The 42,146-nt window shown below is 44.5% G+C and carries 27 protein-coding genes and 3 pseudogenes; 2 read left to right on the plus strand and 28 right to left on the minus strand.

Annotation, left to right across the window (positions count from 1 at the left end):
* The 6 genes from AC1DVJ_RS23110 to AC1DVJ_RS23135 all read right to left on the minus strand — a co-directional run.
* A partial coding sequence (locus tag AC1DVJ_RS23110) for an ATP-binding cassette domain-containing protein (RefSeq protein ID WP_477593718.1) occupies positions 1-776 on the minus strand: 776 nt, incomplete at its 3' end.
* Entirely contained in the window at positions 769-1,824 is a 1,056-nt protein-coding gene (locus AC1DVJ_RS23115) for an ABC transporter ATP-binding protein (RefSeq protein WP_477593720.1), read from the minus strand. The genes AC1DVJ_RS23110 and AC1DVJ_RS23115, both read right to left, overlap by 8 nt.
* 23 nt (positions 1,825-1,847) lie before the next feature.
* Positions 1,848-2,993 (minus strand): ABC transporter permease, encoded by a 1,146-nt coding sequence (locus AC1DVJ_RS23120; protein WP_477593722.1) that lies wholly within the window; start codon positions 2,991-2,993, stop codon positions 1,848-1,850.
* 3 nt (positions 2,994-2,996) lie between these two features.
* Positions 2,997-4,043, minus strand: coding sequence for an ABC transporter permease (locus tag AC1DVJ_RS23125; RefSeq protein WP_477593724.1), 1,047 nt, complete (start codon positions 4,041-4,043; stop codon positions 2,997-2,999).
* A gap of 48 nt (positions 4,044-4,091) precedes the next feature.
* Complete coding sequence (locus tag AC1DVJ_RS23130) at positions 4,092-6,056, minus strand: ABC transporter substrate-binding protein (protein WP_477593726.1); 1,965 nt, start codon at positions 6,054-6,056, stop codon at positions 4,092-4,094.
* Between the two features lie 653 nt (positions 6,057-6,709).
* On the minus strand, positions 6,710-13,297 hold the full coding sequence (locus AC1DVJ_RS23135) for an S-layer homology domain-containing protein (protein ID WP_477593728.1): 6,588 nt from the start codon (positions 13,295-13,297) through the stop codon (positions 6,710-6,712).
* Between the two features lie 301 nt (positions 13,298-13,598).
* On the opposite strand from AC1DVJ_RS23135, the gene AC1DVJ_RS23140 reads away from it, so the two are divergent.
* On the plus strand, positions 13,599-14,768 hold the full coding sequence (locus AC1DVJ_RS23140) for a HupE/UreJ family protein (RefSeq protein ID WP_477593730.1): 1,170 nt from the start codon (positions 13,599-13,601) through the stop codon (positions 14,766-14,768).
* A 99-nt stretch (positions 14,769-14,867) separates the two neighbouring features.
* On the opposite strand, the gene AC1DVJ_RS23145 is transcribed toward AC1DVJ_RS23140, so the two are convergent.
* From AC1DVJ_RS23145 to fba, 7 genes and pseudogenes are all read right to left on the minus strand, one after another.
* Positions 14,868-15,080 (minus strand): dihydrodipicolinate synthase family protein, encoded by a 213-nt coding sequence (locus tag AC1DVJ_RS23145; RefSeq protein WP_477593732.1) that lies wholly within the window; start codon positions 15,078-15,080, stop codon positions 14,868-14,870.
* Positions 15,058-15,231, minus strand: a complete 174-nt coding sequence (locus tag AC1DVJ_RS23150; RefSeq protein ID WP_477593766.1) for a dihydrodipicolinate synthase family protein — start codon at positions 15,229-15,231, stop codon at positions 15,058-15,060. Before AC1DVJ_RS23150 ends, AC1DVJ_RS23145 begins: the two co-directional genes overlap by 23 nt.
* Positions 15,232-15,270: 39 nt before the next feature.
* Positions 15,271-15,327, minus strand: a pseudogene (locus tag AC1DVJ_RS23155) (helix-turn-helix domain-containing protein); the annotation flags it as partial.
* Complete coding sequence (locus AC1DVJ_RS23160; protein ID WP_477593734.1) at positions 15,328-15,693, minus strand: AAA-type ATPase lid domain-containing protein; 366 nt, start codon at positions 15,691-15,693, stop codon at positions 15,328-15,330.
* Between the two features lie 143 nt (positions 15,694-15,836).
* Positions 15,837-16,619, minus strand: coding sequence for a DeoR/GlpR family DNA-binding transcription regulator (locus tag AC1DVJ_RS23165; protein WP_477593736.1), 783 nt, complete (start codon positions 16,617-16,619; stop codon positions 15,837-15,839).
* Positions 16,620-16,724: 105 nt separating this feature from the next.
* Positions 16,725-17,681, minus strand: a complete 957-nt coding sequence (locus AC1DVJ_RS23170; protein ID WP_477593738.1) for a 1-phosphofructokinase family hexose kinase — start codon at positions 17,679-17,681, stop codon at positions 16,725-16,727.
* Positions 17,651-18,517 (minus strand): class II fructose-1,6-bisphosphate aldolase, encoded by an 867-nt coding sequence (fba, locus tag AC1DVJ_RS23175; protein WP_477593740.1) that lies wholly within the window; start codon positions 18,515-18,517, stop codon positions 17,651-17,653. Before fba ends, AC1DVJ_RS23170 begins: the two co-directional genes overlap by 31 nt.
* A gap of 237 nt (positions 18,518-18,754) precedes the next feature.
* On the opposite strand from fba, the gene AC1DVJ_RS23180 reads away from it, so the two are divergent.
* Positions 18,755-19,798 (plus strand): SIS domain-containing protein, encoded by a 1,044-nt coding sequence (locus tag AC1DVJ_RS23180; RefSeq protein WP_477593742.1) that lies wholly within the window; start codon positions 18,755-18,757, stop codon positions 19,796-19,798.
* Positions 19,799-20,106: 308 nt separating this feature from the next.
* Here the strand turns inward: AC1DVJ_RS23180 and AC1DVJ_RS23185 are convergent, their stop codons facing one another.
* The 15 genes and pseudogenes from AC1DVJ_RS23185 to AC1DVJ_RS23255 all read right to left on the minus strand — a co-directional run.
* Positions 20,107-21,651, minus strand: a complete 1,545-nt coding sequence (locus tag AC1DVJ_RS23185; protein WP_477593744.1) for an acyl-CoA carboxylase subunit beta — start codon at positions 21,649-21,651, stop codon at positions 20,107-20,109.
* A gap of 5 nt (positions 21,652-21,656) precedes the next feature.
* Positions 21,657-22,439 carry an enoyl-CoA hydratase gene (locus AC1DVJ_RS23190; RefSeq protein ID WP_477593768.1) on the minus strand — a complete coding sequence of 261 codons (783 nt, stop codon included), beginning with the start codon at positions 22,437-22,439 and terminating at the stop codon, positions 21,657-21,659.
* Between the two features lie 5 nt (positions 22,440-22,444).
* Entirely contained in the window at positions 22,445-23,584 is a 1,140-nt protein-coding gene (locus AC1DVJ_RS23195) for an acyl-CoA dehydrogenase (protein ID WP_477593770.1), read from the minus strand.
* A 16-nt stretch (positions 23,585-23,600) separates the two neighbouring features.
* Complete coding sequence (locus AC1DVJ_RS23200; protein WP_477593746.1) at positions 23,601-23,945, minus strand: AtuA-related protein; 345 nt, start codon at positions 23,943-23,945, stop codon at positions 23,601-23,603.
* A gap of 3 nt (positions 23,946-23,948) precedes the next feature.
* Complete coding sequence (locus AC1DVJ_RS23205; RefSeq protein ID WP_477593748.1) at positions 23,949-25,313, minus strand: acyclic terpene utilization AtuA family protein; 1,365 nt, start codon at positions 25,311-25,313, stop codon at positions 23,949-23,951.
* Positions 25,314-25,584: 271 nt separating this feature from the next.
* Positions 25,585-26,106, minus strand: a pseudogene (gene sigK / locus AC1DVJ_RS23210) (RNA polymerase sporulation sigma factor SigK); the annotation flags it as partial.
* 275 nt (positions 26,107-26,381) lie between these two features.
* The gene (mglC, locus tag AC1DVJ_RS23215; protein WP_477593750.1) at positions 26,382-27,407 is read right to left on the minus strand and encodes a galactose/methyl galactoside ABC transporter permease MglC; all 1,026 of its coding nucleotides are present in this window, start codon (positions 27,405-27,407) and stop codon (positions 26,382-26,384) included.
* A 17-nt stretch (positions 27,408-27,424) separates the two neighbouring features.
* A complete protein-coding gene (locus AC1DVJ_RS23220) occupies positions 27,425-28,942 on the minus strand; it encodes a sugar ABC transporter ATP-binding protein (protein WP_477593752.1) in 1,518 nt (505 codons plus the stop codon).
* A 137-nt stretch (positions 28,943-29,079) separates the two neighbouring features.
* Positions 29,080-29,313 (minus strand): annotated as a pseudogene (locus AC1DVJ_RS23225) (methyl-galactoside ABC transporter substrate-binding protein); the annotation flags it as partial.
* 125 nt (positions 29,314-29,438) lie between these two features.
* Positions 29,439-29,594 (minus strand): hypothetical protein, encoded by a 156-nt coding sequence (locus AC1DVJ_RS23230; RefSeq protein ID WP_477593754.1) that lies wholly within the window; start codon positions 29,592-29,594, stop codon positions 29,439-29,441.
* Between the two features lie 444 nt (positions 29,595-30,038).
* Complete coding sequence (locus AC1DVJ_RS23235; RefSeq protein WP_477593756.1) at positions 30,039-30,353, minus strand: hypothetical protein; 315 nt, start codon at positions 30,351-30,353, stop codon at positions 30,039-30,041.
* 14 nt (positions 30,354-30,367) lie between these two features.
* The gene (locus AC1DVJ_RS23240) at positions 30,368-32,815 is read right to left on the minus strand and encodes a glycoside hydrolase family 2 protein (RefSeq protein ID WP_477593758.1); all 2,448 of its coding nucleotides are present in this window, start codon (positions 32,813-32,815) and stop codon (positions 30,368-30,370) included.
* A gap of 278 nt (positions 32,816-33,093) precedes the next feature.
* On the minus strand, positions 33,094-34,866 hold the full coding sequence (locus tag AC1DVJ_RS23245) for a glycoside hydrolase family 35 protein (RefSeq protein WP_477593760.1): 1,773 nt from the start codon (positions 34,864-34,866) through the stop codon (positions 33,094-33,096).
* Between the two features lie 396 nt (positions 34,867-35,262).
* Positions 35,263-40,935 (minus strand): discoidin domain-containing protein, encoded by a 5,673-nt coding sequence (locus AC1DVJ_RS23250; protein ID WP_477593762.1) that lies wholly within the window; start codon positions 40,933-40,935, stop codon positions 35,263-35,265.
* A gap of 208 nt (positions 40,936-41,143) precedes the next feature.
* Positions 41,144-42,146 (minus strand): ABC transporter substrate-binding protein (locus AC1DVJ_RS23255; RefSeq protein WP_477593764.1); only part of this gene is annotated, 1,003 nt, incomplete at its 5' end.

The following is a 42,146-nucleotide window of genomic DNA, read 5'->3' on the forward strand; positions in this document are numbered from 1 at the left end:
TCTGTGTAAGGATGCTTAGGTGTCTGAAATAGGGAATCCACAGGTGCTAACTCTACGATTTTCCCCAAGTGCATAACCGCTACACGGTCAGAAATATTTTGAACGATCGATAAATCATGCGAGATGAAAATATACGTAATCTGAAGCTGCTTCTGCAGGTCTTTCAACAAATTAATAATTTGCGCTTTAATCGAAACATCCAAGGCTGACACCGCTTCATCGCAGACGATGAGTCGAGGCCGGGAAATAAGAGCCCGCGCAATCGCGATACGCTGTCTTTGCCCTCCGGAGAAAGCATGCGGATACCGTTTGAGATAACTGACGTTCAATCCAGTTTTTTCTGCAATATTAGTAACCTTCTCATCCAGTTCCGCTTTCGTCAGCTTGAAGTTAGCAAGCAACGGCTCGGAAATAATGTCATAGACACTCATTCTCGGACTCAGTGAGGAATAAGGATCCTGAAAGATCATCTGAATATCTTTTCTGAATTTCTTGAATTCCTTCCCTCGAAGTCCTAGAAAATCAACTTGATCTTCGCCTTCCGTATTGTACATCACTTGCCCTGATGTAGCGTCCATTCCTCTCACGATACAGCGGCCTAGCGTCGTTTTCCCACAACCCGATTCACCGACAATACTTAATGTTTCTCCTTCCATTAGCTCGAATGAAACGTCGTTCAAAACACGAATGGAGTTAGGCTTACTAAACAACTTATTCTTGGTTTTTACTTCAAAATTCTTGATGAGATTGTTAACTTTCAAAATAGGTTTAGACATCCTTATTCACCTCACCGTCTTCGTTGTATAGGAAGCATCTAACCATATGATGATCGGAAATCCGTGTTTTCGGAACGGCTTGTGTATTGCATACCCCTTCAATTCGATCCGGACACCGATCATAGAAACCACACATTGGGGGCAAATTGACCGCCATCGGAACCGTACCTTCAATTGATTCCAAACGCTGATGGCGATCTCCACCTAATTTAGGCATCGATCTGAGCAAGCCTTTTGTATAGGGATGTTTCGGATTATTGAAAATTTCCCCTACCGTCGATTGCTCAACGATTTTCCCTAAATACATAACTGCTACTTCGTCACACATCTCGGCAATGATGCCAAGATCGTGCGTGACTAACAAAATGGCCATACCAAACTCTTTCTGGAGTCCCTTCATCAGTTCCATCACTTGGGCTTGAATCGTTACATCCAGCGCTGTGGTGGGCTCATCGGCGATTAGCAATTCCGGATTGCAGGATAAAGCCATGGAGATCATCGCCCGCTGACGCATCCCGCCGGAAAACTCGTGCGGATATTGGTCAAACCGTTTCTCTTGATCTGAAATGCCCACTTTACTTAGCATTTCAAGGGCAATTTTCTTCGCTTCTTTTTTATCTTTGGTCCGGTGGATGAGAATAGATTCCATGATCTGATTCCCAATGGTGTACATCGGTGAAAATGCCGTCATCGGCTCTTGAAAAATCATAGCAATTTTTCTGCCGCGAATGGAGCGAATCTGTTTACTGCGAGTATTGAGCGATAGCAAATCTAGCTGGTTTAACTCCTTCTCCGAGGTGGAGTGATAAACAATCTTGCCTGAAGTTTCGCATTCTTTCGGATTAATGCTGATAATCGCTCTGCTGGTTAAGCTTTTTCCACAGCCAGACTCGCCAACAAGGCCAAGTGTCTTACCTTTTTTTATCTCAAAATCAACACCATCTACCGCCTTCATTTCCCCATTATCCATTTGAATACGGATCTTCAGATCTTGAACGGACAACAGAGGTGGTTCGGATAGTGAATCGATAACAGCTTTCGATGTCATGACATTCCCCGCCTTACTTTAGTTTATTTCTTGTATGGATCGGCTGCATCACGCAAACCGTCGCCTAGAAAGTTAAAAGTTAATACGGTAACAATGACAAACCCTAATGGGATTAATTTCCATGGATATAAAGCAATATTCTCAATCTGCTGTGCTTCCTGAAGGAGTACACCCCAACTTGTCGCAGGCGACCTTATGCCAAGTCCTAGAAAGCTCATGGCTGTCTCCCCCAAGATCATCCCCGGGATGGCTAAAGTCGTCGCCACAACCAAATAACTGATAAATCCAGGCAAAAGATGCTTTATGATAATTTTAGCGTCGCTAACCCCTGCTATTTTAGCTGCTAATACATATTCTTCATTTTTTAGCGAAATGAACTTTCCTCTCGCAACCCTGGCTAAATCCGTCCAGCCAATGAAGGCAAAGATGATGACGATATACAGATACATGGTGACTACGGGAACGCGAGCCGGTATAGCCGCTGATAAGGCCATCCATAGAGGAAGCGTAGGAAATGAGCGAATAATTTCAATGAACCGCTGAATAACCGAATCGATCCATCCACCGAAATACCCGGATACTCCCCCGATAAACAAACCCAAGACAAAGCTTATGGACACGCCAATGAGCGGGATGCTTAATGAAATTTGACTCCCCAGAACAATACGCGATAATAAATCTCTACCCATGCCGTCTGTACCAAAAAGAAAGATACGACCTGGTTCATCTACACCAAAAAGGTGGGTTTTCGTTGGAATCAAGCCCAGAAACTTGTAGCTTTCACCTTTTACAAAAAAACGTAACGGATGACGAACATTCTCGTCCTGCACAAACATTTTCCGCAGTGTAACTGGATCTCTACCCGATTTCAGGTCATTAACAAACGGTCGCAGATGAAAATGGCCCTCCGCGTCCTTGAAGCTCACTTTCGTAGGCGGCGCATTGACATATTTACTGTCATAGCTTTGCAAGCCATACGGCGCAATAAACTGAGCAAAGAGAGCCGTAATGTAGAATACAGCTAGAATGATTAAACTAACACGAGCTAATTTATGTTTTTTCAATCTGCGATACATAAGACGCCACTGTGAGCTGTAATATACATCGTTGTTTTTGGGACGCTTGAATGGGGTCGATAGTTGTTTTCCAATTGATATCATTGATTTCATAGGTCACACACCTCTGAATGCAGTGCGAATTTTTGGATCTAGCCAAGCTAACAAAATGTCCGAAATCAATGTCCCCACAACCGTTAATACGGCCATAAACAACAACCACGTTCCTGCCAAATACATATCTTGGGCTAATAAGGCGTTATACATGACTGGACCTTGAATTGGTAAGTTTAGAACAATTGCCGTAATCGTCGAACCCGTGAAAATAGAAGTTAGCGACCAACCAATCGTACTTACAACTGGATTTAGCGCAGCGCGCGTTGGATATTTGAGTAGGATTTTTGTTTCGGATAAGCCTTTGGATCTTGCTGTCACCACGTTCGGCTTATTCAATTCGTCCAGCATTTGCCCCCTCATGACTCGAATGAGCTCTGCTGTGTTTGCCAAACCAATGACAATGACAGGAATAATCATATGTTTCAGCAAGTCAAGCACCTTGCCCATCGACCATGCAGCAGAGGCGTAATCGCTAGAGAATAGACCTAACATAGGATCACCTAGATACACATAGGACAAATACATTAATATGATCGCCATTAAAAAGTGCGGTGTAGCCATGCCCAGAAAACCGAATGCTGAGAAAATATAATCTCCAATGGAATACTGCCTTACCGCACAGTAAATCCCAATAGGAATTGCCACCCCGTATGTAAACACCATCGTCGCCAGAGAGACGATCAGCGTTAATGTCATATATTGGGAAATAACACCCATAACAGGCTTGTTATAGCTAAATGAATACCCGAAGTCAAAATGGAGAAATATGTTTTTCATCCATTCCAGATATTGAATAAACCATGGTTGATCCAGCTTTAAGGTTGCTCTCATTTCAGCAATATCTGCTTGTGTCATGACCTCGCCTGCCGCAGACATCTTCGCCGAGTAAGATGAAACATAGTCCCCTGGCGGCAGCTGAATGATATAGAAGACAATAACGGATATAAAAAATACGACAGGTATGACCAAAATGATTCTTCGTAAAATATATTGGAGCATCTCAATCCTATCCTTTCCGGTCAATTCGATGATCCGATTGAACTTCATAATGGGGAAATACCTTTTGGATTTCCCCATTATTTAGTTACATACTACCTATGGTTTGATAAAGAATTGAGAAGGGTGTCCATGACCTAAGCTACGGAATTCGTCAGCATACACTAAATTCTTAGGCACGTTGCCAATCTTGTTTGATGCCACAACCAGCTTTGGTGTTGGGCCAGCATAACCAATCAACCATTGATTCTTTTGATTGAGTTTAATGATTTCATTACTCCACTTCGTGATTTCTTCTTTACTTGCAGATGATTTCACTTTATTCCAGTAATCCATAACTAACGCCATATCACCTTCAGGTTTAACCCCGTCTTTGCCATTCGATGATGTATACAGGCCATAATTTCCAAGCCATGGTGTCAATACTCGAAGTGGCACAAGGGTATCAGGTCTAAAAGCAACATTGACGAGTGAAATATTTTCTGTCGTTACTTGAATCTTGTTCGCGTATTTAAGATCATTATGCGTTCCGATATCCACAACCTTCACATCTACCTTAAGGCCAACTTTCTCAAAATATTTTTTAACTAATTCCAAGAAAGTTGCCGAACCTGTACTCGGCTCAGTAATCGTGATGGTTAAATCAGAACCGTCAGCGTTCAAACGGAAGTTGTTCTTATCACGTTTCGTCAGACCGATTTCATCCAGAAGTTGATTGGCACGGTTTTGATCAAATTTACTCCACTGATCTGCCCATCCTTTTTGGTATCCTACCAAGCCTTCAGGGACTGATGCTTGTTGTGGAGCGCCTAAACCGTTCGTAACAATCTCAGAAATTTCTTTGCGGTCGACCGCAACGGAAACTGCTTCTCTGAATCGAATGTCTTGGAAAAGCTTACGAAGATTGGGATCAACAATGGTTTGATTAAATTGGAGACCCGCACTTGACCAAATTGGTGTCGTCCAATTCGATACTGTGTACCCTGCTTTTTTCTCATTTTCTTTCAATACAGTGAAATCTTTAAAATCAAAATCAAGAAGATTATAGTCACCTGCTAATGTGCCCAGCACCCTCTGTGCTGGATCTTGAACTTTTGTAGCAACGATACGATCCATATAAGGCAGCTGATTTCCTTCGCTATCCACTTTCCAATAGTAAGGATTGCGTTCCATAATAAATTGATTACTATTCGGATCGTTCTTAGCTACCCAAGCTCTTAGAGTTGGGATCTGTGGGTTAATCCAGTAGTAATAGCCCGTTGCTACCAAGAAAGATTTCACATCGGCATAGCCCCATTGTTTTGCAATTTCAAGCGTTTTAGCTTCACCTACAAACTCAGGTAAGATCGTTTTTTGGAAATGTGCTGGTGCAAAGAACCATTTGTTATCGATGGCAACACGCTCCAAAAAAAGTACGTTAGGATACTTATGGGTAACTTTAAAGGTATAATCATCAACTTTGGTCACTTGTGCTAGAGCCTTTTCTCCGGATACAGGGTCGATGGAGTAATAAGCATCATAAATCTTTTTACCGAAAGTCTCTTTCGTGAGCATATGCTCCCAATAGAAAAGGACATCATCGGCTGTAAAAGGCTGACCATCTGACCACTTCATACCTTGTCTCAAATGGATAGTGAATTCAGTAGAGTCTTTGTTAACTTCATAGCTTTTGGCAACGTTAGGCTCAACCGTACTTCCATCCTTGTTAAAACGGAAAAGTGCTTCCTCCGTTGGTTGACCAACAGCCCAGCGATCATTAGGTCCACCCCAAGGCATTTTCCAGTCGCCACCGTATTTCCCTATCTCATCCGTTACCTTTTCAATCATAACCTCTTCCTTGGCAGGGATCCGTTCATTCACTGGCTTAAGCGATCCTGAACTTACAAGCTTAGTTAACATAGGGGCTTCTTTGAATCCATTTATCTTTGTAGCTGCTGATGCATTGGGACTCGTTGTTTCCTTAACTGATGAACTTGCTTGTGGATTACTATCCTTCTCACAAGCCGTAAAAACAACCGCTAATATCAACATCATCATCGCAAAAAATAATCTGTTTTTTTTCAAGCCAATCCCCTCCATAGTTGTGAAGTTGTATACGGGTACTCCCATGTTCAATAGTGCTTAACTGGAATTTGGTTCCCTTCACCTCCAAGGTATAATTCACTTTAAAGCGGTTTAATTTAAAAAATTAGCCAAAGTGCTTGATTCTTATTAAACCGCTTTAATAAGAATTTGTACGAATACGTGAATCTTGTTAAACCGCTTTAATAAGAACGTAAGCGCATCATGATTTAAATGAGATCACCCCGTTTTACTTATAATCCTGATAGGTAATCTTGATTTATCATGTTTATTAAATCGGTTTAACGATGCATTTTGAAAGCGCTTGCTTTTTTTATTATTTGTATCTTACCTCGGTTTTGAAATTATTGCAACCGTTTTTTTTGGGAGAAAATGGAGATCCACCCCCTCAATTTTCCGATCAATTTCGACACACCGTATTATTTCAGATTTAAATTGAATACGGAGCCCGTCTCCCCTGATCTCGTTGAACACGAATAGGGAAACATGTACAAGACATCCTCTCAAATCGACATATATGATCAGCTTATGCCCACTGCGTTTGAGTGGTCCCCACGCTCAATCCGCCGAAAAAAACCCCACCTCTGTCAACTGAGGTGGGGTTTCCTTGTAAAATATTCTGCAATTATTCTGGCTTAATCCGTAAATTTGAGTTCTCGAAGGGAACGAAGCAAAATCACTGCAGCTTCAGCACGTGTCGCTGAAGTAGAAGGAGCAAACGAATCATCACTGACTCCATTCATGATTTTCTTCTCAACCAGGCTGGCAACTTGAGCAGAAGCCCATGCTGGAATGGCTGACAGATCCTTAAAGTTCGCTAAAGCTTTGTCACTGGTAGGTGCGTTGGACTTCTCCTGTTGAACAATATCAAGCGCGCGAGAAATCATAACCGCCATTTCCGCTCGGGAAATATTTTGATTGGGCGCGAACCGGTTGTTTTCCACACCGTTTACAAGACCAAACTTCGCTGCTGTGCCAACATAGCCAGCATACCAAGCTATGGCATCGACGTCTTGGAAAGATGTGCCTTTGACATCCACATTAAGCCCAAGACTGCGCACAAGTAATGCCGCGAATTCAGCTCTTGTAATTTGGCGGTTAGGTTCAAAACTTGTATCCGTCATGCCTTTCACAATGAGCTTAGAAGCCATGTGCTCGATGTCCAGTTTTGCCCAATGTCCTGCAAGATCTGCGAACTCTTTATGATAATCAAGCACAGTATACATGCTGTTACCAGGACGCTTAATCTCTAAGGCAGGCTTCCCGTTAACTGTCGTTACAACAGCCGGAACAGGGATAAACTCGCCTAGATTTGGATCGTAAATAACCGCTGTACTTTTTGCAGGATCAAATGCGTTGGGCATGTAAAGCACCCGAGTTACATAAGTCGTTCCGAAATCGTTAACCTCGGTTTCGGTGCCATTCATAACAACGGCAACACGAAATTCTGTTACTACATCTGAAGCTAGGGTAGCACCTAACTCGCGTGCTTTTTGATTAATAGAATTCTTCAGCGCTTCGTCGACTGGTTCGATTGTAACTTGAACCGAATAATCGCTGACTTGAGCCAAACCAGATTGGTTTAGAGGAAGAAGGTGAAGAGGCAATTCATAGCTTGCTAGCGGCGTTTCAATAATAATAAGTGCGTCATGTCCAGCTGCGAGTAGCGCCTCAGCCGGAAGATTGACCTTTACGGTTCCCTCGAATTGAGTTGTCACCACGACAGCATGCTCCGTATTAGATGTCGCAGATGTCGCGAATGCCGCTTTTAATTTATCCACATTAACACTTACTGAGTTGATTACCTTACCTGAGCCCGTTGTTTCTTGCTTCTCTGTTATGGCGTCTTTCCCTAATATAATCCCACGGTCAGTAATAATATCAGGTGCAGTTGTTGGACCAGATGGCATTATTGGAGCAGTTGAAATTCCTGGGCCAGGCTCTACTTTTGAAAGCTCTTTCGTATCTCGAACACGGATTCGAACGCCTTCTGAGTTCTTACCTGTAAGGCCGACTGCCTTTAAGGTATCACCCACTTTAAGCGCAGGAACTGCTCCGCTTTGATTCACAATATAACCATCTGTAAACACGAGAATATTCCCGGAACCATCATTGATGATGTAAGAATTGTCATCGTACTTAGATACAACCTGTCCTGTTACCTGTACCAATTTACCTTGATTTTGATCTAACAAAGCATTGCCTGTTGTCAGCTGGATTGGCGCCAATGACGTGCCGCTGCTTACTTTGTTGACATCTTTCTTAAAGTTATCAAATTCTAGCTCCAGATTATTCTCAAACTCTTTGATATGGCCATGTACACGAACCTTATCTCCAAGTTGGAGCGATCCGTCTTCTACTTCCTTGAAGGCCATGATACCGCCAGTTGCATCCTGTACATAGAAAGCATCAAAGAACACGCCAGCCGCAGTAGTCACTGTTCCTTCAACAACTACGTTCGTTAATTCTGGTAGCTCCCTTGCTAATGCGATATCCGTTATAACAGGTTCACGATGCGTTAACCACTCGATGGCATTTTCAGCAAATTCATTGTTGCCTTTATCGTTATAGGTTTCATCCATCTGCTTATCGTTGAAGATGTTCATCCCCGAAACAATAAGGCGTCCGTTGCCAATCTGTTCGGAAGCAATCGCCGGAATCGCAGAACCGCCAGAGGTATCGCTTACAGTATCATAAGCATGTGCGCCATTCTTCAAATTGTATTGATAAGAAGTTTCATTCGCCCAAACTAATACGCGTACAGTGTTGGAATCCGCTAACGCCTGATGATTCAAGCCTTCTAAGCTGGATCCGCTGTAATATTCAATCGAATTCACACGATCGTTCATGACATTTTGTCCGCTTAAAGGCTGAGGATGAAGACGAACCGACCATTTTGAAGTCAATGGCGTAGCCCAGAAATTTCCTGCCGCACTATCATCGTAAATACCATCGTCATTGACTTGAATCGCAGACCCTAACTGCTGGAGCAAAGTATTGCTGGCTGCAGGGTTACCGCTGTTATTACTTTTGGACAGCAGGAATAACGAACCGCCGTTTGCCATAAACGATTTAATAGCCTCAATCTCGGCAGTTGTATAGGCTGTCTTTGGATAACTAATAATAAGTGCTTTAACACCACTTAAGGCCTCGGTCGTCACACCTGTTGTATTCTCACGAATGGTGTAACCTTCAAACAAAAGCTGTTTCGCGAAAGATTTATAGTTATCTTTGTATGTGCCTGAATCTGTTGACGTATTCTCATTTTGATGCGATGCCTCAATAAGAATAGTGATCCCGAGTGGAGCTTTGACGGTAAACCTTTTTTCATATTGATTGTCGGCAGCATTATCTCCTGCAGGAGCATTGACCACAGCCAATAATTTATGATCACCAGCTACAGGACTTGCCCAGTTCATACTTACCGTCGATACTGACTTAGATGTTAAGGATGTAAGGGGTGCCGCTCCAATTAAGTGACCTGCGTCTACAGAGTCATAATAGAAGCTGACGCTCAAATTGCTCAGGTCCTGCGTCCCCATATTGCTTACTGCTGCATTTAATGTTGCTGCCGTACCTGCTACAAGGACACCGCCAGTAACATTCAGGTCCGTAATCTTTACATCTGTTTCTACTTCTTTGGACCAAATAGGAGAGGAATACATTTGTTCTCCATCTGCTTGCGTTACGCGAACAACAAACCACTGCTGACCGCMTGTAACCGTTACTTCCGGATTCCACGTAAAATTCTTTGTATTCGGTGCCATGCTTGCAATAACTTTATTCCCGTTTGAGATCAGCTCTACTTTAGCTACACGGTCATCAGAAACATAGGAAGCAGGCAAGAAATTGTAATCTGCCGCACTCGGTGATTCTGCAACAGCGTCATTTCCTTTGATGTCAAAAGTTAGTGTATTGCTGTTGGTTACTGTGGAGCCCATGTAATAGCCATTCGCCAAGACATCAAGCGTAAAGTTAGGGTCTTCTGCCATGTAAACCCGTCTATTGTGCATCGCATGCAGCAAGGACTCCTGGCTAAGATCAGGTGCCACGATAACGGTACGCTTCATGGTTTGACCCCATGTTGCGTCGTGGTTATCTTCACCGAATGTCGGCGCAACATGCCATCCAAGATCAAGTGCTCTAAAGTAAGTTTTCTCCGCATTCGCGTAAGAATAATGACCTGAGCCATTCCCTACTTCAAACATGGTAAACAGTTGATCTACGTCTTTCTTATATGGCATGAAGTTATTAAACGAGTTCGCATCCATTTCGGGATGGTTAAACTGCGCAACAATATCATCATAGGTTAGCACCCAAGCGTAATATTGATCCAGGTTTTGATATTTGCCGCCATCCTGCTTACGGTCAATAAAGTTTTCTGCGCCAAAAACATTGGAATGTCCCCAAGTTGTTGAAGTCATTTCGAATGCCGGAAATGTGACAAACTCTCCATTTTGAGTATATTGGTTTGCCAAATCCTTCGTCATCTGCCATTCGGAGCCGCCTGTACGTTCAGGCATACCGGCATGATTGACAGTATCCGTCCCTATTTTTTCAGGATCGATATCATGCGTATGGTCGGAGAACGCAAACCAATCATAATTATATTTCTTAGCTTCTTTCAAAGCTTGTTCAGGAGCCCCAGCGCCATCATGGGAGATGTTCGTATGGTTGTGCGTTGTTCCTCGATAGTGGTTACCGCCTGTAAAAGCTTCTAAGACTTCAAAATCCCACTCATAGATTGATTCATTAGTTTTGCTGTCTTGAGCAACAACTTTAACTGTGTGTTTGCCCATTGCCAGATCTTCTGAAAGAGGCAAAACGATCTTTGTTTGTGTAATAGAAGCTTGATTGGTTACAGTTGCAGAATCAAAAGTAACTTGTACAGAGCTTAAATTAACTCCGCTTAGATCATACATACTTAAAGAGATATCCGGACGCTTGTTCTCTGTCTTGGAACCTTCCGCTGGCATCGCGTTGGAGAAAGCAGGACCTGCTGTATCCGTTGATACTGTCACGCTGTGCGGAGCAGCAGCCGTTCCAGAATTAGCAAACTGGTTGCTCGTATTGGAAGCTTCAATGTAATATTCAAGACCACTTACTGGTATATTTGCACCAGCGATTACGACGGAGTAATTATTCCCCTCTATCACGGTCATCGGCAGCTCCGTGTAAGTGGTACCACCGGTTGCGCGGTAGAACAGTTTAACGGAAGTAGCTCCCGCTGCCTTAGTTGTAAACGGTAAATCTGTATTTAGATAAGCGAATGTAAGTGCTTCGTGAGAGATAGTTACCGGTACAAACTCAGTAATATCAGTGATAGATCTAGGGAATACTTGGTAGCCTTCTGTATAAGGTGATGTTGTGTCGTACTGGCCAACAATTCCCGTAATGAAATAGGATTTATCGTTCTGAAGCTTTTCAGAAACATTGATACCTGTGTTACCGATTACGCGCACTGTAATGCTCTTGTTGTTTTCATCCATTAACGTAACATTCGAATGAGGATTTGAAGGATTTTGTGTCGTGGATGCAGTAACTTTCCCTTTCAAAGTCACTAATTTGCCATCCAACGGTTCAGCAGTCGCTGAGCTCGTCAGTGCAGCAATTGTCGTTTCTACAGGTAAAGGAATGACACCAACTTCGATTTTACTGATCGACGTCACTTCAAACTCAGCTAGACCGCGATACTCTATTAATTTCCCTGAAATTCGAAGCTTATCGCCGGCTTGGAAGCTTGGGTTTAAGTCTACCGTTTTGTTAAAGACGTTAATACCCGCTGTTGCATCCTGAACGTAGAAATTCACAAATTCCGTACCCACAATTTTGTTGGCAACAGTTGCTGTACCCTCAATGGTAAAGGTTTGGTTCAAATGTGTTACAGAACCATTGATATCTACTTCACGCAGCGTGCTGATCGGAGAAATGACAATTTCAGTCGTCTTATCCTCTTTAACAGGAAGACTTTCATACATGCGCCCGTTTGAAGTATGTTTGAGTTGCGTCATGTACACAGCATCAGGAGCGTTATTTATGATAAAGCTGAATGAACCGGTTGAGTCTGACGTCGCGTAGGTTGCGTTACTTACGTTGCTCAAACGATTTACATCCGATATGGTCTCACTGTTGTAGAAATAGACAGGGGCGCTCGCCAGTGCCGCACCGGTTGAACCGGTCACCGTTCCCTTACCATTTTCATCTACGTAGAAAGTGACCTTGGAGGTATCCACGCTTGCCGTTGGGACTGCAACGTCAACGCGAGTGGTCGAACTTTCTCCTTTACCTGAGGTTTGAGAAGTCAGATAAACGGGGTTTGTGTTCGAACTGTTATCGAAACTCAAAACGAAAGAGCCGTCCGCACCTGCCGTTGCTGTTGCAACTGCTGAAACTCCTCCATCCGGGGAATCCGTGGTATAAGCATAAACCACCGATTGCACCGTAGCAGCCCCGGCCATACCAGTGATCGTTCCGTTATTGGCAAATAAGATAGAACCGCCTATCGGTGCCGCTGCTTTCGCTGGACCTGCTGTTGGTTCCACCGGTGATGCAGAGTTTCTCGGGGATACCGTTCCTTTAATAAAGTCGCTGATGTTGTTGTTTGTATCCCATCCGTTCCCGTTACCTGGCGTTGTGGTAGTGCCATCAATCCCTAATCGTGTAGCGCTGGTCGTGTTTGTAAGCGCTGGTGTTGCGCCCGATCCCTCAAAGGTGTTAGGTGCACCATAGCCGACGAAATCAACGATATTTGCATCTGTTGCCGTTACTGCCGCTACATTGGTATTGACGAGTGCGACTTTACCTTCTGTCCCAGACATAGCAATCGTATCATTTGATGCATCTGGAGCAGGTAAATCAACGGTTCCTCCAGTCCCATTAGCCGCTTTAATCAAGTAATAACCATGGGATTTAATACTACCTGATAATGAGACATAATATTTAGTATCCGTAACTGTAAAACTTCCTGTTTTACCTGCATATTGAACCGTCCACCCCGTCAAATCCACAGCTGCATTGGTAGGATTGTAAAGCTCAACAAAGTCACTTTTGTACGTGGCTCCGCTATTACCTCCACCACCATACACTTGACTGATAACAACATGGTCCGCGACTGATGCCTCTGCACGCTGAACAAACACTGAGGGCATAATGACTGATGCAAGCATCGTCGTCGCTATGAGTGTGCTGAGCACTCTCTTTAGTTGCCTTTTTCTTTTAAACACGCTGATCGCTCCACTCCCTAAAAATAAAATAGTAACCATGTCTTTAGCCAATGTAAAAGAGAACATATAGACACAGATCAATATAAAATATACTATAATCTATGTAAATAAACAGTTAAATTTTTTTACCATCTTGTTTTTTAAAATTTCCCAATAAAAATTTATTGAAATTACAAAGTTAACTTCGTTATAATTCAATCTAGCTATCATCTTTCGTCCAACGAGGAGGCTCTTTTTCTTGCAAAATCTTTTATTTACTAGACTAGTCCGAAATAATTTTCTAACTTTAATCGTTATTAGCATGTTACTTTTAACAAATAGCTACTTTAGCCAAACTGCGTATGCGCATGCTTATAGCGTTGGTCATACAGATCTAAAGATCGCTAAGGACAAGACAATATTAACCTATTCCATAGATGCCCTGACGATTATTGAAAAAATCCCATCTGCTGATGCCAACAAGGATCAACTGCTCAGTGAGGATGAGCTTAAATCGAATGAACCTAAAATTGAAGAGCTTGTAGAAGATGCAATTTCCCTGGAAGTCAACCAGCAGGAGCAGCCTGGTGAAGTCAGCCGCATCATTCTAGACAAGAAAAAGGACACCACCTTTGTCACGTTAAGCTTCGAATATCCTGGCTTTCATGCCGGCCAAACGATTACTTTTAGTGACGGAATTTATCAGTCAGGCGCCCCAACTGGTACGAATTACGTAGATTTCTTGATCGCCGAATTTGACGGTCAAATCAGCCAAAAAGCCCTTGAGGGCAGCAATCGCACGTGGACCATGCTGTTAACTGAAAATCAGGAGACGCAGCAGCAAGATACAACGATCTCTGACGAAAGCAGTGGAAATTCTCCAAACACTCAAGTTAATGCCGGCTCTACTGGCAATACCAATGGCGGAAGCAGCACTCACGATGCGGCTTCGGGTTGGTATTCCTTTTTCAAGCTTGGGATGACGCATATATTATTTGGTACCGACCATCTACTTTTCTTGTTCGCGCTTCTTCTTCGGAAGCAAAAGTTCAAGGAATATGCACTCATCATCACGGCGTTCACCCTTGCGCATAGTATCACCTTGTCCTTGGCTGCCCTAGATGTCGTTCAACTTCCTTCTAGGCTGGTTGAATCCGTGATTGCATTCAGCATTTGCTATGTGGCTATTGAAAATATTTTCCGTAAACAAATCAAGTATCGCTGGTCGCTTACTTTTTTCTTTGGCTTAATTCATGGACTCGGGTTTGCCAGCGTGCTTCAGGAAATTGAACTGCCTAAACAAAATTTGGCCATATCTCTCATTAGTTTTAATCTGGGCATTGAAGCTTTGCAATTGTTGATTCTTGCAGCCGTGGTTCCTCTACTTACCATGCTTCAAAAGCTAAAGCCTTATCGTACAGCCATCAATATTGCATCGGGACTTATCTTTGCCATGGGCACGATCTGGCTTTGCGAGAGACTCTTTTTATAAAATAAATGTGTCTAGGGGATTTCTTCGGTTGGATCAAGAAAAAAAAGAAAAGCCAGTTTAGTTTACTGGCTTTTCTCCCTTCAATTCACGCGAGTATTTCTATATATTAATTCCTTTATATTCACTCGGTGTAGCAACAAGCTCTCTTTGCTGCTGATCCCCTAGTGAAAGAACCGGCATTCTAGGCCTGCCAGCTTCAAGTCCGATTAGATTCATTGCCTCCTTCAGAACAGAAGGAAGTGTACCTAGCGCAAATGCTGATCTTAGCTCGCTTAATTCGTTCTGCGCCTCACTTGCCACCCGTTCCAGCATAGACTGGAATTCGTCCGTTCACCTCATCGGTGACGATCTCTGCCACCCGCAGCTTCTCCTCCGTACTTAGCGCGATAAACTCTCCGTTCGTCCCAAGGAAAAACAGGCCGTGTACACCCTCTTCAACAAACCGGTGAACCTGCGCGTGCAGAGCGTGTTCATCCTCTTTTCTAAGATAGTCGAATTACGCTTATTCCTTCAGTTTGCTCCACAAGGTCGAGCGGTTGATACCCAAGCGTTCTGCTACTCAGGATTGATTCATATTCTCTTCCTCTAGCACGATTTGAATAATATCTCTCACTATCATCTTTAACGGCTGCTTTAAATTCAGAGATTTATTTCGTGAGACTTCTTCGTCCAACTGCCTACTTTGCTCTTGGAATAAAGAAAGTACAGTTTCATCCACGAATTCCCCTTCTGTTCGTTTCACGAATTCCCGGATCGTATTCTTAAGCTCGAGCAAATCCCCTTCCCAAGGGTGTTGATGAAGAAGTTCAAACACCTGAGGTCGAATTCCAACGATTTGCTTGCCATATTTCTCGTTATATTTGACGATCAAGCCTCGTACTATCGCATCGAAATCGTTCATTTCCTTTAACGATGGAATCCCCACCGAGGATGAGCGACCGCGGTTTAAATGTTGTTTTTATCGCCAATAAGAATTTGTTCTTCCGAGTACCGGAAACTTATAAATTCTTATGTGGTAACAAAATAGGCACTACCTAAGGTAGCACCGATTCTTAAAAACAGCCCATTTTATAATGAAACATGGATAGCGACTTGATTCTGCTTACACGCCTGCTCGAACCAGCTTTCCGGCTGTATGTTTGTTATAACTCCATTCGCTTTATGTAACGGAATGATCGTAAACAAAGCAGTCTTCTTCAGCTTGCTATTATCGAATACCGCATATACTTGGCTAGAGCGTTCCAATAGCATAAATGCAATGCGGGCTTCCAACTCAGAATGCATTGTGAAGCCATGCTCTAAAGAGACGCCATCAATCCCAAGAAACATTTTCGTAATGTTAATCTTCTCAAGAACGCTTTCCGCTAGAGGTCCAATAAGCTCGTAACTCTTGGCCCTCATCACGCCACCGATGACAACAACCTGAATCCCTTCCGCATCTGCAAGTTCATAAGCTATGTTCACAGCATTCGTGACGATTGTAATGTTACGATGCTTCTTCAGTGCTCTAGCAATAAAGAATGTTGTCGTACCACCTGTCAGGCATACAACGTCCCCCTCTTCAACCAGTGTCGCAGCTAACGCAGCAATTCGCTCTTTCTCTTGCCGCTGGAAGAAGCGTTTATCTGCAAAAGGCTGCTCCGATGTCGTTTGCATGAGAGTACCTTCGTAAATCGCTCCGCCAATCGTACGAATAATTTGCCCTGATTTCTCCAATGAATCCAGATCACGCCTTGCAGTCGCTTCTGAACAACCGATCGACTCAATAATTCCTTGAACTGATATTTTACCATGTAACTTTATGAGTTCTAGCGTCTTCGATCTACGAAGCTCACTTTTCGAATATTCCATACATTTCTCCTTTGACAAGCGATACCCTTATTCTTTCTGAAACTAATCTTGTCTGAAAATCAACTGGATTGCAAGTTAATTTCAGAAAAACAGGTATTCACAGCCTTAAAGGGCTGTGACTTGGATCTGCTTTAGGTACGATTGAAATAACCCGTAATCAATATGTCCCGCTTTATCTGACATCGCGTTTGCGGCAGCTGAGCCCGCAGCAATTCGCAGCTTTTCTACAACAGATAAGCCGCGTTCCTCCGCAAATGCCATGCCTGCCATGAATGAATCACCGCAGCCAACTGTATTCACAGCCTTAATAAATGGCGGGATGACCCGATAACCTCTACCTTCGATAAAGGCAATCGCACCACGACTCCCCAACGTGACACAAACTTGGGCCATGCCATGCCCTGAAAGCATTGAAGCAGCTTCCGCCCAGTCGCTTTTCGCAAAAGCTTCAGCTCCCACCAAATGCTCGAATTCCTGTTCGTTAGGCTTCACGAAGTCAGGGCACACTTGCATGCCGCTGCTCAAGGCAGCACCGCTCGTATCGAGAAAGGCACGAGCATTCGCCCCTTGAATGATACCAATAAGCTCGGCATATAGATTGACAGACGCGCCTGGTGGTAAACTCCCAGAAAGTACGACAATGCTGGATTGCTGGGCAAGACTATGAATCATTTGTTTAATCGTTGCGATATGCACTTCGGTGACCACCGGGCCATGCTCCAGCAATTCCGTCGATATCCCACTCGACTCGTCGATGATGTTTAGACATATACGAGATTCGCCTGGCACGCGAACAAACGATGTAAATATGCCGCGCTCTACAAGCTGCTCTTCAATGAAAGTGCCGCTGCTCCCAGCAATAAATCCAGTTGCCGTCACTTCGCCGCCGAGAAGTCGGATGACCTTGGCGACATTGTTGCCTTTACCGCCAGGCTCGGCGATTTGTCGGTTTACTCGTTGTACCTCGCCTGTGCTAAATTGTTTCACATAATACGTTTTATCAACAGCTGCATTCAGCGTGACGGTTGTAATCATCGCATTTCGTTGGCTCTGCCAATGCATCCACAGAGCTGCATTTTCTCAATGGCAAGACGCTTCACAGCTTCTTTGGCCGGTATCATATATTTGCGGGGATCGTTCTCGCCCGGATTTGTTGTAAATACGTCCTTGATCGCATCTGAGAAGGCGATACGCAGCTCCGTCGCTATGTTCATTTTGGCCATGCCAAGCGAAACCGCTCGCATAACCAGCTCTGCAGGAATGCCAGATCCACCATGCAGTACGAGAGGAACATCGACAAGATCCGCAATTTGCGCGATCCGAGTGAAATCAATCTTCGGCTCTCCTTTGTAAATGCCATGGGCCGTTCCAATAGCAGGAGCTAATGTCGTTACGCCCGTGCGTTCAATAAACAGTCTGCATTCGTTTGGATCAGCTAGAAGCGCATCGCGGTCTTCAACTACAATATCATCTTCAACACCGCCTACTTTACCAAGCTCAGCCTCAACATTAACGCCAGCCGCTGATGCCACTTCCATTACTTTGCGCGTACGCGCTACATTATCTTCAAATGGGTGCATGGAAGCATCGATCATAACAGACGTATAGCCTGCACGAATACATTGGATAATCAATGAAAAATCAGTGCAATGATCAAGATGAAGCGCAATCGGAACCCCGGCTCTGTTCGCTGCAACTGTTGCTGCTGCTGCAATGTAATCCGGGCCGAGATGTTTGACTGTCCCGACAGTGGTCTGGATGATCAACGGGGACTGCGTTTCGATCGCCGCTTCAACGACCGCTTGCAGCATTTCGAGTGTATGTATGTTGAAAGCTCCAACAGCATATTTATTGTTTCTAGCGAGACGCAGCATTTCTGTGGATGATATAAGCGGCATACTATCACTCCCATGATTTGATTTTTAATTTCATTTCATGATTATAATATTATTAATATGTGATTTTTTCAATCTATTTTAGATTATTTTCAGAAAAATTTTAATTTTAACGTCTACTTTTGATAATAAAAATCATAATTTGATTACTGAAATCATTTTTCTTGTTTTCTCCATTTTTATGTATTAAACTATCTCTACACTCATTTTTCACATTTCTCTATTCGGAGGTAATCGTTCATGAGCTTAACTTATCGTGAAGTTATTCAACAATATTCGGCCTTGCAGCTAACTTACGACTACATGCTTTCCAGGAGAGAGGAAATTGTCACTTTCGCCCGTGAACAATCCGTTTCATCAATAACATTTGTTGGATGCGGCTCAAGCTACTGCTTGAGTGAATCTGCCGCATTCTCTGTCCGATTGCGCGCAGGATTACCAGCTAGTAGCCTTGCCGGAGGCGATCTTATGCTCCACACTCAGCGATACCGTGCATTATTAGCGGATACGTTGCTAGTAGCGCCATCTCGCTCCGGTTCTACAAGCGAGGTGGTGGAAGCCATCCGTCTAATTCAAGCTGATACACAAGTCCCTGTTCTAGCCTTATCTTGTGTGTCTGATTCGCCCCTTTCCAAGACAGCCAATTTGTCGCTTGAGTTGCCTTGGGCTTTTGACCATAGTGTCTGCCAAACGAGGACCGTGACAAATTTATATACAGCTAACCTACTCTTAGCAGCTTTCCTTGGAAATGACGAGATGCTGATCGAAGATATCTTCAAAGCAATTCAGAATGGTGCAGCCTACATGACACGCGTTGAAGGAATGATTCGCCAAGCGGTCGACTTCACGTGGACAAATGCTGTCGTACTTGCTGATGGAGAATTACAAGGGCTCGCCTCCGAAGGAGCTATTGCTTTAACGGAAATAGCCAAGGTGCAGGCACATTCTTTCAACCTCTTGGACGTCAGGCACGGACCGATGGTTACCATCGGATCAGATACGCTCGTTATTGCCGCTTTATCTAGTGTAGAAACAACACATCAACACAACCTATTGCGTGATCTAAAAAAGAGAGGCGCAACGATCATCGCTTTCGCTGATCGCATCGAAGTCATTCCGCAAGAATATGTAGATCTTGCAGTAACAAGCGAGATTGAAGTGGATTCCGCTGCTCAAGGAATTCCTTTCATTTTCATTCCGCAAATTGTTGCATTGTGCAGCGCTGAGCGTCAAGGTATCAACCCTGACCATCCAGATGGCTTGGAGGCATGGGTTAAGTTGTAGTTGACCTTTGACTCTTAACATGAATACAAGACTACTTTGTTCATTACCTCTGCGGAGAGAATGATGAAGCAGTCTTGTATTTGTTTAACAATCATGAATTCTCACAGCAATGCCGGAAATAAATTGTTCATTCTTCATTTTCAAAAAAATCAAAAGCCCTACGATTTTTTTATCGTAAGGCCAATTTTTTGCTAATATTTTCATCATCTAAATTAGACGCCCATCCCGAAAATTCACAACCCGCTTTGCTTGCTGGGCAATCTTCAGGTCATGCGTAATCAAAAGAATCGTCCTACTGCTACCCTGGATTAAACCGGACTAACCGGATGCTTTCGGTCTGAAAGTACGACGCTTTTTGAGGAATATGCCTCAAAACGTTTGATTAATTCGCTTCGCAAGCTATTGGCAGGAATAATCCCATCTATGACCATATCGGAGGCTAGGTGGTACAAGTCTATATCTTTTCGGTATTCTTCCCGCTTGCTTGAGATGAAATTCGCCCGTTCCGATTCCGGCAATTCGGCGATTTTATTCGCATACACCGCGTTGACCGCCGCTTCGGGTCCCATCACAGCAATTTGCGCCGTAGGCAAGGCGAGGCAGCAATCGGGCTCGAACGCAGGTCCGCACATGGCATATAATCCTGCTCCGTAGGCTTTGCGGATAATAATCGAAATTTTAGGGACTGTTGCTTCGGCAACGGCGGAAATCATTTTTGCGCCATGCCGAATAATACCCGCCTGTTCTACTCTGGTGCCAACCATAAAGCCGGGAACATCCGCTAGAAACAGTAGGGGAATGTGAAAGGCGTCGCATAAAGAAATAAATTTAGCGGCTTTGTCAGCAGAATCGTGGAATAAAATACCACCCTTCACACGCGGTTGATTGGCAATGATCCCTACCGGCTTCCCGTTAAGTCGCGCTAATCCGGTAATGAGTTCTTTGGCGAACAGCTTCTTAATTTCAAAAAAGGAGTCTTCATCGATAATCCGATCAATGAGGTCGAACATATCAAATGCCGTATACTGATTCTCAGGGATAATCTCTTCCAGTGTTTTTTCCAGATCTTTCGGAGGTTGCGGTTCGCAAACAGGCGGTTTTTCGATAAAATTGGCTGGAAAGAAAGTGAGATAGTCCCTGGCAAGCGTAATTGCTTCTTCTTCACTATGAGCGAGTACATCGCCACAGCCTGATACGGAGCAGTGCATTTTGGCGCCACCCAGCTGCTCCAAGGTTGCCTTTTCCCCTGTAACAATTTCCACGATCCGCGGTGAGCCGAGGTACATCGAAGCATTGCCCTCGACCATAATCACAATATCGCAAAACGCCGGAATATAGGCGCCTCCTGCCGCAGATGGTCCGAATAAAATACAGATCTGCGGAATTTTCCCCGATAGCTTTACCTGATTGTAAAAAATCCTTCCGGCCCCCCGCCGTCCTGGATACATCTCAACCTGATCCGTTATCCGTGCGCCCGCCGAATCGACGAGGTAAAGGAGCGGTACCCGCATTTTGTCCGCGGATTCCTGCATGCGAATCATCTTTTCTACCGTCCTGGCCCCCCACGAACCCGCTTTGACCGTCGAGTCATTCGCAATTACGCAAACCGTCTGTCCGTGTATTTTCCCTATGACCGTGACTACCCCGTCCGCAGGCAAGTCATGCTCTACACAGTTGGCAAATAAGGAATCCTCGAGTTCGAATTCTGAATCAAACAGCAGCTGAAGCCGGTCGCGGACGAACAGCTTCCCCTGCTCCGTATTTTTCTCATGATATTTGGAGGCGCCCCCCTTCTTGATCTGTTCGATCCGCTCTTGCAGTAGGTCTTTCTGCGATTCGAATTCTTTGCACATTTGGATTACTCCCCTTTAAAAATCGGGTGGCGTTTTTCTCGAAATGCTTGGAGCCCTTCCAGGCGATCCTTAGTCGGGATGGTTGCCTCATACGCCTGCTGCTCAATGGCCAACCCTGTTCGGAGATCGGTATCCACTCCCTTATCGATCGCGAGCTTGGCTTGCTTGACAGCGATCGGAGCGTTTCGGGCAATCACTCTGGCTAATTCGATCGCTTTGTCCAGTACTTTACCGGCTGGTGCGATATATGCAACAAGTCCGATCTGCAGCGCTTCGTCAGCTGCGATTCGTCTGGCCGTAATAATCAACTCTTTTGCCCGTCCAATGCCCACTAGCCTTGGCAACCGCTGTGTTCCGCCTGCACCCGGAATAATGCCTAGGGACGTTTCGGTAAGACCAAGCTTTGCTGTCTGGGCTGCGATACGGATATCACATGCGAGAGCCAGCTCCAGTCCTCCTCCAAAGGCCGCACCGTTGATTGCTGCAATGACCGGCATAGGGAGCGCTTCCACCTCATTAATCGTTTCACGAATGAACGCAACAGCATGACGAACTTCCAGCTCATTCATTCCAGCGCGTTCTTTCAAGTCGGCACCTGCACAGAATACTGAATCGCCTGCTCCGATAATTATCACACAACGTACGGATGTATCCGATCTGCAATCGGCAAGCGCGGTTTGAAGTTCAGTCAGCACCTGCATGGTTAACGCATTTGCCGCTTGAGGCCGATTCAAAGTAACGACCGCAATCCCTTGACCGTTTTTGGAGACCAACACCGAATTATCCATGTTCTTCACCTCAGAATTTGATTTGCAATCACCATCCGCTGGATCTCCGAGGTTCCTTCACCAATCTCCAACAGCTTCGCATCACGCAAGCTGCGCTCGACTCCATACTCTCTCATGTAGCCGTAGCCGCCATGAATTTGAACCGCTTGGTCGCACACTTTCATACACATCTCCGAAGCAAATAATTTGGCCATCGCTGCTTCCTTTTTAAATCTCCTTCCTTGATCCTTGAGCCAAGCTGCCTTATATACCATATTACGGGCTATTTCAATATACATAGCCATATCCGCCAGTTTGAATTGTATTGCTTGAAATGCAGATAAGCTGCTCCCGAATTGTTTGCGTTGTTTGGCATATTGGAGAGATTTCTCATATGCGCCTTGTGCTATGCCAACAGCCATCGCACCGATACCTATTCTCCCTCCGTCGAGAATAGCCAAAAACTGTTTGTAGCCATTGCCTTCAATTCCCAACAGGTTGTCTCTGGGTACGCGCACTTGATCAAGCACTAGTTCCGTTGTATTGGAAGCGTGAAGTCCCATTTTTTCATAGTTATCAAGTACGGTAAAACCATGCGTATCCGTAGGTACGATAAAAGCACTTATTCCGTTGGTTCCTTTGGAATTGTCAGTGACAGCGGTCAGAACGAGGTTCTGCGCGTAGCTGGCATTCGTAATAAAACATTTGGAGCCGTTTATCACCCATTCATCTCCGTCAAGATCAGCAGTCGTCCGAGTTCCTCCCGCATCCGACCCAGCCTCCGGCTCGGTTAGCCCGAAAGCGCCCAAATACTCCCCCTTACATAGAGGAGTTAAATAATTGGCCTTTTGCTCCTCCGTTCCATATAGATGAAAGGGCGCTCCCCCCAACGAAATATGAGCGGAGTAGGTGATTCCGGTAGATGCGCAAGCTCGGCTTAGCTCTTCAACAACGATAGTAAAGCTTATTGTATCAGCACCTCCACCCCCATATTGTTCAGGGAAAGGAAGCCCCATAAGCTCGAGCTTTGCTAATTTCTCGAATATTTCCTTTGGAAATATTCCCGTACGGTCTCTATCAATGGCCCCTGGTGCAACCTCGGATTCTGCAAAATGCTGAATCATATTTCGGATCATTGTTTGCTCATCTGTCAAATCGAAATGCACCATCTCCACAACCTTTCTACGTAAGACTTGGAGAGATTACTTCGTCCTCAATTTCGATTTCGAGTCGCATTAAGTTGGACGCATAACATTTTCCGAGATTATCCATTCTCATCGATGCAGAACCGCCCCCGCCCAATGCCTCCTTGCACACAAAATTCATCGCTTGCAGGTTAGGCAATAAATAACGGGTAACTTCTCCATCAACTAATCCGGCAAAATGCTCCTTTACCCGCTCTGCGGTTACTTCTCTCATCAGTACCCCGTATAAAGCCGCATTTGGGGCAAATAAGGCAATATTTATCGTGTTTCCTTTATCGCCTGAACGCGCTTGCGCGACATACCGAAGCTGTATTCGGGCCATTACTTACACCTCCAAAACGGTCACTTGAACCCCGCTCTCAATGATTTCACGCGGTACGAGACATGACCACATGCCAAGCAGTTCGCGCGGTTTCATCATCCCTAGGAATCCGCTCATGGCCGGAGGACCGCTTAGCATCAACGGCGGAAAAAGTCTGCCAAGCTTGGCTGCATCATCCTTGTTCCTCGTACGTACGGCGATACGCAAATACACTTCATTCAGCTCTTCCTCCGGGACTTTCGCAAGCGGCCCGTGCAATGAATTATAGCCGAGATAATCCGTTTGGATGTCGTCAATATGCAAACCTATTCGCTCGATTTGCTTACGTATTATGCGATCTGCGGACTGTGCTTTGGCCAATGCATCGGGCCATGAATAGCCACATAGCGCTTGCCCGAGCCAACCGTCCGCATACCCCATGACAACCTTCAGTTGATCGGGATGCTTCGTTCCACGAGCGCCTGTCACACGCACCCGGTTCACACCTATTTCCTCCAATTGAACTTCCGTCAGGTTCAATACAACATCCGGCGTCATGTAAGCGGACGGGTCATGAATCTCGTACAACAGCTGTTCCTTTACTGTATCTACGGAGACAAGCCCACCCGTTCCCTCTGTCTTCGTAATGACAAATTCTCCATCTTCCCGGACCTCCGCCACAGGAAAGCCGATGTTGTCTAAATCTTTAATGGACTGCCAATCCCCACTAAAATTCCCTCCCATTGCCTGCCCGGAGCACTCCATGAGGTGCCCCATCAGTATGCCTTGCGCCAGACGGTTCCAATCCTCCTGCCCCCAGCCAAATTCATACACTAACGGAGCAAGAAATAACGCGGAATCGGTCGTCCGTCCGGTTACGATTACGTCGGCCCCTTGCCGAAGCGCTTCCACAACGGAACCGATCCCTAGATAGGCGTTGGCAAATACCAAACGATCCCTAATGGATTCCATATTTCTTCCATCTTCCATATGATGTAGGGAAATGCCCTGTTGTTCCCAATCATCTAATCGATCCCGAACATCATCGCCTGTGACCACTGCCACTTTCAGTCCTTCAATTCCCAATTCCCGGGCAATACGCAGTACCTCCTGCCCGGCTCCATGTGGATTCATTCCCCCGGCATTCGTCAGTATTTTTAATCCATTTTCTTTTACAAAAGGAAGCAGCTCATTCATCGTTCGTGTAATATCTCCTGTATATCCCTTTGCCCGGTCTCTTTGCCGATCTTTTTGCAAAATAGCCAGCGTTAATTCTGCGAGACAATCGAAGCATAGATACTGGACATTCCCGTTCTTCGCCGTTTCAATTGCAGGTTTAATGGAGTCCCCATAGAATCCTTGTCCTGCCCCAATTCGGATCGTTTTCATGTCAGCCCCCTACAACTCGAAGTCATCCAGTACAGCCTTATATTCATTTTATGGGGGGGACAAACGTTTTTATTCGGCTTCTCCAAGAAAAAAAACGCCGAAAGCCCAGCGTTTCGTCCTTACGACAGTTATTACAAATCCTATGCTATGCTTTTCGACTCACTGATTCTTCAAAACTCATGGCACATCCTCGTGCAATCGCCCATCACGAAACCGCACAATGATGCCAAATGAATGAAGTCTGCGATTCAAACAACTGAATTCAACTCTTTTACCGCTTCGCCTTATAAAACTCATGATTGAGCTTCATGAGCGCCCGTTTCTCTATCCGCGACACATACGAACGCGAAATCCCCAGCTCCTTCGCAATCTCCCGCTGCGTCCTCTCTTCGCCTCCAAGCTCCAAACCAAATCGACCAACCACAACTTCCTTCTCGCGGTCGTCCAATATCTCTAAATTCCGATAGATTTTGCTCTTTTCAATCTTCAACTGCACCGCATCCACCACATCGTCAGCCTCGCTGCCGAGAATGTCGATCAAAGTAATCTCGTTCCCCTCTTTATCCGTTCCGATAGGATCATGCAGAGATACATCTTTCCGCGTTTTCTTCAGCGAGCGCAGATGCATCAGGATCTCGTTCTCAATACAACGCGCCGCAAAAGTCGCCAGCTTCGTGCCCTTATTCGGCGAGAAAGATTCGATAGCTTTGATCAGTCCGATCGTCCCAATGGAGATCAAATCTTCCAAATCTTCTCCTGTGTTGTCGAATTTTTTGAGGATGTGAACACGAAGCAACGTAAAAATAATAAACAACCTGATAGCTCAGAAAGATCCATCGGGTTGTTTGATTTATCAATTGAGTTGTTAAATACTTTTTTGACATCAATATGAAAGAGGTTCTGTCTGCGTTATAATAATTCGCCATTAATATGGAGTAATCTTACTCTTCTTTACAAGGACTGACCCCAATTGTTAGACATAACTAACAATTGGGAGTGCAGTTCATTACACAAAAAATTATAGGAACGTTTTCTTCAAGTTCACAGAAGTTTGCGCTTTACATGTTTTTATTTAGAATTCATATATTTACGCATATCAAATGCTACTGCCGCGACGATAATAACACCTTTGATTATCAACTGCCAGTAAGGGCTAATCCCAATAAAAGTCAATCCATAGTTGATAACGCTGAAAATCAATACCCCTGCAAGAACACCCGGAACCGTTCCGATACCGCCTGATGTGGACACGCCACCGACTACGCATGCCGCGATCGCATCAAGCTCATACATGTTTCCATAGTTATTCGTCGCACCGCCAGTTCTTGAAGCTTCCAGCACCCCAGCTAATCCGTACAAGGCACCAGCGATGGAATAAATGTAGATCAAGTAACGGTTTACGTTAATCCCTGAAACGACTGCAGCGTGAATGTTACCGCCGATCGCGTACATGTACTTACCTAGTTTCGTTTTGTTAAAAACAATCCAGACGATAATGGCAACTATAATTGCAATAATAACGATATATGGTATAGAATACGTGGCATCAGATCCAATTGAACCCGTTCCTAATTTACTAAAGTCAGATCTCAAACCGCCGATAGGCTGAGACTGATTCGGTTTCATATCGAAGTATAGGGAGTTAGCGCCGTATACAGCTACCATCGTTCCGAGCGTTGCAATGAATGGTGGAACCTTCAATTTAGCGACGATTATCCCGTTAATGAGACCTATCAAAAGACCAGCTAAAATTGCAATGATAATTGGAACAAGCAGCGGCAAATTCGGTAGATCCGGGAAAAATCTACGGCCATAATCCTGCGTTTGCAGCATGGATGCCGAGATAACGGCTGTCAAACCGACGATCCGTCCTGTTGAAAGGTCCGTGCCTCCCGTAATTAAGATGAACGCAGCTCCCAATGCAATAATGACACGTGTAGATGACTGAAGTAAAATATCACGAAGGATACTAACGGATAAAAAACGCGGATCATAAATTGCGATCCCAATAACAAGCACGACCAATACGATGTAGATTGCGTATTTGGTCACGAACTCATTAATGTCTCTAGATTTTAATGTTCTTGTACTCATGGTTTCTTGACCCTCCATTATGTAATAAGCTGTGCAGCAAGACGCATGATCTCTTCTTCTGTTGCTTTATTTCCTTCAATGATCCCCGTAAGGCGTCCTTCACACATGACCATGATTCGGTCTGACATCCCAAGAAGCTCGGGCATTTCAGAAGAGATCATGATAATACTTTTCCCCTGTTTCGCAAGGTCAGCAATGATGGAATAAATCTCAAACTTCGCCCCTACGTCAATTCCCCGAGTAGGCTCATCCAGCAAGAGCACGTCCGGCTCTGTAAGCAGCCATCTGGCCAGCAACACCTTCTGTTGGTTACCGCCCGAAAGGTTTTTGATAAGAGCGTGCATATTCGGTGTCTTCACGCGAAGCATCTCAATGCTTTTCTCAACTTCGACTTTTCGTTTCGCCTCATTAATGAATCCAAGCGGGTTCATATATCGGCTCAAGTTCGCGATGACCGTGTTCTCCAATACCGATAACACAGGGAAAATCCCGGTCACTCGGCGCTCTTCCGTGAGCATCGCGATTTTATGTTTAATGGCATCAATCGGCGATTTGAGCTTTACCTGCTTGCCATGGATCGAAATATTACCGGATGCTACACTGCGTAGTCCGAACAAAGCTTCAATCAATTCCGTCCGCTGTGCTCCGACCAGTCCGCCAACACCAAGAATTTCTCCCTTACGGAGGTCAAAGGAGACATTCTTAAAGGACCTTGGAATGACTGAAGTCAGTCCCTCGACACTCATCAATACACCGTTTGGCACATTGCTTCTTTCGGGGAAACGCTCTTTCAGATCGCGTCCAACCATTTTCGAGATAATCATATCGGTTGTCAGCTCTGAAGACGCCCACGTCCCAATCTTTGTTCCGTCGCGCATAATCGTTACTTCATCCGAGATTTCTAGAATCTCTTCCATTTTATGTGAAATATAGATAATCGAGACGCCACGACTCTTCAAATCGCGAATAATGCGAAACAGCTGCTCAACTTCATTGCCTGTCAGCGACGAAGTCGGCTCATCCATAACAATGACTTTCGAATTGAAGGAAACGGCTTTGGCAATTTCAATGGATTGCACCTTGGAAACCGACAAAGTTCCTACAAGTGTATCCGGATTAATACCCATCTGCAGCTGTTCAAACAAACTCACTGTATCTTTACGCATTTTCTTGTGATCCACTAGTTTCAAAGGTCCGATGCCTCTTTGCGGGAAGCGGCCCAACCAAATGTTTTCCATCACGTTACGGTGTGGAACCGGGTGCAGCTCCTGATGAATCATGGAAATACCATTTGCCAAGGCATCCTTGGAATTAAGAATGGACACGGTTTCACCATTCAGATTAATTTCTCCTCCATCGGATTTATAAATGCCGAACAAGCATTTCATCAACGTCGATTTACCAGCCCCGTTTTCACCCATCAACGCATGTACGCTTCCTGGGCGAACCTTCAGGGTAACGTTATCTAGCGCCTTGACACCGGGGAACTCTTTGGAGATTTGATTCATTTCCAATAAATACTCATGTAATATCATGGTAATTCCCCCTACCAGCTCACGATAATCTCTACAAAGTGAAGCCATTTTTTAAGTCTGTTTCTCTTTAGCTTTGCACGGGTTTCCAAATAAGGTAGGCAAGAGCGGATAGCTGCTCTTGCCCGTTTCTATTAGGATTACTTCGCTTTGTTCATGTTAGCTTTTGTAATCTTTTTGTAGGAAATCCAAAAATATTTACCGTCAGTAATATCATAGCCTGTCGTTTCTTTGCTTGGTGTTTGACCGTTAGCAAGAACAGTCGCTACGTTCGTTGTTGCAGCACCTTGGTTTTTCGCATCGTTCAGAACAGTTCCAAGCAAAGTGCCATCGCTAAGTGCTTGAAGCGCAGGAGCCGTAGCATCAACGCCTACAGGTCAACTTTATCATTTTGTGTTGGTTGTGAGTTTTGGCTGTCTACGATATCCACAGTTGATTTGTCTTTAGCAGCGTCAGCAATTGCGGCGCGAACACCGGACATGAAGGTATCATCGAAATTTTAAATAGCCACACCGATCGTTGGTTTTTTACCGTCTGTTGCAGCTGCGCCAGTGCTTGCTGCCGGAGAAGTTGAAGGTGTTGCAGCTTTGTTACCACTGCCTGCTACTATTACAACCAAAGCGCTCGCTACTGCAAGTTCAATCAATTTTCTCAATATATGCCCCTCCCTAGATGATCGTTTTGTTTATTTGCATTTCTAAATATACGCCATGTGAAATCGGAAACAAATGCAATATCCTCATATCTTTCATCAAAATTCCCATCACTTTATTAACGTAAACAACAACTTTTGATTATCCGACCAATACATATTAGCCAGGTCAATCGATTGATCCCTTTTTCTTACTAATCATATAAATTTTTGTGACAGCCAGCACCCCGATTTCTTATAGAGGCGACTTAACATGTGAAACCACAAATACAGGATTCGTTTAAGCATATATCCCCCTTATTTTATCCGAAGTATAGTTCCACTAGGGTTGAACTTTTGCCAAAAATACACCCATCCATAATGTTACACTTTGTATCAATAAGATGTCATGAATTTAAATGTTTAAATTGATCTTAAAATACCTTTAACCCCGACATCAGGGTCGCTTCATGTCGGGATTAAGTCCAATAGTGTTTTTATTTGAGGGTTAAGGTTCAATGCATTCAGAATGACTGCAAGCGCCTCCGAACGTGTGGAATTGCCATGCGGATCAAAAATACCAACGTTCTTGCTGCTGACGAGGCCAGCTTCAGCCGCATCTTTGATTTGATTTACTGCATAGGAGCTTGCGCTTTCCAAATCTGTCAAGTTGCCCTTGGAAGAATCTTTATGCAGTTTACTCAAGTTGACAACACGGGATAAAATGACAACTGAAGCCAAGCGCTGCGTCCGTTCTTCACCACCAAGCTCCAAACTAAACAACAATATTTATCTCATTACACACTTGCCAGTTTGATCGAGGCCGGCTTTACTCCTTTAGCTAATGCTATCACGGTTATTTCGCCCGGCGTCTCTCGGGCTTGCAGCAGCACGGTAGCAATACCGGCCTCCGCCAGCACCGGATTTTCACCGACGATAACCGCCGGACCATCGATCTCGAACAAAACCTCGTTGCAGGCGGAGGGTACCACAGTCCCGTTCGCGTCCTTGATTTCAGCATAGACAAACACGAAGTCGGCCCCATCGGCTGAAAGCTCTTTCCCGCTCATGTCGATGCGGAGGGAAAGTGTCTCAGGCTCAAGCGGTGTACGTACGACATGTTCAGCCGCTTCTTTGCCGCCAATTCGCCCAATTGCCTTCAATTCACCAGGTACGTACGCCAAACCAGTAAATGTGAACGGGGCTTGCGCCAAATTGCGGCAATTTCCTCCGTCATACGCAAAAACCTTCATGTCGCCTGCATCCGTCTTCCCCTGCATGCATGCGTCCTTCCCTCTATGCTGCTCTTCATTCGTAAGCCAATAATCCACCTCGTAGCCTGTCACACGTTCACCGTATTCCGTGTCCGGACCTTGATCAGACTTTCTCACGCCGACCGATTTCCCGTTTACAAACAGCTCGACCTCATCGCAATTGGAAAACACCACAACCTTCTTCGGCGAGGTGCGTTCCGACCAATAATTCGCAATAAACACCATCGGCCCACTCTCTGCATGCTCATGAACAATATCCTGTCTTCGTTGACTCTGATAAAAATAGTAAACGAATTTGGGCAACCGGAAAGTATCGAGGGCCCCGCACTCCGACAACCGGGGGAAACAACCACGGTTATGGTCGATGCCGACCCACGAGGCATCTCCGAGCGACCACCTGTTGCCACGGTTCCGATTTAGTGACCATTGATAGTTCCAAGCTTGCAGCAGCAGCTTCTGTTCTCCCGCGTCACGTGGTACCCGACTTGTACTCTCATGACCGCCGAACTCGTAATCCCCGTACTCTCTGTCGAATCCTCCTTTATCAGATAAGACCTCCTCCAGCGGACGGGACAATGTTTCGTCGTTCCATAGCGTATAGGGCACATCGTAGCCGACATAAGCGGGATTATTCCGTCCCATCGTGTCTCCCGAAGTAAACATTTGATCCCCCGGATATTCTTCATGGGCGATCAGATGGCATTCGTGAAAAAATTCATCCGTCGCCCCTATCCTGCCAGTGTACGTTTCGTTTAGGCTGACCTCCCACATGATCACGCAAGGGTGGTTTCGGTCACGGCGGATCATATCCCGTATATTTTGCTTGACAATATCCTGGAACTCACCTTCCTCGCAGTACTGCCAGCCTGGTACCGGTTCGACGACCATTAGCCCGAGTTCATCGCAGGCGTTAAGAAAAGCGGGTGCCTGGGGGTAATGGCCAAGCCGCACGAAATTGAAGCCCGCCTCCTTCAGCTTCTTCGCATCGCGATAATGCGCGTTGTTCGAAGCGGCGTTTCCGATGTAGGGAAACTGTTGATGTCGGTTCGTTCCGCGGATGACCAGCTTTACACCGTTTATGACAAAACCGCCTTCTTTACTAAACGAAATTGTTCGGATGCCGATCCGGGTGTGAATCTCGTCGGCCGTATGGTCGTCTTCTACGATTTTCGTTTGCAGTGTGTACAAATAAGGGGTGTCCGGATGCCAAAGCTGCGGCTTCCTAATCGTCATCGTCTGAACGAACGTATGCGCTCCGCCAGCCATAATCGTTTCAATCAAGCTTTCGGCCGCCCCTACTTGTCGTCCTTGATTATCTAGCAGCGTTGTCACGATTTTCGCTTTCTTGGCCGTTTCATGCTCGTTGAGTACGTGGGTCTGAACATCGAGCGTCGCTGATTCTTGCGAGACGTCGGCGTAATTGACAAAAATCCCGCCTCCTGCTGGTTTTCGGGCGTAAACGGCATTCGTAATATGCAACTTCTCCGTTACATGAAGATGAATATTGCGGTAAATTCCGCCGAAATAGGAGAAATCGAGGCTCTCCAGCGGCTTTCCTGGCGGTATGGAGCCATTGTTCCGGTTGTCGAGCCGAACGGCAATGACATTGGCCCCATCGAAATCGACATCGTTGGTTATGTCGATCGTAAACGGCAAATAACCGCCTTTATGATTCAGCTTGACTTTGCCGTTAATCCATACGTCAGCCTCCTGCATAGCCGCTTCGAATTCCACAAAGATCTTCTTACCTTTGTCCGCTTCGTCCAAGGCAAAATGCTTGCGATACCAGCATATCCCTTGAAAATGCATGTCTACATGCAGCGATTCAATTCTTGGCGTATGAGGCAGACAGACCGTTTCCCAGCCTGCGTCCGAAAAACGACTCTGTTCGGCTCCGCTTATGTCTTCGCGAATAAACTTCCAATTCAGGTTGAAATTCTCCGTTCTTCTGCAAAGATTCGAATATTTCATGGTCAATCACTCTCCAGTTCCTCATTTTATTTTGACGATTTATTTAATCATAGAGAGAATTAAGGTGACCGCTTCCGCCCTAGTCGCATTATCCAACGGAGCGAATTGGTTGCCGTCTCTTCCTTGCACCTACGAGGACTGCGGTAATTTTTTTCAAGATAGTCCCCCCCCAATAATGTCATCTATCTGTTATGCAAGACCATCGTCTGCTTCAGCGATTTGCCATCGTTCGTCTCTAACAGCGACCTTGCGTTAGTGACGAAACGAATTTCAACAAACTACCCTAGCTCAGCAAAGTCTTGAAGAATAGCAATCGGTTCGTTTGTGCCATGCAGTTCGAACACGATTAACTCATTTTCCCCTTCGCGCAGAAGCGGTCCTGGGATATATAGCGTTTTCTGCGGACCAATGTCCCAATAACGTCCGAGGTTATAGCCATTAATGTAAGCCACGCCCTTCATCCAACCTTCCAGCTTCAAGAACGTGTCCCCGACTTCGTCAACATGAAACTTGCCTTTATAAAAAGTAGGCGTAAATGAGACATTATCTTGCATATCCCCGAATGCGAGTTTCGATATATTGGTAAGAGGAAGCGAATAAATCTTCCAATCGTGTAAAAACCCTCGCTCAAAACGAACCCCTTCTGTAATCCCTTTTGGATCTTTCAAACTATAACCGTAATTAATCCGGCCCATATTTTCCACTAAAATACTTAATGTCGCGCCTTCGGGAGGTATTTCTACCAGAATATCATTCTCTTTTATTTCCACTGTCTGATCATGCGTGTTTCTTTCAACTACCCCCTGATAATTCCCATCCAGGAAAATAAGTGCCCTGTCACGCACTTGTTGGAGTACGAGTTTATTCTTTGCCCTTGGACCCGATATCTGTGTCGTATACAAAATAAATCCGTAATCCTGATCTAATTGTTCCATCGTTATTGGACATTTACTTGTCATCGGGGAGGACAACTGATCAAGGGAATCAAATAACCTCGTTTGTTCTGTAAGGCGGACAACGCCGTAATGTTTCTTTGGAATGGAAGAGGGAATTACAACATCCGCCAAATCCACATACTTGGAAAGCAATTCTCGAACTGCGATGTATTTGTCCGTAATATCTCCGGATTCATTCAACATCGCGTGATAATCATAACTGGTTGCGACCGGTTCGTGTTTACCCAAAAAACCTGCTCCATTATAAAAACCAAAATTCGTACCCCCGTGGAACATATAGAAATTAACGGAAGCGCCCAATTTCAGCATCCGGTCCAATACGTCCACAACATCGTCATTACCTCTCTGATGATGTTCATCTCCCCAATAATCGAACCAGCCATTCCAATATTCCATACATACCAACGGATTGCCCGGCTGATATTCCTGCAATTTGGTAAATGCTTCTTCAGGCCTCGATCCAAAATTGACTGTTGCGAACACGTCCGGAAGTAACGTACCTCCTTGAAGATTGGAATCGTCATACCCATCCGAAGTGAAAAGAAGCACATCCATTCCACGGATGATCATGGCTTGCCTTATATACGCCAGATATTCTTTATCTGTGCCATAACTTCCGTATTCATTTTCAATTTGCATGGCGATAATCGGTCCGCCATTCGTACATAGAAGGGGTTTAAACCTTGCCATTAATTCGTCGTAATAGGTGTCTATTTTATCTAAATAAGGCTTATAGTAACAACGTAATTGCATAGAAGGGTCCTTAAGGAGCCAATAGGGCAACCCGCCAAATTCCCATTCCGCGCAAATATACGGACTCGGCCGAATAATGACGTGCAGTCCTAATTCTCCTGCTAATTGAACGAATCGCTCAACATCGGCGATGCCTTGAAAGTTAAACTGCCCTTCTCTCGGTTCATGGACATTCCAAGCTACATAGGTTTCAACCGTATTAAAACCGCAAGCTTTTAATTTCAACAACCTGTCTTTCCAATATTCAGGCACAATTCTGAAATAATGCATTGCTCCCGACAGGATTCGAATCGGTTCACCGTTATAAATAAATTGTTTACCTTCTTTTGTGAACGAAGCCAACTTAACATCTCCTTAAATAACATTTCTTCGCGCATTAGGGTATCTATTTTCTTGGAGATATCCATCCGGCAATGATTGCAAAAAATAGTAATTGATTCGCTGAGCATACTATTCGAACCCTAACTAAAGAAACAACAAAAATCAAAGAATCCTTCAATTTCTTAAAAACCACTTATAAAAAAAAGTGGTTTTTCTACAAAATTACTAAATAAGCCTTCAAAACCAACAATCTAGTGGAATTGAAGACTTTATTCTAAACTTTTTCAATAACGATTTCTTCGTTGCAAAATACGGAAGGGGGAAAAGCTCCCCCTCCCCCATTTCATTGCCGATCAATCCTCAATTTCGCTAATGTAATTAACTCAACTTTCCATTCAACATTGTAAGCTTGTTGTTCTATTGCAAGATCGCTTTTGCTACAACTGCAAGGTCTACAATGTCAACTATTCCGTCATAATTTACATCCGCTTTCTCATTCCAGCCCACTTGACCTTGTTGTTTGCCGTAGGCAGCTGCAACCACAGCCAAGTCTCCAATTGAGACACTGCCTCCATTGACATCTGCGGTTATTTTCTTGCTTATGAACACTTGAATCGCCGCTTCCAGTGCGGTTTTCGCGCTATCCACCTGCTGCTGGGTGGCATTCGAAGCGTTTGCTGCCGCTTTTGCTGCATCGATGGCCGACTGCAATTGTGCTTTGGAGCCAATCGCATACAGTCCATCTCCATTGCCTTCCACTGCTGCGTCGTACTTCGCCTGAGCGCTTGCAATCGATGCATTCAAGAGCGACTTATCTACAGGTATAGTAGTTACAGTTATTAGGATCTCACGGGAGGCTCCGCCGACCTGCAACTCATTCCCCTGTGCATTGGCAATAACAACATTACCTACAGAAATTGTCGTACTAGTTGCCTGAGCTACAGATTTGGCCGTAAATTTGATGGCGAGCAAATCGCCTTGGGCAGTCACGTTCACGCCCACGCTGGCAGCCACAATTCGGAGTTGACCCGGCGCCATCTCTTTTTGATCAATGACTCGGAACCCTTCTTTCAGGGATGTAACCGTTTCGAATTGCACACTTGCAGGGTCGTACTGTAGTAAAAAATCTTGGGCGTACACTTGCTGGTATACGCTTTGCGTAACGCCGGTCAGTCCCATCGTCAGATTGAAGGTTTGCCCGGAGTTCACCTTGACTGGTCCGGCTATAACAACTTGCGGCACTTCCGGTGAATCAAGAATTACATTGATCTCCGCAGCACTTGCAAACCCACTGACGCCCGCTGTTGCTTCGAGCTTAACGTAAGATGCATTTGCCGAAGTAAATGATGCGTATTTCTCCGCACTGTTGTTGTCCCAATTTCCACTTGCAACCTTAGTAAAAGATACCCCATCCGTACTTACATACACGTTATAGCCTGTTATAATCCCATTGCTGCCTCCTGATTGCCTTGGTAAATATGCGACTTTATTGATCTTATAGGTTCCTCCAAGGTTTAAGGTGATCGATTGGGGGAGAACGTCGGATTTATTCCACTTTGTATGCCAGATCGTTCCCGGATTTCCGTCAATCGCCATGGAGGCTACGTTGTTATCTCCAGCAGTTTCCTGACTTGTCGCCGTTGCCGTCATTTGTGACTGAGGGACCGTATCAACAACTGTATTTATTGTCATAGGACGACTTATAACGGTCACCCCGTCTAAAGTTACCTTTACAGCAACGGTTGCATTAAATCCAGTACCTAGCTCGCCTTTAGCAATGATTGTATTGCTGCCTTCAACAATAGATAACCTTGCATCGCTAAATTGATACTCTACAGCAGCCATTGATAAATCAGCGGTTTCTCCTGTACTTAATAAGCCATTAATTGTGGCAACGATTGGATTGTTGAGTTTAATTGTATTTTTGTTAAGAGTTAAGTCAATATCACTTAAATAGGGAGCCACAACTATTCTTCCTGACTGATCAACAGAAAGATAAGTAACCTCTTCAATAGAGCGTCCGCCTATTGTTGCTCTGATGCGAATCTTTGCCATACCTTGTGAAACAGCGGTCAGCAGGTTTGAATCGCCAACTGTAATCACACCCTGGTTTTCACTTGTTACCGAGATCACCGCATCTTTCAAATCAATTGGTGCACCCGCACCCGTAAAAGCCTTAATGTCATATTTACCTGTAGCTGCAGTAACCGGCTTGTACTCATATTCGAAACGATCAAATAAATTGGACTTATCCGTTCCGTTTATTGCCACTTCAAGCAAATCAATCGTTGACCCGTTTGAACCGCCCTCAAATAGTAATTTTACGTATTGAGCATCCGCGTTTAATGCGTATTGATCATAGAATCCAAAATACGCAGTACCCGTCGGACCGTTAACGGTTTTGACATCATTCCATGCCAAACCATCATCGCTAGTTTGAATTTTTATTGTTTTAGGCGTATTGATATATCTTTGATCCAAAGAATTGAAGTTAAGATTGATATTAGCAATCTGAGACTTTGTCGGCAGCTTAAATTGAATCCATGCTTTCTCATTTGCAGGTACCGACCATTTGGATTGATCAAAATCATTGCCTTCAATTGTTTTTCCATCAACTAATTTACTTACTGCACCTTGATTATGACTAGCTGTAATTTCAGTGGCTGCAAGATTTTGGTATGGCAGCAGGTCTATGAATACTCTATTTGTTGTAAATGTTTTGCCGTCTAACGTTACATCAGCCCAAACGACTCCCCGTGTGGGTTGCTCTACGAACGGCGCAATAATTTCATTTGTATTGAAAATAAATCCATTTGTTTCTCTGATCGATACAGGCTTTAAATTGTCACCCGCTTTTAAATCAACGACACCGCCGTGCCATTGAATTTGTGCCGCATCAAGCCCTATTGCTCCGCCTTTCGATGATCTGCCCTCGATTTGATAGCTGAGTTTTTCTAGTGTATCAACCTCGCCGTAAGCTTCCTTTCCATCCACGAGTAAAGTTGCGCCAATCATGTTTTCCCCAACATAAATTTTGCCGTCTCTTGCTGTAACTTTTAAAGTATCCGGTTTGGTTACACCTTCATAAGTACCGCTAACAGTGATCGTCGTTGTTCCGTTGGATACCGGAGTTACGATTCCGTTAGCATTAACTGCCGCTATTGCAGGATTCGCACTATTGTATGTTAAACCTGAAAGCTTGACTTTAAGCGCTGGGAATGTCATATATCCCTCAGTGTTGATTTTGAGCGATGAAGGTGTCAACAGCTCACCCGTTGCTTTGACATTAGTAAGCGTATATTTGCGTGCAGGATTGTCCGTTACAATCTTGATGATTGTGTCAATCTGATCCTCCTGGACATTAGTAAGATTGATGGTCAGACTATCCCCATTTTGTACAAAAGAAGTGACAGGAATATCCTCGTTCAACCAGGTTACGGATGTCACATGATCTGGAACCGGACGAATCGTTAAAGACTTTCCAGGAATGGCATCAAGCCCTTTTTTGCTATCAGGTCCTTTCATAATATGAAGATAAACATTGTTGTCTCTATACATTGCGTATCCCCATTGTKGGCCTGTCGTACTGTTAGCTAAAGCAAATTTTTCATAATTGCCTTTTCCATCATCTGCGTAGCCATAGCCCGCAAGGAAATATGGCATTGTACCCGTTGTAGACTCATGTCTTTCCGGCTTTCCTACAGGTGCAAACCAATCTACAAAACTTTCTCTCACATCAATGTATTCCTGCTCTGCTTTAGGATACCTTGTCGCAATTTCCTCAGGGGAGTTCCAATTGGGCCCGCGACTATCAACAGGCGTCTGATCATTATTATCCACATAGCCTCTGCCGGCATTCATGATCATTTCCTTGGCAACTTGCCTATAGTCATCTCGTTTACCGTAATAGGGAGATTGACCATTTTTGGTATGTATCATTTTCCATGGTTCCATAATCGTACGTTTTAAAGTATGATTTGCAGCGCCATTAGCGTAAATACCGGATGCTTCTTCGGTTCTTAAATCAGGGTCTCCATACTCTGCACCCCATGCATTGGAGTTTACGATAATATCATCACTATAATTGCGTACAACGCTGTAAATCACATCAAAGTTGGCATTCGGTATCCCTTGCGGCCCATCATAATAAATGTAGTCAGGCGCATACCGTTCAATCAAATCAATCTGATTCTGCACATAGACGTCGGTCGTGTAATAAGGTATACCGCCGCCATAATATAAGCCAAACTTCATTCCATGACGCTTTACTGCCAGTTCAAACTGTTTCAACCCATCTACTACCTTACCGTTTGCATCCTTTGGAAGATACTGATGCCTATCATGTGTTGGATCCGCAAATTTAGACGGCCAAAGATAAGCTTGTTGTACCGATTCAACCGAAACTAATGAATGCCCTTGAGCTTTTGCTCTTTCTGCCCATAAATCGGCAGAGAAATTCGGGTCAACAAAGTAGCTGTAAATGGGGGCAGCATGAGTTAAAGCACCCACTCGCCCTTCTTCAAACCATTTATTAGGACGTTCCTTTACTGTAATCGTCATATTCTTTCTAGCCGTATTTCCATTATTGTCAGTTACTTGCACAGTAAAGTTATAATCTCCTGGTGCACAGTTAATACTGATTATACCTTTGCTGCTATTTAAATCGACATTTCCATTCACTAATCCATCTGCGATTGTGCCATCAACATTTAATGCCAAGCCAACAGGCAGATTGCCTTCTACGAGACTCCAAGTATAACCAGGCGCTCCCCCGCTCGCCATAAATTGAAATGCAGATGCCGCAACACCGTATTTATTGTTGGTCACCGATTTATTCCATACATAAGGCCATTCCTTGTAACCAAACGGCATACCTTGGGATGGAAGTGGTTTAATGGCATCCTCAGATGATAAGCCTTGTGTGACAATTTCTAGAGCCGCAGCTGCGCCTTTAACCGAATGAACAAGTCCATTTATTTTATTGCCATTTTGATCTGCGACTCTTCCGTAGAACCCAAGGTAAGCTACATCTTGATCAAATCCTAACGGAACATTGTTTGAATTAACATCTTCCGTATACGTATGCTTGATTTGAATCATCAGTTTATTCCAACCCTGCTTTAACTGAATCGCTTGTTTTGTCAAATCCTTTTGCACCTCCACAGGTGTGGACGGTGTGGTTACAGCCTTATCGTTGACATAAAGACGATATGAACCGCTGGCGCCTACATTATAATACGCTTGCTGTTCAACTGGGCTGTATACGTATGTGTGAGCGTATACATATTTGTTTCTAGTATCGATGCCTTTTTTCACAGAATAATATCCATATAAATCTTGATAATCATCGTAGTTTCTGTTGTAAATGCGATCATCGAAATATTCCCATTTATGACTTTCGTTATTCAAGCTTAACGGATCGCCAATTACGGGAGCGATCGTAGCAGCGCTAGAAGCAGATCCGGCTGCCGGCTTGTTATTTACCTCTATTTCTGATATCCCGGTTATGCTTGAATAAGGTGTACGTCCTTTATCGATTTCAACCTTCACTTCAACTACATTCTTCAACTCGGATTGCATGGCATATACGRTTGGTGCGGATGCGCTGGAAGATGTACTATCCACCTTTCCGGATTCTACTTTGCTGCCATCATTCAGCGTGAAAGTAAGATGATAATAATTGTTAACGTGACGCCCATCGCCCCATTGCGCTATTTTCACTTCATTAATTGTAATAGGCTGACTCCATTTCAGATTCACCCATGGAGCAGAATCATTTTCTGTCACCCACTGACTACTTGTGCTTCCATCAACTAATTTTGAAACAGGGTTTACTGCAAGAGTTGACGATGATGCTGTTATTTGTGATGCCGACGCCGCGTATTTCACGGTTTCTCCGACTGTAGTTCCATAAATTTGGTCCACTACAGGGGATACGAATGGACCTGAAACCAACCATGAGTTAATAAACGGGGCATTACCTGACACCTGCTGTGCTTCTACTTTATTAGTAGGAAAAGCAAACATGGATGTAACGATCATTGCAGTTGCCAACGCCACTGAAGTTATTTGTTTAATTTTTTTTATCATTCTTTTCTTTCCTCCTTTTTGTAAATTCCCACTCGAGGTTGGATACGCTTACAAATATCAAGAAAAAAGTCTTGTCACGGTACTGATGACTCACCATTACGCAAAGCAGGAGAGGAAGCGAAGTCAATCACATAGCTGATCTTAACCTGCTTCCCCTCACTTGATAAATCCCGCTAAAAGCTATTGCTTGACTTTATTTGCTTCATGCTTACTTGCCATTCTGCTTTTTCCATTCGTTGATCTGTTTCTGCTTCTCCGCGATAATATCGTCGGCTCCGGCATTCTTCAATTTTTTTATGAAATCCTCATAATATTTATCAGGATCTGCCGAGCCCGAATCGAGTGCATATAGAAGTTCTTTCAAAGTCGCGTCAACGTTTGCCATTTGGGTTTTAACCGGTTCCGTATTAAATACAAATCCCATCACAGGCGATATCATTGCTGTCTTATCAGCTTGATAAATAATGTTGAGAGACTTTTCACGCGATTCGACATCGGTGTTCTGATCCCACAGCATCCTGTTATAAGACTGTCCGATTTCCCATTCAGACCAGTTAAAATTGTATTGGTCCTTGATCATGTCAATTTTCTTTTCGCCAATCTTTTTGTAATCTTTCCCATCTTGACCGAATGCGAGGAGATGGAATAGCTCGTCATTCGTATTCAGCAATTCGATCAGTTGAACTGCCTTTTCGGGATGCTTCGAGTTGGCCCCTACAGCAACTAATGCAGTTGAAGGCGTATTGGCAGAGATAAAGGGCTCGGTAAACCTCTTGGTGTAACTGTAAACCTTATCATCTGGCGGCGACATAGCCATGAAAGAAGAGGCGCCAAGCTCAGGCATGTCAACCAGGTCTGGATACGGGTTGCTATATAAYGCGGCAACTCGTTTGGCTTTTCTGTCCGGTACATAATCCTTCATCGTAGCGGCATCTTTCTTTATGTAGCCTTTTTGATACCAGCTTCTGAACAATTTGAGATAATCCTTATACTCCTGKGTTTCGTATTGATTGATTACCTTGATATCTTTATCGTTATAACGAACCCAGCCGGGAATTTTATTATCTCCCACAGAATCCATGCCATAAACGACGGACATATCCGCAAAATTGTCTTGCTGATTGCTGTATTCCCAAGGAATCATATCAGGTTCGCCTTTTTTCACAGCATCCAGAAATGGCGTCAGGTCCTCCCATTTCTTTGCCGATTTC

It is taken from the genome of Paenibacillus sp. P4_A9, assembly GCF_056402415.1.

Bases quoted from the DNA above. Each gene is read 5' to 3' on its own strand.
- AC1DVJ_RS23240 (WP_477593758.1), bottom strand. From the start codon at position 32,815: ATGAAATATTCGAATCTTTGCAGAAGAACGGAGAATTTCAACCTGAAT.
- AC1DVJ_RS23165 (WP_477593736.1), bottom strand. From the start codon at position 16,619: ATGGAATATTCGAAAAGTGAGCTTCGTAGATCGAAGACGCTAGAACTC.
- AC1DVJ_RS23185 (WP_477593744.1), bottom strand. From the start codon at position 21,651: ATGTGCAAAGAATTCGAATCGCAGAAAGACCTACTGCAAGAGCGGATC.
- AC1DVJ_RS23140 (WP_477593730.1), top strand. From the start codon at position 13,599: ATGTTACTTTTAACAAATAGCTACTTTAGCCAAACTGCGTATGCGCAT.
- AC1DVJ_RS23125 (WP_477593724.1), bottom strand. From the start codon at position 4,043: ATGAAGTTCAATCGGATCATCGAATTGACCGGAAAGGATAGGATTGAG.
- AC1DVJ_RS23145 (WP_477593732.1), bottom strand. From the start codon at position 15,080: ATGCTGGAACGGGTGGCAAGTGAGGCGCAGAACGAATTAAGCGAGCTA.
- AC1DVJ_RS23205 (WP_477593748.1), bottom strand. From the start codon at position 25,313: ATGAAAACGATCCGAATTGGGGCAGGACAAGGATTCTATGGGGACTCC.
- AC1DVJ_RS23170 (WP_477593738.1), bottom strand. From the start codon at position 17,681: ATGCATTGGCAGAGCCAACGAAATGCGATGATTACAACCGTCACGCTG.
- AC1DVJ_RS23200 (WP_477593746.1), bottom strand. From the start codon at position 23,945: ATGGCCCGAATACAGCTTCGGTATGTCGCGCAAGCGCGTTCAGGCGAT.
- AC1DVJ_RS23180 (WP_477593742.1), top strand. From the start codon at position 18,755: ATGAGCTTAACTTATCGTGAAGTTATTCAACAATATTCGGCCTTGCAG.
- AC1DVJ_RS23120 (WP_477593722.1), bottom strand. From the start codon at position 2,993: ATGAAATCAATGATATCAATTGGAAAACAACTATCGACCCCATTCAAG.
- mglC (WP_477593750.1), bottom strand. From the start codon at position 27,407: ATGAGTACAAGAACATTAAAATCTAGAGACATTAATGAGTTCGTGACC.
- AC1DVJ_RS23190 (WP_477593768.1), bottom strand. From the start codon at position 22,439: ATGGATAATTCGGTGTTGGTCTCCAAAAACGGTCAAGGGATTGCGGTC.
- AC1DVJ_RS23220 (WP_477593752.1), bottom strand. From the start codon at position 28,942: ATGATATTACATGAGTATTTATTGGAAATGAATCAAATCTCCAAAGAG.
- fba (WP_477593740.1), bottom strand. From the start codon at position 18,517: ATGCCGCTTATATCATCCACAGAAATGCTGCGTCTCGCTAGAAACAAT.
- AC1DVJ_RS23115 (WP_477593720.1), bottom strand. From the start codon at position 1,824: ATGACATCGAAAGCTGTTATCGATTCACTATCCGAACCACCTCTGTTG.